This window comes from Cupriavidus pauculus (assembly GCF_022179805.1).
GTDB lineage: Bacteria > Pseudomonadota > Gammaproteobacteria > Burkholderiales > Burkholderiaceae > Cupriavidus > Cupriavidus pauculus_E.
In genome coordinates this window covers 111,942-168,611 of sequence record NZ_BPUO01000011.1, presented here as the reverse complement: position 1 = coordinate 168,611, position 56,670 = coordinate 111,942, and the positions used below count along the sequence as shown (strand labels likewise).

50 protein-coding genes (2 of these 50 running past the window's edge) are annotated in these 56,670 nt (G+C 66.9%); 25 read left to right on the top strand and 25 right to left on the bottom strand.

The genetic code is table 11. The annotated features are described in order from the left end of the window. The 7 genes from gph to MFF62_RS22195 form a co-directional block, all read left to right on the top strand. Positions 1-589: the 3' portion of a phosphoglycolate phosphatase gene (gene gph / locus MFF62_RS22225; RefSeq protein WP_238265301.1), read on the top strand. It extends 152 nt beyond the left edge of the window; 589 of the gene's 741 nt are visible here — the last part of the coding sequence; its start codon lies beyond the left edge, outside the window; its stop codon occupies positions 587-589. Between the two features lie 473 nt (positions 590-1,062). Beyond that, positions 1,063-2,586: an anthranilate synthase component I gene (gene trpE / locus MFF62_RS22220; RefSeq protein ID WP_238265267.1), complete on the top strand. Its 1,524-nt coding sequence runs from the start codon at positions 1,063-1,065 to the stop codon at positions 2,584-2,586. An 18-nt stretch (positions 2,587-2,604) separates the two neighbouring features. Further along, complete coding sequence (locus MFF62_RS22215) at positions 2,605-3,174, top strand: aminodeoxychorismate/anthranilate synthase component II (RefSeq protein WP_238265266.1); 570 nt, start codon at positions 2,605-2,607, stop codon at positions 3,172-3,174. Between the two features lie 50 nt (positions 3,175-3,224). Continuing rightward, entirely contained in the window at positions 3,225-4,253 is a 1,029-nt protein-coding gene (gene trpD / locus MFF62_RS22210; RefSeq protein WP_238265265.1) for an anthranilate phosphoribosyltransferase, read from the top strand. A gap of 6 nt (positions 4,254-4,259) precedes the next feature. Beyond that, positions 4,260-5,063 (top strand): indole-3-glycerol phosphate synthase TrpC, encoded by an 804-nt coding sequence (gene trpC / locus MFF62_RS22205; protein WP_238265264.1) that lies wholly within the window; start codon positions 4,260-4,262, stop codon positions 5,061-5,063. 20 nt (positions 5,064-5,083) lie between these two features. Beyond that, positions 5,084-5,719 (top strand): CYTH domain-containing protein, encoded by a 636-nt coding sequence (locus MFF62_RS22200; protein WP_238265263.1) that lies wholly within the window; start codon positions 5,084-5,086, stop codon positions 5,717-5,719. Next, positions 5,719-6,501: a uracil-DNA glycosylase gene (locus MFF62_RS22195; RefSeq protein ID WP_238265262.1), complete on the top strand. Its 783-nt coding sequence runs from the start codon at positions 5,719-5,721 to the stop codon at positions 6,499-6,501. The genes MFF62_RS22200 and MFF62_RS22195 overlap by 1 nt, the downstream gene beginning before the upstream one ends. Positions 6,502-6,505: 4 nt before the next feature. On the opposite strand, the gene MFF62_RS22190 is transcribed toward MFF62_RS22195, so the two are convergent. Beyond that, the gene (locus MFF62_RS22190) at positions 6,506-6,793 is read right to left on the bottom strand and encodes an acylphosphatase (protein ID WP_238265261.1); all 288 of its coding nucleotides are present in this window, start codon (positions 6,791-6,793) and stop codon (positions 6,506-6,508) included. Between the two features lie 184 nt (positions 6,794-6,977). Here MFF62_RS22190 and MFF62_RS22185 point away from each other — a divergent pair, with 184 nt between their 5' ends. After that, positions 6,978-8,720, top strand: a complete 1,743-nt coding sequence (locus MFF62_RS22185) for an ABC transporter permease (RefSeq protein WP_238265260.1) — start codon at positions 6,978-6,980, stop codon at positions 8,718-8,720. A gap of 11 nt (positions 8,721-8,731) precedes the next feature. Further along, on the top strand, positions 8,732-10,051 hold the full coding sequence (locus MFF62_RS22180) for an ABC transporter ATP-binding protein (protein ID WP_238265259.1): 1,320 nt from the start codon (positions 8,732-8,734) through the stop codon (positions 10,049-10,051). Between the two features lie 101 nt (positions 10,052-10,152). Here the strand turns inward: MFF62_RS22180 and MFF62_RS22175 are convergent, their stop codons facing one another. The 5 genes from MFF62_RS22175 to MFF62_RS22155 form a co-directional block, all read right to left on the bottom strand. Then, positions 10,153-12,513 (bottom strand): FUSC family protein, encoded by a 2,361-nt coding sequence (locus tag MFF62_RS22175; protein ID WP_238265258.1) that lies wholly within the window; start codon positions 12,511-12,513, stop codon positions 10,153-10,155. 88 nt (positions 12,514-12,601) lie between these two features. Next, a complete protein-coding gene (locus MFF62_RS22170) occupies positions 12,602-14,416 on the bottom strand; it encodes a M61 family metallopeptidase (protein WP_238265300.1) in 1,815 nt (604 codons plus the stop codon). Positions 14,417-14,479: 63 nt separating this feature from the next. Next, positions 14,480-15,481 carry an acrylyl-CoA reductase (NADPH) gene (acuI, locus tag MFF62_RS22165; RefSeq protein WP_238265257.1) on the bottom strand — a complete coding sequence of 334 codons (1,002 nt, stop codon included), beginning with the start codon at positions 15,479-15,481 and terminating at the stop codon, positions 14,480-14,482. 109 nt (positions 15,482-15,590) lie between these two features. Continuing rightward, complete coding sequence (locus MFF62_RS22160; RefSeq protein ID WP_238265256.1) at positions 15,591-16,349, bottom strand: DsbC family protein; 759 nt, start codon at positions 16,347-16,349, stop codon at positions 15,591-15,593. An 84-nt stretch (positions 16,350-16,433) separates the two neighbouring features. Continuing rightward, positions 16,434-17,696 (bottom strand): UbiH/UbiF family hydroxylase, encoded by a 1,263-nt coding sequence (locus MFF62_RS22155; protein ID WP_238265255.1) that lies wholly within the window; start codon positions 17,694-17,696, stop codon positions 16,434-16,436. A gap of 184 nt (positions 17,697-17,880) precedes the next feature. Here MFF62_RS22155 and ychF point away from each other — a divergent pair, with 184 nt between their 5' ends. Further along, complete coding sequence (gene ychF, locus MFF62_RS22150) at positions 17,881-18,972, top strand: redox-regulated ATPase YchF (protein WP_238265254.1); 1,092 nt, start codon at positions 17,881-17,883, stop codon at positions 18,970-18,972. 143 nt (positions 18,973-19,115) lie between these two features. Here ychF and MFF62_RS22145 read toward each other — a convergent pair whose 3' ends face one another. The 4 genes from MFF62_RS22145 to MFF62_RS22130 all read right to left on the bottom strand — a co-directional run bounded on the left by MFF62_RS22145 (position 19,116) and on the right by MFF62_RS22130 (position 24,013). Beyond that, the gene (locus MFF62_RS22145; protein WP_238265253.1) at positions 19,116-19,619 is read right to left on the bottom strand and encodes a GDYXXLXY domain-containing protein; all 504 of its coding nucleotides are present in this window, start codon (positions 19,617-19,619) and stop codon (positions 19,116-19,118) included. Further along, entirely contained in the window at positions 19,616-20,743 is a 1,128-nt protein-coding gene (locus MFF62_RS22140) for a DUF4401 domain-containing protein (RefSeq protein WP_238265252.1), read from the bottom strand. Before MFF62_RS22140 ends, MFF62_RS22145 begins: the two co-directional genes overlap by 4 nt. Then, positions 20,740-21,777, bottom strand: coding sequence for a DUF2157 domain-containing protein (locus tag MFF62_RS22135; RefSeq protein ID WP_404990815.1), 1,038 nt, complete (start codon positions 21,775-21,777; stop codon positions 20,740-20,742). The genes MFF62_RS22140 and MFF62_RS22135 overlap by 4 nt, the downstream gene beginning before the upstream one ends. Positions 21,778-21,838: 61 nt before the next feature. Continuing rightward, complete coding sequence (locus MFF62_RS22130; protein ID WP_238265250.1) at positions 21,839-24,013, bottom strand: TonB-dependent siderophore receptor; 2,175 nt, start codon at positions 24,011-24,013, stop codon at positions 21,839-21,841. 236 nt (positions 24,014-24,249) lie between these two features. Here MFF62_RS22130 and MFF62_RS22125 point away from each other — a divergent pair, with 236 nt between their 5' ends. Next, positions 24,250-25,017 (top strand): 5'-methylthioadenosine/adenosylhomocysteine nucleosidase, encoded by a 768-nt coding sequence (locus MFF62_RS22125; RefSeq protein WP_238265249.1) that lies wholly within the window; start codon positions 24,250-24,252, stop codon positions 25,015-25,017. Positions 25,018-25,067: 50 nt separating this feature from the next. On the opposite strand, the gene MFF62_RS22120 is transcribed toward MFF62_RS22125, so the two are convergent. Further along, complete coding sequence (locus MFF62_RS22120) at positions 25,068-25,316, bottom strand: hypothetical protein (protein ID WP_404990814.1); 249 nt, start codon at positions 25,314-25,316, stop codon at positions 25,068-25,070. 149 nt (positions 25,317-25,465) lie between these two features. Here MFF62_RS22120 and hemA point away from each other — a divergent pair, with 149 nt between their 5' ends. The 6 genes from hemA (at position 25,466) to MFF62_RS22090 (ending at position 30,568) form a co-directional block, all read left to right on the top strand. Beyond that, positions 25,466-26,770, top strand: a complete 1,305-nt coding sequence (gene hemA / locus MFF62_RS22115) for a glutamyl-tRNA reductase (protein ID WP_238265298.1) — start codon at positions 25,466-25,468, stop codon at positions 26,768-26,770. 120 nt (positions 26,771-26,890) lie between these two features. Then, positions 26,891-27,973, top strand: coding sequence for a peptide chain release factor 1 (gene prfA, locus MFF62_RS22110; RefSeq protein ID WP_238265248.1), 1,083 nt, complete (start codon positions 26,891-26,893; stop codon positions 27,971-27,973). Positions 27,974-28,164: 191 nt separating this feature from the next. After that, positions 28,165-28,494 (top strand): hypothetical protein, encoded by a 330-nt coding sequence (locus tag MFF62_RS22105; protein ID WP_238265247.1) that lies wholly within the window; start codon positions 28,165-28,167, stop codon positions 28,492-28,494. A 140-nt stretch (positions 28,495-28,634) separates the two neighbouring features. Then, positions 28,635-29,507: a peptide chain release factor N(5)-glutamine methyltransferase gene (gene prmC / locus MFF62_RS22100; RefSeq protein WP_238265246.1), complete on the top strand. Its 873-nt coding sequence runs from the start codon at positions 28,635-28,637 to the stop codon at positions 29,505-29,507. Positions 29,508-29,603: 96 nt separating this feature from the next. Continuing rightward, positions 29,604-29,915 (top strand): Grx4 family monothiol glutaredoxin, encoded by a 312-nt coding sequence (grxD, locus tag MFF62_RS22095; protein ID WP_035875397.1) that lies wholly within the window; start codon positions 29,604-29,606, stop codon positions 29,913-29,915. A 17-nt stretch (positions 29,916-29,932) separates the two neighbouring features. Then, positions 29,933-30,568 carry a UbiX family flavin prenyltransferase gene (locus MFF62_RS22090; protein ID WP_238265245.1) on the top strand — a complete coding sequence of 212 codons (636 nt, stop codon included), beginning with the start codon at positions 29,933-29,935 and terminating at the stop codon, positions 30,566-30,568. Positions 30,569-30,571: 3 nt separating this feature from the next. Here the strand turns inward: MFF62_RS22090 and MFF62_RS22085 are convergent, their stop codons facing one another. The 3 genes from MFF62_RS22085 to MFF62_RS22075 all read right to left on the bottom strand — a co-directional run bounded on the left by MFF62_RS22085 (position 30,572) and on the right by MFF62_RS22075 (position 33,664). Further along, positions 30,572-30,802 carry a hypothetical protein gene (locus tag MFF62_RS22085; protein ID WP_238265244.1) on the bottom strand — a complete coding sequence of 77 codons (231 nt, stop codon included), beginning with the start codon at positions 30,800-30,802 and terminating at the stop codon, positions 30,572-30,574. 148 nt (positions 30,803-30,950) lie between these two features. Further along, positions 30,951-32,474: an L-piperidine-6-carboxylate dehydrogenase gene (gene amaB, locus MFF62_RS22080; protein ID WP_238265243.1), complete on the bottom strand. Its 1,524-nt coding sequence runs from the start codon at positions 32,472-32,474 to the stop codon at positions 30,951-30,953. Next, on the bottom strand, positions 32,471-33,664 hold the full coding sequence (locus tag MFF62_RS22075; protein WP_238265242.1) for a saccharopine dehydrogenase family protein: 1,194 nt from the start codon (positions 33,662-33,664) through the stop codon (positions 32,471-32,473). The genes amaB and MFF62_RS22075 overlap by 4 nt, the downstream gene beginning before the upstream one ends. Before the next feature lie 140 nt (positions 33,665-33,804). Between MFF62_RS22075 and MFF62_RS22070 the strand changes: the two genes are divergently transcribed. Then, positions 33,805-34,254, top strand: a complete 450-nt coding sequence (locus tag MFF62_RS22070; RefSeq protein WP_238265241.1) for an Lrp/AsnC family transcriptional regulator — start codon at positions 33,805-33,807, stop codon at positions 34,252-34,254. Between the two features lie 84 nt (positions 34,255-34,338). Beyond that, positions 34,339-35,148: a 4-hydroxy-tetrahydrodipicolinate reductase gene (dapB, locus tag MFF62_RS22065; RefSeq protein ID WP_238265240.1), complete on the top strand. Its 810-nt coding sequence runs from the start codon at positions 34,339-34,341 to the stop codon at positions 35,146-35,148. A 34-nt stretch (positions 35,149-35,182) separates the two neighbouring features. On the opposite strand, the gene MFF62_RS22060 is transcribed toward dapB, so the two are convergent. The 5 genes from MFF62_RS22060 to MFF62_RS22040 form a co-directional block, all read right to left on the bottom strand. Next, positions 35,183-35,944, bottom strand: a complete 762-nt coding sequence (locus tag MFF62_RS22060; RefSeq protein ID WP_238265239.1) for a hypothetical protein — start codon at positions 35,942-35,944, stop codon at positions 35,183-35,185. Positions 35,945-36,049: 105 nt separating this feature from the next. Continuing rightward, the gene (locus MFF62_RS22055) at positions 36,050-36,343 is read right to left on the bottom strand and encodes a hypothetical protein (RefSeq protein ID WP_238265238.1); all 294 of its coding nucleotides are present in this window, start codon (positions 36,341-36,343) and stop codon (positions 36,050-36,052) included. A gap of 220 nt (positions 36,344-36,563) precedes the next feature. Next, positions 36,564-38,036, bottom strand: coding sequence for a chloride channel protein (locus tag MFF62_RS22050; RefSeq protein ID WP_238265237.1), 1,473 nt, complete (start codon positions 38,034-38,036; stop codon positions 36,564-36,566). A gap of 79 nt (positions 38,037-38,115) precedes the next feature. Continuing rightward, the gene (locus MFF62_RS22045) at positions 38,116-39,087 is read right to left on the bottom strand and encodes a Bug family tripartite tricarboxylate transporter substrate binding protein (protein ID WP_238265236.1); all 972 of its coding nucleotides are present in this window, start codon (positions 39,085-39,087) and stop codon (positions 38,116-38,118) included. Positions 39,088-39,145: 58 nt separating this feature from the next. Then, a complete protein-coding gene (locus MFF62_RS22040) occupies positions 39,146-40,639 on the bottom strand; it encodes an acyl-CoA synthetase (RefSeq protein WP_238265235.1) in 1,494 nt (497 codons plus the stop codon). Positions 40,640-40,770: 131 nt separating this feature from the next. On the opposite strand from MFF62_RS22040, the gene MFF62_RS22035 reads away from it, so the two are divergent. The 3 genes from MFF62_RS22035 to MFF62_RS22025 all read left to right on the top strand — a co-directional run bounded on the left by MFF62_RS22035 (position 40,771) and on the right by MFF62_RS22025 (position 43,630). After that, positions 40,771-41,691, top strand: coding sequence for a LysR family transcriptional regulator (locus MFF62_RS22035; protein ID WP_238265234.1), 921 nt, complete (start codon positions 40,771-40,773; stop codon positions 41,689-41,691). Between the two features lie 75 nt (positions 41,692-41,766). After that, entirely contained in the window at positions 41,767-42,279 is a 513-nt protein-coding gene (locus MFF62_RS22030; RefSeq protein ID WP_238265233.1) for a winged helix-turn-helix transcriptional regulator, read from the top strand. A gap of 4 nt (positions 42,280-42,283) precedes the next feature. Further along, complete coding sequence (locus MFF62_RS22025; RefSeq protein WP_404990818.1) at positions 42,284-43,630, top strand: MATE family efflux transporter; 1,347 nt, start codon at positions 42,284-42,286, stop codon at positions 43,628-43,630. A gap of 207 nt (positions 43,631-43,837) precedes the next feature. Here MFF62_RS22025 and MFF62_RS22020 read toward each other — a convergent pair whose 3' ends face one another. The 4 genes from MFF62_RS22020 to MFF62_RS22005 form a co-directional block, all read right to left on the bottom strand. Next, positions 43,838-45,286: an efflux transporter outer membrane subunit gene (locus tag MFF62_RS22020; protein WP_238265231.1), complete on the bottom strand. Its 1,449-nt coding sequence runs from the start codon at positions 45,284-45,286 to the stop codon at positions 43,838-43,840. Beyond that, positions 45,283-48,447 carry an efflux RND transporter permease subunit gene (locus MFF62_RS22015; protein WP_238265230.1) on the bottom strand — a complete coding sequence of 1,055 codons (3,165 nt, stop codon included), beginning with the start codon at positions 48,445-48,447 and terminating at the stop codon, positions 45,283-45,285. The genes MFF62_RS22020 and MFF62_RS22015 overlap by 4 nt, the downstream gene beginning before the upstream one ends. Positions 48,448-48,460: 13 nt before the next feature. After that, on the bottom strand, positions 48,461-49,684 hold the full coding sequence (locus MFF62_RS22010; protein WP_238265229.1) for an efflux RND transporter periplasmic adaptor subunit: 1,224 nt from the start codon (positions 49,682-49,684) through the stop codon (positions 48,461-48,463). A gap of 118 nt (positions 49,685-49,802) precedes the next feature. Next, positions 49,803-52,211, bottom strand: a complete 2,409-nt coding sequence (locus MFF62_RS22005) for a carbohydrate-binding family V/XII (protein ID WP_238265228.1) — start codon at positions 52,209-52,211, stop codon at positions 49,803-49,805. A gap of 211 nt (positions 52,212-52,422) precedes the next feature. On the opposite strand from MFF62_RS22005, the gene MFF62_RS22000 reads away from it, so the two are divergent. Beyond that, complete coding sequence (locus MFF62_RS22000) at positions 52,423-53,565, top strand: metallophosphoesterase (RefSeq protein WP_238265227.1); 1,143 nt, start codon at positions 52,423-52,425, stop codon at positions 53,563-53,565. Positions 53,566-53,645: 80 nt separating this feature from the next. Here the strand turns inward: MFF62_RS22000 and ettA are convergent, their stop codons facing one another. Beyond that, positions 53,646-55,313 carry an energy-dependent translational throttle protein EttA gene (gene ettA, locus MFF62_RS21995; protein ID WP_238265226.1) on the bottom strand — a complete coding sequence of 556 codons (1,668 nt, stop codon included), beginning with the start codon at positions 55,311-55,313 and terminating at the stop codon, positions 53,646-53,648. A gap of 178 nt (positions 55,314-55,491) precedes the next feature. On the opposite strand from ettA, the gene MFF62_RS21990 reads away from it, so the two are divergent. Together MFF62_RS21990 and MFF62_RS21985 are read left to right on the top strand one after the other, a co-directional pair. Then, the gene (locus MFF62_RS21990) at positions 55,492-55,716 is read left to right on the top strand and encodes a hypothetical protein (RefSeq protein ID WP_061953311.1); all 225 of its coding nucleotides are present in this window, start codon (positions 55,492-55,494) and stop codon (positions 55,714-55,716) included. Between the two features lie 37 nt (positions 55,717-55,753). Further along, positions 55,754-56,251 carry a M48 family metallopeptidase gene (locus MFF62_RS21985; protein WP_238265297.1) on the top strand — a complete coding sequence of 166 codons (498 nt, stop codon included), beginning with the start codon at positions 55,754-55,756 and terminating at the stop codon, positions 56,249-56,251. Positions 56,252-56,316: 65 nt separating this feature from the next. Here MFF62_RS21985 and MFF62_RS21980 read toward each other — a convergent pair whose 3' ends face one another. Further along, positions 56,317-56,670 carry the end of an endo alpha-1,4 polygalactosaminidase gene (locus MFF62_RS21980; RefSeq protein ID WP_238265225.1) on the bottom strand. Its footprint extends 546 nt past the window's final position, so the window shows 354 of its 900 coding nt (coding positions 547-900); its start codon lies beyond the right edge, outside the window; it ends in the stop codon at positions 56,317-56,319.

Below are 56,670 nucleotides of genomic sequence, written 5' to 3'. Positions count from 1 at the left end.
CCCGGTGGAGCCGATGTCCGCGCAGGAGATCGTCAGCTTTGTCGGCAAGGGGTCTGAAAACCTGATCCGCCGGGTGCTGGACGCCCGGTTCAGCCCGCTGCACGCCAACGGCCTGTTCGCTGACGCCTACGCGCTGTACGACCGCGAGTACGTGCGCATCAACGGCCAGTTCTCGAACCTGTACCCGAACGTGCGCGAGGGCCTGGCGGCCTTGAAGAGCCTTGGCCTGCGCATGGCGTGCGTGACCAACAAGCCGTGGAATTTCACGGAACCGCTGCTGGCCAAGACCGGCCTGGCCCAGTACTTCGAGCTGGTCTATGGCGGCGACGCGTTCCCGCTGCGCAAGCCCGACCCCTATCCGCTGCTCAAGGTGGCCGAGGTATTCCACCTGGATCCGGCCGCCGTGCTGGCCATTGGCGACTCGGAAAACGACGCCCGCGCGGCCCGGGCGGCCGGCATGGGAGTGCTGTTGATGCCCTATGGCTACAACCATGGGAATCCTGTACAAGGCGTCGACGCCGATGGTATAGTCGCCGACATTGCCCGTGTGGCGGCGCTGCTTGCCGCACACCGGACAAACCACCGATAACTCGGCTGAACACCACTCAATGTTCCTCAACCGCAAACGCATCTCTTCTGGCAGTGATCGGCAGGCCTGGCCCTGGCGTCGCTGGCGCGCCTCTGAACAGGCGTAAAGTGCGTTCGCGAGTTTCCTGACGGGCTTGCCGGGGCACCCGGAATTGCGCAGTCTGCTGCCGATTCCCTCCCCCTCAAGCTCCGCCGGACCGGTCCAGATTCCCTGACGGCCGGCCTTCCCGGCAGATTCCTCCGCCAGCGCCGTGGTTCCGGTTGCTCCCTGCAACGCCTGTGCTACGGTTAGCCTCGAGAACGTGCCACGCGCCATCCCTGGCCGTGTGCTGCCTCATCGATTCACGTGTGCACCACGGTCCGCCCCCACGGGAGGCGGGTTGATGCAGGTTGTCGCCCTTCCCTCCTCGCGAACGACATCATGGTGCCGCCCGACCCGACCATACTGGCCGGCGCCGCAAGAAGAGGATCGACATGACCGAACTGGAATTCAAATCGCTGGCCGACCAGGGCTACAACCGCATTCCGATCATCGCCGAGGCACTGGCCGACCTGGAAACGCCGCTGTCGCTGTACCTGAAGCTGGCCCAGTCGCAAACGCGCGGCGTGAACACGTTCCTGCTGGAATCGGTGGTGGGCGGCGAGCGCTTCGGCCGCTACTCGTTCATCGGCCTGCACGCCCGCACGCTGATCCGCGCCTACGGCGAGCGCGCCGAGGTGGTGACCGACGGCAAGGTCGTTGAAACCCGCGAAGGCAATCCGCTCGACTTCATCGCCGAATTCGAAAGCCGTTTCAAGGTGGCGCTGCGCCCGGGCATGCCGCGCTTCTGCGGCGGCCTGGCCGGTTACTTCGGCTACGACGCCGTGCGCTACATCGAGAAGAAGCTGGCCGGCAAGCAGATGCCCGACGACCTGGGCCTGCCTGACATCCAGCTGCTGCTGTGCGAAGAACTGGCCGTGATCGACAACCTGTCCGGCAAGCTCTACCTGATTGTCTACGCCGACCCGACCACGCCCGAAGCCTATTCCCGCGCCCGCCAGCGCCTGCGCGAACTGCGCATGAAGCTGCGCCAGCCCGTGGATGTGCCCGTGACCAGCCCGTCGGTGCAGTCCGAGGTCTATCGAGAATTCGCCAAGGCCGACTACCTGACTGCCGTGCACAAGGCCAAGGAATACATCATGGCCGGCGACATGATGCAGGTGCAGGTGGGCCAGCGCCTGGTCAAGCCGTACCGTGACTCGCCGCTGTCGCTGTACCGCGCGCTGCGCTCGCTGAACCCGTCGCCGTACATGTACTTCTACAACTTCGGTGACTTCCAGGTGGTGGGCGCGTCGCCGGAGATCCTGGTACGCCAGGAGACCCGCAAGATCGGCACGCCGCAGAACGGCGACGCCGAGACCGCCCGCATCGTCACGATCCGCCCGCTGGCCGGCACCCGTCCGCGCGGCAGCACGCCCGAGCGCGACGCCCAGCTTGCCACCGAACTGCTCAACGATCCGAAGGAGATTGCCGAGCACGTGATGCTGATCGACCTGGCGCGCAACGACATCGGCCGCATCGCCGAAACCGGCACGGTCAAGGTCACCGACAAGATGGTGATCGAAAAGTACTCGCACGTGCAGCACATCGTGAGTTCGGTGGAAGGCACGCTGCGCGACGGCATGAGCAACCTCGACGTGCTGCGCGCCACGTTCCCGGCCGGCACGCTGTCCGGGGCACCCAAGGTGCGCGCCATGGAGATCATCGACGAACTGGAACCGCGCAAGCGCGGCATCTACGGCGGCGCCGTGGGCTACCTGTCGTTCGGCGGCGAGATGGACCTGGCAATCGCCATCCGTACCGGCGTGATCAAGGAAGGCAATCTCTACGTGCAGGCCGCAGCCGGCATTGTCGCGGACTCGGACCCCGAGGCCGAATGGAGGGAAACCGAGGCGAAGGCGCGCGCCGTGATCCGCGCCGCGGAACAGGTCCAGGACGGCCTGGACGCCGACCTCTGAGCCCCCGGGAGAGATGACATGCTGCTGATGATCGACAACTACGATTCGTTCACCTACAACCTCGTGCAGTACTTTGGCGAACTGGGCGCCGACGTGCGCACCTATCGCAACGACGAAATCACCCTGGCCGAAATCGAGGCGCTCAAGCCGGACCACATCTGCGTGTCGCCGGGCCCCTGCAGCCCGCGCGAGGCCGGTATCTCGGTCGATGTGCTCAAGCACTTTGCCGGCAAGGTGCCGCTGCTGGGCGTGTGCCTGGGCCACCAGGCCATCGGCGAGGCGTTTGGCGGCAAGGTGATCCGCGCCCGCCAGGTGATGCACGGCAAGGTGAGCACCATCGAAACCACGCAGGAAGGTGTGTTCGCCGGCCTGCCCAGGCATTTCGACGTCACGCGCTATCATTCGCTGGCCATCGAGCGCGAGACGCTGCCCGATTGCCTGGAAGTCACGGCCTGGACGCCGGACGGCGAAATCATGGGCGTGCGCCACAAGACGCTGAACGTGGAAGGCGTGCAGTTCCACCCCGAGTCGATCCTGTCCGAACACGGCCATGCGCTGCTGGCCAATTTCATCAAGGCGCCCCGATGAGGCGCACCGACTTTTCCGCCTACGCCGCCCACAACATAGAAGAGACCGCCATGTCCATCACGCCGCAGGAAGCGCTGACGCGCTGCATCGAACACCGCGAGATCTTTCATGACGAGATGCTGCACCTGATGCGGCAGATCATGCAGGGCCAGATCAGCCCGGTGATGGCCGCCGCCATCCTGACCGGCCTGCGCGTGAAGAAGGAAACCATCGGCGAGATCTCGGCCGCCGCGCAGGTGATGCGCGAGTTTGCCAACCACGTGACCGTGCAGGACCGCCAGAACTTCGTCGACATCGTGGGCACCGGCGGCGACGGCTCGCATACGTTCAATATCTCCACGGCGTCGATGTTCGTGGCCGCCGCGGCTGGCGCCAAGATCGCCAAGCACGGCAATCGTGGCGTTTCGTCCAAGTCCGGCAGCGCCGACGTGCTGGAGGCGCTGGGCGTGAACATCATGCTGACGCCCGAGCAGGTGGGCGAGTGCATCGAGCAGACCGGCATCGGCTTCATGTTCGCGCCGACCCACCATCCGGCCATGAAGAACGTGGCGCCGATCCGCAAGGAAATGGGCGTGCGCACGATCTTCAATATCCTGGGCCCGCTGACCAATCCGGCCGACGCGCCGAACATCCTGATGGGCGTGTTCCACCCCGACTTGGTCGGCATCCAGGTGCGCGTGATGCAGCGCCTGGGCGCGCAGCACGCAATCGTGGTGTACGGCAAGGACGGCATGGACGAGGTATCACTGGGCGCCGCCACGCTGGTGGGCGAACTGAAGGATGGCGAGGTGCGCGAGTATGAGATCCATCCGGAAGACTTTGGCCTGTCGATGATCTCGAACCGTGGCCTCAAGGTGGCCGATGCGGCCGAATCGAAGGAAATGCTGCTCGAAGCGCTGGGCAACGTGGCGGGCACGCCGCGCGAGATCGTGTCGCTGAACGCCGGCACCGCGCTCTACGCCGCCAACGTGGCCAGCTCGATCGAGGATGGCATCAAGCGTGCGCGCGAAGCCATCGCCAGCGGCGCGGCCCGCGAGAAGCTTGACCAGTTCGTGCGCGCCACGCAGCAATTTAGGTAAATCGCCATGTCCGACATTCTTGAGAAGATCCTGGCCGTCAAGGCCGACGAAGTGAACGCGGCGCGCAAGAAGCGCGACCTGCCGAGCCTGCGCGCCGAGGCCGAGAGCCTGCGCGGCGAGCCCGGCCTGGCACCGCGCGGCTTTGAACGCGCGCTGCGCGAGAAGATCGCGGCCGGCCACGCCGGCGTGATTTCCGAAGTGAAGAAGGCGTCGCCGTCCAAGGGCGTGCTGCGCGAGAACTTCGTGCCCGAGGCCATCGCCGAAAGCTATGCCACGCACGGCGCGGCGTGCCTGTCCGTGCTGACCGACGTGAACTTCTTCCAGGGCCACGCCGACTACCTGAAGCGCGCCCGCGCCGCCTGCGACCTGCCGGCGCTGCGCAAGGACTTCATGATGGACCTGTACCAGGTCTATGAAGCCCGCACCTGGGGCGCCGATGCCATCCTGCTGATCGTGGCGGCACTCGACCACGGCCTGATGGCCGAACTCGAAGCCTGCGCGCATGAACTGGGCATGGACGTGCTGGTGGAAGTGCATGGCGACGACGAACTCGACGCCGCGCTGAAGCTGAAGACGCCGCTGGTGGGCGTGAACAACCGCAACCTGCGCACGTTCGAGGTGTCGCTCGACAACACCCTGAACCTGCTGCCGCATATGCCGGCCGAGCGCCTGGTGGTGACCGAGTCCGGCATCCTGGGCCCGGACGACGTCAAGCGCATGCGCGATGCCGCCGTCCACGCCTTCCTGGTGGGCGAGGCGTTCATGCGCGCGCCCGAACCGGGCGTGGAGCTGGCCCGCCTGTTCGGCTGACCGGAAGACGGACTGACGCCATGGCGACCGAGATCGAACTGAAACTGGCCGTGCCCGACGCGGCGCTGGCCGCCGTGGCCGCATGGCTCGATGCCCATGGCGAAGCGCGTGGCGAAACCACGCTGTTGAACGTCTACCTGGACACACCCGGGCGCGAACTGGCGCAGGCGCGCGCCGCGCTGCGGCTGCGCCGGAAAGGCCAGCAGTGGCTGCAGACGCTGAAGACGGCCAGCAAGAGCACCGGCGGCCTGTCCACGCGCCACGAGTGGGAAACCGAAGTGGCCGGCGAGGCCATCGACCTGACCCGCTTCAATGAGGAAGCCCGCGCCGTGTTGGCGCCGCTGGTGGCACGGCTGGCGCCGGTCTTCCGCACCGACTTTGTCCGGCGTACGTGGATCGTGGAGCAGGACGGCGAGCGCATCGAAGCCGCGCTCGACACCGGCGCCATCAGCGCGGCCGGCACGGCGCGTACCGAACGGATCCAGGAACTCGAACTCGAATGGCTGCCGCGCGACGCGGCCACGGCAAACACCGACGACGCCACGGCCGAAGCCGCGCTGCGCGCGTTTGCACGCCGGCTGGCCCACGTGGCGCCGCTGCAGCCGTCCGACCTCAGCAAGGCCGCGCGCGGCTATCGACTCACCCAACCCACCTGATGCAAGCCGACCTGTTCGCCACCGACACGCCCGACACGGCCACCTCGCCGGATACCCCCGTCGCCTGCGACACGCTGCAAACCCAGGTCGACGCCCTGCCCGCCGCGTGGCGCCAGCTACTGGCACCCTGCATGGGCAATACGGCGTGGCAGGCGCTCTGTGATTTCGTCGATGGCGAGCGTGCCGCCGGCAAACCGGTGTTCCCGCACACGGTTTTCCACGCGCTGCACCTCACGCCGCCCGACGCGGTGCAGGTGGTGATCCTGGGCCAGGACCCGTATCACGGCACCGGCGTGGTGGGCGGCGTGGAGATGCCGCAGGCACATGGCCTGGCGTTCTCGGTGCCCGACGGCATCAAGGTGCCGCCCAGCCTGCGCAATATCTTCAAGGAAATCGGTGCCGAATATGGCGCGGAACCGGTGCGCGCGTCGGGCAACCTGGAAGGTTGGGCGCGCCAGGGCGTGCTGCTCCTGAACACGGTACTGACCGTCGAGCAGGCCAACGCGGCCAGCCATGCCAAGCGCGGCTGGGAAGCCGTGACCGACTGCCTGATCCACGCGCTGGCCGCATCGCGGCCGAACCTGGTCTTCATGCTGTGGGGCAGCCATGCCCAGGCCAAGCGCGCCTTGCTGGAAGGCCAGACGCACTGTGTGCTCGAAGCCCCGCATCCGTCGCCGCTGTCGGCCCATCGCGGTTTTCTGGGCTGCGGGCATTTCCGGCAGGCCAATGACTGGCTGGAACGCCACGGCCGGCCCGGTATCGACTGGCTGAAGTCCGTCTGACCATCTAGGCAGTCGGGCGCCATTCGAAGTGGTCGAACGCTTCGGACGGCGCCGTTTCCATCTCCACCTTCGACACCTGCGCGGCGGGCGGCCCCTGCTCCATCCACCCGCGCAGCGTTTCCAACTGCTCGCGTGAGCCGGTGGCGATGACCTCCACGGTGCCATCCACACGGTTTCTCACCCAGCCACCCAGCCCAAGCGCGATGGCTTTGTCGGCACACGCGGCACGGTAGCCCACGCCCTGCACGCGGCCATGCGCGAGCAGGTGCCAGGTCTCGGTTCGTGCTGTCATGAAAATCTCCTTGCCCTAGGTAAACTACCTAGTCGGGTGGGGCGTTAGGTTATCTGGTCAGAGTCAGCATACGATGCCTTTGCCCTCACCCCCAGCCCCTCTCCCGCCGCGCGGGAGAGGGGAGCACCCCATTGGCGGGCTGGGACCGAGGGCACGGCGCATCTCAACCGGGGAGCGCGTACCGATGCCACCAACGCCACACAACCAGGCCCCGGGCTACGTCGCCCCGCGGCTGAACGCGCCGCCGAACCGCTTCGACCTGGCGCTGTTGCCGATCATCCTGGCCGCCATCGTCATCGTGGCCTATGCCGCGCGCCAGATGGACGTGCCGTACCAGCCCGGCGAGGCGCTGGCCATCCATCTCGACGTCACCTGGCTGCCTTATTACCTGATGCGCACCAGCATCCGCATGCTGCTCGCGCTGACGGCGTCGCTGGTGTTCTCGTTCGCGTTCGCGGCCATTGCCACACGCAGCCGCACCGCCGAAAAAGTGATGGTGCCGGCGCTGGACATCCTCCAGTCGATCCCGGTCCTCGGCTTCCTGTCGATCACGGTCACGGGCTTCATCGCGCTGTTCCCCGGCAACATCGCCGGCGTGGAATGCGCCGCCATCTTTGCCATCTTCACGTCGCAGGCGTGGAACATGGCCTTCAGCCTGTACCAGTCGTTCCGCACGATCCCGGGCGAGCTGCTGGAGGCCGCCACCATGTTCCGGCTCTCAGGCTGGCAACGCTTCTGGCGGCTGGAGGTGCCCTACGCCATGCCGGGCCTGCTCTGGAACATGATGATGTCGATGTCCGGCGGCTGGTTCTTCGTGGTGGCCTCCGAAGCCATCTCGGTGTCCGGCCACGACATCCGCCTGCCCGGCATCGGGTCGTACATCGCGCTGGCCATCGAGCAGCAGAACCTGGCCGCGATTGGCTGGGCGATCCTGGCGATGCTGGCCGGCATCGTGCTCTATGACCAGTTCCTGTTCCGTCCGCTCGTGGCCTGGGCCGACCGCTTCCGCTTTGAGTCGCTGGCGCAGGACGCCGCGCCGCAGTCGTGGCTGCTCGACGTGCTGCGGCGCTCGGCCTGGGTGCATGCGCTGCTCAAGCGCACCGCCGCGCTGGCGGGCCACACGCTGGCCTGGAGCGCCCGGCATCGCAACGTGGTGAGGCTGCCAGCCACGCCGGCGCGCTGGGCGCCGTGGCACGACCGGCTGCGCGACGGCCTGATCGTCGTCATCGCGTTGGCCGCGCTCTACCGCGTGTTCCACTTCGTGCACAGCGAGGTGGGCTGGGCCGAAGCCGCCCATGTGCTCTGGCTCGGCACGCTGACGATGGTGCGCGTGGTGGTGCTGATCGCACTGGCGGCGCTGGTCTGGGTGCCCATCGGCATCCGCATCGGGCTCAATCCGTCGCTGGCGCGCGTGGCGCAGCCCATCGCCCAGTTCCTGGCGGCCTTTCCGGCCAACCTGATGTTTCCGCTGGCCGTGATGGCCATCGCGCGGTTCGGCCTGAACCCCGAGATCTGGCTCAGCCCGCTGATGATCTTTGGCACGCAGTGGTACATCCTGTTCAACGTGGTGGCCGGCGCATCGGGCATTCCCACCGAACTGCGGCTGGCCGCGCGTAACTTCGGGCTCAAGGGCTGGCTGCTGTGGCGCCGCTTCCTGGTGCCGGCCGTGTTCCCCAGCCTGCTGACCGGCCTGGTGACGGCGGCGGGCGGATCCTGGAACGCCAGCATCGTGTCCGAATACGTGACCTGGGGCGACCGCACGCTGGTGGCCACGGGCCTGGGCAGCTATATCGCCGAGATGACGGCACGCGGCGACTTTCCGCGTATCGCGCTGGGCATCGGCGTGATGGCGCTGTTCGTGGTGGGCTTCAACCAGTTGCTTTGGAACCGGCTGTACAACCTGGCGCAGGCGCGCACGCGGCTTTGAGAGGGATGACGATGGCACTGCAAGACAACGCCAATCCGGTGATCGACCTGCGCGGCGTGGGCAAGATGTTCCGCACCGCCGACCATACCGACCGCGCCGTGCTCGAAGGCGTGAACCTGACGCTGCGCGAGGGCGAGATCGTGGCCATGCTTGGCAAGTCGGGCTCGGGCAAGTCCACGCTGTTGCGCATCATGGCCGGCCTGGTCGGCGCCGACCGTGGCGAGGTGCATTTCCGCGGCCAGCGGCTGACCGGCACGGCCGAGGGCATCGCCATGGTGTTCCAGTCGTTCGCGCTGTTCCCGTGGCTGACCGTGCAGCAGAACGTGGAACTGGGCCTGGAGGCCCAGGGCGTGAACAAGGCCGAACGCGCGCGCCGCGCCGAGGCGGCCATCGACATGATCGGGCTGTCCGGCTTCAACAGCGCACTGCCGCGCGAGCTGTCGGGCGGCATGCGCCAGCGCGTGGGCATTGCCCGCGCCCTGGTGACCGAGCCCGACCTGCTGCTGATGGACGAGGCGTTCTCGGCGCTGGACGTGCTGACCGGCGAAACCCTGCGCGACGAGATGCTCGACCTCTGGGAATCGGGGCGCGCCAACATCCGCAGCATCCTGATCGTGTCGCACAACATTGAGGAAGCGGTGATGATGGCCGACCGCATCGTCATCCTGTCCAGCGACCCGGGGCGCGTGCGTGCCGAAGTGGCCGTGCCGTTCCCCCGCCCGCGCAACCGCGACGATGCCCAGGTGCGCGCGCTGGTCGACGAGGTCTACGCGCTGATGACGTCTCCGGCCGCACCCGCGCCGCGCATGCCGTCGATGCCCGCCGCGCTGCCCATCGGCTACCGCCTGCCCGAAGCCGACATCGGCCAGATGGAAGCCGTGCTCGACCTGCTGCACGAATCGCCGTTCCTCGGCCGCGCCGACCTGCCACACCTGGCCCGCGAGGCCGGCCTGACCGACGACGACCTGCTGCCCGCCTGCGAAGCGATGCAACTGCTGGGGCTGGCGCACATCGAGCGTGGCGACATCACGGCCACCCCGCTGGGGCACAGTTACTACCGTACCGAGCCGCCCGAGCGCAAGGTGCTGTTCGGCAAGCAGCTACTGACCCACGTGGCCCTGGCCGCGCACATCCGGCGCGAGCTGGAGCAGAGCGAAGACGGCGAGGTCGGCGAGGAATCGGTGCTGCGGGAGCTGGAGGATTATCTGAAGCCCGAAGAAGCCGAGCGCGTGCTGAAGATCGCGATTGCCTGGGGGCGATATGGCGAGGTGTATGGGTATTCGTTTAATAGCGGGATGCTGACGCTGCCGGCGGGGGATGGGGAGGGGTGATGCGGTTTTGCTCCCCTCTCCCGCCATGCGGGAGAGGGGAGCCGAATCGGCTGTCCCGACTTCCGGGAGAGGGGAGCAAAACCAGTGGCAATAGATCAGCCTCAACTCTTCACCGGCACCCTGATCGCCCTGCCAATCGCCCCCGTCCGCAGCGCGATCTTCGCTGCGTCCTCGCGCAACGCCCGCATGCGGCGCTCCAGCAACGCGTTGGCCGCCCGGCCCGATGCGCTGGCCGTAGTCCCCGCATGTTGATCCTGCGTCTTCTGCAGCGGCTCGTTGGCACCAATTTCGCCCGCCGCCGCGGCCTGCGCCAGCACATCGGCCTTGCGGCGGTCGGCTGAATCCGCAATCCGTGCGCGCCGCTCGCTGGCATCGTCTTCCGAAACAGGCGCCGCCGGTTCATGCACAAGCCCCACCCCTGCCACGGCAGCCTCGGCCGGCGTGCGAATAAACCCCGCGCCGCGTGGCCCGTGGCGTTCCTCGCCCGCCAGCCGCTGGCTGGCCAGCGTCAGCGATTTCAGGGCGGCATCGGTGGCAGTGTCGATCGCGGCTTCCGCCGCCGGGATATCGAGTTCGCCGTAGTGCTGCCGCACCTGGATGCGTGCCGCCGCGATGTGGGCGGCCACCAGGTAGTTCTGGACGATGAAGCGGCTCAGGTTGTCCACGGCGCGGTGCCGGCTGCGCGGCTCGTCGAGCATGCGCTGGAACGATCCGATCAGCGTCGACAGGTTGTCCATGAACTGCTTGCGCTGCACGCGATACGCAAAGTCGTCCGACGCCTTGCGCGTCAGCAGGTCGCGCGTGGCGGCGATATAGCGGCGGTTGGCCTGCAGCACGTTTTCCACCAGCTTCGGGATGGCCCGGTACTCCCAGCTTGGCAGCACGAAGCTGAAGATCGACGCAATCACGCCGCCGATTACCGTATCCACCAGCCGTTCGCCCACCACGGTCTGGCTGCCCGGCATCAGCAGGTTAATCTGGATCAGCACCTGGATACACGCGGCAATCGCCGTGTAGCGGTACTTGATCGTCACGAATGCGGCGCTGGCCACCAGTGCCAGGTACAGGATGCCGATCAGCGCCAGCGGCTCGTGCACCCAGCGCAGGATGCCGACGCTGACGATGCAGCCGATCAGCGTGCCGATCAGACGGTCGTTGTAGCGCTGCTTGGTCAGGCTGAAATTCGGCTTCAGGATCACGACGATGGTCAGCAGGATCCAGTAGCTGTGCGACGCATACGGCAGGCGGTCGCCGAGCCACAGCCCCACCGCCACAGCCATCGTGATCCGCAGGGCAAAGCGGAACGCCGGCGAGCGCCAGTGCAGGTTGTCGCGCACCACGCCGAACTCGTACTTCTGGCGCGTCAGGAACGGCGTCATGTCCGACCCCGGCATCACCTTGGCCGGCTCGACCGGCGTACGCGACGCCTCGTGCAGCTGGCCCAGCAGCATGATGGCGCCGCGGATCATCTCCAGCGTGTCGCGCAGCGCGTTCATCGCCGACGGCGACACGTGGTGATGCCGGAGCTGGTCGATCTCTTCCTCCACCTTGCGCAGGTCGGGCCGATAGTCGAACGCACTGTACGACGGCTTGCCGCGCGTCACATCGTAGGCAATCTCCTCCAGGTCGGTGCCCAGTCCCAGCACCAGCCGGCGCAGCCCGTCCAGCACCGGCGTGCCGCCAAACGTCTGGCGCAGCAGCGCGTAGTCGGTATTGGTCGACAGCAGGTATTCGTAGAGGTCGAGCATGCGCAGGTGCACCTGCACCAGCAGCCCGTCGTGGGGCGTCTTGTTACCGCGCAGCACCATGTCGCGCGCGGCCTGCTGCCGTTCTGCCACCACGATCTGCTGGCGCACCAGCCGGTTGAACTGCTCGTCGTAGTCGGTGCCCGCGTCGTAGAAGGCGCCCTTGATCTCCAGGTAGCCCGCCATCTCGTACAGCGATTCGCCCAGGATCTGCTGCCGGGTGCGGCGCTCCATGATCCAGCTCACCGTCATGGCGTAGACCAGGTAACCGAAGGCTCCGGCTCCGAACAGCGCCGAATGCGACAGCGCGCGGCTGACCACGAATTCCTCGTTGATCGTCAGCGTCATGACGAACAGCATCGAGAACTGCAGCGGCATGGTCTTGTTGCCATAGACCGTCATCATGCCGGCCAGGAACGTCACCAGCACCAGCACGAACGGCTGCACCTTCGGGAACGGCGTGGCCATGGCGACGATGGCCGTCACGGCCGTGCACAGCAGCACGCTGGCCAGCATCTCGTTGAACTTGTGCGGCAGCGGGCTCGGCAAGTCCATCAGGCTGGTGCACAGCGCACCCACGGACACCACCATGGCGCTGGGCAGGTCCATGAACTGCATGGCGAGCAGCGTCAGGCCGATGACACCCGTGGCCGAGCGGATGCCACGGTAGATGTAATGCGAGAACAGGAACGTGCGGGGATCGTGCGCGTATTCCATGGGGGGCGGAGGTTAGGTGCCGGCCGGAGCCGGACGGATGGGGGCGGGCGCCGTCACCACCAAGGGCAACGGCACCGTGACGGGCGACTTACTGGCCCAGCCAGCGCGCACGCCCCGCATGCTTGCCCGCTTCGATCTTGACCTTGAATTGCGCGACCGGTTCGCGCGCCAGCGTCACGGGCAGCACCTGCAGCTCGTCGCGCCGGAACACGTGCAGCGTGACGGCGTCGCCAGGCCGGTAGCGCGATAGCAGCTTGTCCAGTTGACCCGGCGCCACGCGCAGGCCATCCACGGCCGCCACCAGGTCACCCGCCGACAGGCCAGCCAACTGGCCGGCGCCCCCGTCGAGCACCTGGGTCACGCGTACCCAACCATCCTCGCTGCGCGTTTTGATGCCCAGCGCGGCAGTGCCGTTCGGCTTCTGCGGTTCGGCGCGGATGCCGACGTCGTGGAACAGCGCCGGCAGGCCGATCTCGCCCGTGCCCTCGGTCAGCGCGTGCAGCAGCTTGCCCAGCCGCAGGCCGGTCACCTCGTCGAACAGCGCGTAGATATCGGCCTCGGTCACGCCGCGCTGGATGGCGCCCGGCGCGTAGAAGTCGCGGCCATAGCGCTGCCACAGCGCGCGCATGATGTCGTCCAGCGAACGGCGTCCGCGCGTCTTCTCGCGGATCGTCAGGTCCAGCGCCAGCGCCACCAGCGACCCCTTGGTGTAGTAGCTGACGATGGCATTCGGCGCGTTCTCGTCCTGCCGGTAGTACTTGGTCCAGGCATCGAACGCGCTCTCGGCCACGCTCTGCTTGGTGCGGCCGGTGCCGCGCAGCACGCCGTTCCATGTCTTGGCCAGCATGTCCACGTACTGCTGCTCGCTGACCAGGCCCGTGCGCACCAGGATCAGGTCGTCGTAGTAGCTCGTGAAACCTTCGAACAGCCACAGCAGCGGCGTGTAGGTTTCCTGCGCAAGCTGGTACGGCACGAATGCCGCCGGCTTGATGCGCTTGACGTTCCAGGTGTGGAAATACTCATGGCTGCACAGGCCCAGGAACGTGCGATAGCCTTCGCTGGTCTCGCTGTTGCCGCGCACCGGCAGGTCGCTGCGTGCGCACATCAGCGCCGTGCTGGCGCGGTGTTCCAGGCCACCATAGCCGTCGGTGGTGACCATCGTCATGAAGACGTAGCGGCGGTTGCTGTCCAGGAACGGCGCCCGCTCGGAGCGCGGCTCGAACAGCCGGATCTGCGCCTCGCAGATCTGCTTCAGGTCGCGGCACACCCGCTGCATGTCCAGTTGCGGCACGCGGCCCGTGAACACCACGTCGTGCGACACCCCGCAGGCGCGGAACGTGCCCAACGTGAACGTCCCCATCTCCACCGGATGGTCGATCAATTCGTCGTAGTCGGCTGCCTGGTAGCGGCCAAAGCCGTGGCGGCGCGCGCCGCCGGGGCCGCGTGCTTCCGGCAGGGCCGTGGCCACGCGCCATTCGGCATACGCTTCGCCGGCGGGCGGATGGATCTCCACCGTGCACGGCTGCGCGTCCTGGCCCACCACGCGCAGGAACACCGAACTGCCGTTGAAGAAGCCGTGGGTGTTGTCCAGGTGGGCGCTGCGCACCGACAGGTCCCACGCGTACACCTCGTAGCTCAGCGTCAGCGGACCGGCGTCCAGCGGCAACGGCGCGGCCTGCCAGGTCTGCTTGTCGAGCTTGGTCAGCGGCACGCGCACGCGGCCGGCATCGGCACGGATGCGGACGATATTGCGTGCGAAGTCTCTGATCATGTAGCTGCCCGGAATCCACGCGGGCAGCGTGAAGACCTGGCCGGCCGGGTCGGGAACATCCACCGTCACGGTGACGGCGAACAGGTGGGCTTCAGGTTGAAGCGGGGCGATGGCGTAGCGGATCGGCGTCATGGTCACGATTGTAGCGTCACGCCCCGGAGCGCCCGGGGCGCGGATTCCCCGGGGATGTTGCCGTCAGCCGTTCACATCCACGACCACACGGCCTCGCATGCCGCCTTCCACGATCTTGCGGCCCGCCTCCACGGCCTCGGCCAGCCGGATCTCGTGCGTGATGGCCTGCAGACGGTCGGGCGCCAGGTCCTGCGCCAGACGCTTCCAGGCCATCTCGCGCAATGGCATGGCGGCCATCACGCTGTCGATGCCGGCCAGCGTCACGCCGCGCAGGATGAACGGCGCCACCGACGCGGGAAAGTCCATACCCTGCGCCAGCCCGCACGCGGTGACCACACCGCCGTAGCGCACCTGCGCGCAGGCATTGACCAGCGTGTGCGAGCCCACCGAGTCGATCACCGCCGCCCAGCGCTCCTTCTGCAACGGCTTGCCCGGCGCGCTCAGTTCGGCCCGGTCGATGACGTCGGCCGCACCCAGCGCGCGCAGGAAGTCGGCTTCCGCCGTCTTGCCCGTGGAGGCCGTGACGCGATACCCGAGCTTGGCCAGGATCGAGATGGCCACCGACCCCACGCCGCCCGAGGCGCCCGTCACCAGCACCTCGCCATCGCCGGGCCGCACCGGGCCGTTGACGCCACCGCGCTCCAGCGCCAGCACCGACAGCATGGCCGTATAGCCCGCCGTGCCGATGGCCATGGCCTGGCGCGTGGTGAACGCATCCGGCAGCTTCACGAGCCAGTCGCCCTTGAGCCTGGCGCGCTGCGCCAGGCAGCCCCAGTGCGTCTCGCCCACGCCGTAGCCGTTCAGCACCACGCGGTCGCCGGTCTTCCAGCGCGGGTCACTGGAATCGAGCACCGTGCCCGCGCCGTCGATACCAGCCACCATCGGCCATTTGCGCACCACGGGCGAGCGGCCCGTGATCGCCAGTCCATCCTTGAAGTTGACGGTCGAATAGTCGACCGCCACCAGCACGTCGCCGTCCTCGGGCAACTGGCTCTCGTCCAGTTTGGCGATCTCGGCCTGGGTCTTGCCGTCGGCCTGGGTCAGCAGCAATGCCTGGAAAGTCATGATGGGTGTCTCCCGATTGTTGTGATGGAAGCCGGAGGGGCGTCCGGAAATGAAAAACGGCCGGACAGTGCCGGCCGTTCCTGACAGCCGGGGCGATCCGGCGTCGTGCTTATTTCTTGAGGCTGGCCAGCTTGCGCTCCAGCGTGGCGGCATCGGCCGCGCCAGGGATGCGGGTGCCGTCGGTAAAGAAGACGGCCGGCGTGCCCGTGATGTTCAGGCTCTGGCCCAGCGCCAGGTTGTCGTCGACGGGCGTCTTGCAGCTACCGTTGCCCGCCAGCGCCACGTGGTTCAGCATCCAGTCGCGCCACGCCTTGGTACGGTCCGCCGAACACCAGACCTGCTTGGCCTTGACCGACGAATCGGGCGACAGCACCGGGTACAGGAAGGTATAGACGGTGATGTTGTCCATCTGCTGGAAGGTCTGCTCGATCTTCTTGCAGTATCCGCAGTTCGGGTCCGAGAACACGGCCACCGAGCGGCTGCCGTCGCCCTTGGTCCACTTGATCGCGCGCGTCAGCGGCAGGTCCGACCACTTGATCTTGTTGATCTCGGCCAGCCGCTCTTCGGTCAGGTTGGTGTTGGTCTTGGTATCGATCAGTTCGCCGCTGAGGATGTAGCGGCCGGTGGAATCGGTGTAGACCAGTTGCCCGCCGACGTTTACCTCGTACAGGCCCGGCAGCGGCGACTTGTTCACGCTCTTCACCTCGGCACGGCCACCCAGCATTTTCTGGATCGACGCCTTGATCTTGTCCGTGCCCGGTTCGTCCGCGGCCAGCGCGTGAAGGGCATAGCCCGCGGCGGCCAGGCCGCCGGCCACGGCGACGATGGCGGCGACGCGTGAGGTGCGGCGGCGGATCTGTTGCAACATATTGACTCCAGGTGTCGAATTGCCGGTCAGTGTGCCGGCATGCATGTCATCGGTAAATCGTCGATCGGCGGATTGGCGGAGCGGCTACCCCAGCGCGCGGCCGATCAGGAATCGCTTGAGCAGCCCCTGGCTGCCCACGGCACGGATGCCCAGGTTACGCACCATGCGGGCCGGCGTGCCGGGTAGCGAGAACAGCCGGTGCAGGCCATCGGTAGCCGCCGTCAGCGACAGCAGGTCGGTGGCACGCGCCCGCTCGTAGCGGCGCAGCAGGCGCAGGTCGCCTTCGTGCCGGAACGCTTCTTTGTCGGCCATCACGCGCCCAAGTTCCACCACGTCGCGCAGACCCAGGTTCATGCCCTGTCCGGCCAGCGGATGCACCACATGTGCGGCATCGCCTACCAAGGCTACGTGCGGCTGGGCGAACTGGTCTGCGCGCTGCAGCACCAGCGGAAACCCTTGCGCCGGCGTCAGGCACTGCAAAGCGCCGAAGCGTGCGCCCACCGCGCCGTTGGCCACCTGGGCCACGGTGGCGGCCAGCGCCTCGGGCGACAGTGCCAGCAGGTCGCGCGCGTGGGCCTCGTCGGCCGACCAGACCATCGACACGCGGTTGCCGGGCAGCGGCAGCATGGCCAGGATCTCGCCATTGGCCGATTCTTCGTCGGCCATCAGCTTTTCCGGGCTACCCAGGAACCACTGCCAGGCCGTTTCCTGGTGCGGCAGTTCGCAGCGGAAGTTGGCCACCACGCCCAGTTGGCGGTAGCGCCGCTGCGTGGTGCCGATATGGCATTGCTGGCGCACCCAGGATCGCGCGCCGTCGGCGCCGACCAGGCAGTTGGCGCGCACGCGCTCGCCGCCGCCAAGCGTCAGCGTCACGCCGTCGAGGTCACGTTCGAGGTGCGCGGCGGTGTCGTCGAACCACTTCACCTGATGCTGGAAGCGCAGCGCGGTATCGAGCACGCGCTCGACATGGCCCGATTCGATGATCCACGCCAGTTGCGGCACGGCCGCCGCGTAGGCCGAGAAATGCAGGTCGCCATGCGGCGACGGATTGGTTTCGCCCGCGCTTTCGTCGCCGTAGATGCGCATGTCGCGCACCGGCTGCACGCGGGCGGGGTCCAGCGCCTCCCAGACACGGAGCCGCTCCAGCAGCGCCTGGGAACTGGCGGAGAACGCATAGATGCGGCTGTCCCAGTCGTCATCGCCGGTGCGGGCGGTGTCGGCCGCGGGGCGCGGCGCCACCAGCGCCACCTGCATGCCCTGTTGCGCCAGCAGCAGCGCGCAGGCCTTGCCGACAATGCCACCGCCGACTACGGCGATCTGGAAGCGGGAAGAAGAATTCGACGACATCTAATAGGCAGCGGCGCTGGGCGCCGGCGCGGCAGGTCCGGACATGGCTGGATTATAGCGACGTGATGAAGGCGGCATCGGGGTGGCGACATTGGGCCGCACCGCACGGCCAGACCCCATCCGGGCATCGGCTGGCGCCGGCCATCCGCTAGAATACGGCTTTCGCAATTTCCCGCCTGACACCATGAGCCTCAAATGCGGCATCGTCGGCCTGCCCAACGTCGGCAAGTCCACGCTGTTCAATGCCCTGACCAAGGCCGGCATCGCCGCCGAAAACTATCCGTTCTGCACCATCGAACCCAATGTGGGCGTGGTGGAAGTGCCGGATCCGAGGCTTGGCAAGCTGGCCGAGATCGTCAAGCCCGAGCGCGTGCTGCCGGCGACGGTCGAATTCGTCGACATCGCGGGCCTGGTGGCCGGCGCGTCCAAGGGTGAAGGCCTGGGCAACCAGTTCCTGGCCAACATCCGCGAAACCGACGCCATCACCCACGTGGTGCGCTGCTTCGAGGACGACAATGTGATCCACGTGGCCGGCAAGGTCGATCCGCTGTCCGACATCGAGGTCATCAACACCGAACTGGCGCTGGCCGACCTGGCTACCGTCGAAAAGGCCGTGGCCCGCTACGTCAAGCCGGCCCGCGCGGGCGACAAGGAAGCCCAACGCCTGGTGGCGGTGCTGGAAAAGGCACAAGCCGTGCTGGACCAGGCCAAGGCCGTGCGCACGCTGGACTTGGCTCCCGAGGAATGGGAAGCCCTGCGCCCGTTCTGCCTGATCACCGCCAAGCCCACGATGTTTGTGGCCAATGTGCGTGAAGACGGCTTCGAAAACAACCCGCACCTGGACACCGTGCGCGAGTACGCCAAGACCACCAATTCGCCGGTCGTGGCCGTATGCGCCGCCATCGAAGCCGAGATCGCCGACCTGGACGACGCCGACAAGGCCGAATTCCTGGCCGACCTGGGCATGGAAGAACCGGGCCTGGACCGCGTGATCCGCGCCGGCTTCAAGCTGCTGGGCCTGCAGACCTACTTCACCGCTGGCGTGAAGGAAGTGCGCGCGTGGACCATCCACGTCGGCGACACCGCCCCCAAGGCGGCCGGCGTGATCCACACCGACTTCGAACGCGGCTTCATCCGCGCCCAGACCATCGCCTACGACGACTACATCCAGTTCAAGGGCGAAACCGGCGCCAAGGAAGCCGGCAAGATGCGCGCCGAAGGCAAGGAATACGTGGTGCACGACGGCGACGTGATGAACTTCCTGTTCAACGTCTGAGCCACAGCCGCACCGCTGCAAGACCAAAAAAAGCGCCGACCCAGTCGGCGCTTTTTTCTTTCCAGCCCCCTCCCCCTCACCGGTTCGAACTCGTAGCGCCGTTGAAATCGTTCGCGCGTCCGCCTATATCGACCTGTATCGACCTACATCGGCTGCAGCTTCGCGTCGCGCATGCCCACCAGCAGCGCCTGCCCGCTGGCATCGACCCGGAATTCGCCATACTGGGCCTGGGCGTAGCGCTCGGCGCGGCCCTCCTGGAAGAACCAGGCGTCGGTGGATACCTGCGCGGCCGTGCCGCCACCCCAGGACCCTGGCACATTCTGCACGCGCAGCAACTGCTCGCCAGCGGCCAATGATTCCTGCCGGTGCAGTCGCACGAAATGCCCTTCGTCGCGCGCGTCGCGGCGGATCACGATGACTTCCTCACGCGTCAGCGGCGCCTGCGTCGCGGCTTGCGCCACGCGTACCTCGTTGCCGATCGAGAAGTTCAGCGCCATGTAGTCGCCCTGCATCAGCGAGCGCGGGTCCACCGGCGCCAGGCGCAGGTAGACCACGTCGCCACGCGCGATCAGCCGTTCCTTGCCGACGATGCCCGCCACCGCGATGCCTATCGTCAGCAGCCATCCCACGATGATCCAGCGTTTCATTCGATGGCCTCCCGAGGTGCGCCACGGCCCAGCATCGCGCGCGCCGCCAGCAGCAACGCGCCCGCCGCCACGAGCGTGGCGGACTTGGCCAGCAGCGTCCATTGCAACGCGCTGTAGTACCAGACAAAACCGATCAGGATGGTGGCGATGGCCAGGCCCAGCCACGGCAGCGAGCCGCGCCGCAATGCCACCGCCAGTGCCAGCACGCCCGCCGTGACGGCCGGCGCGAAGACCATCAACGCACTGAAGGCGATGGCCGGCACGATGATCGCCGCACGGGTGCGGGTGTCGCACGCCAGCCGCCTGCATTCGGCCAGCGCCAAGCCCGCCAGCAAGGCGCCAAGCAGCGCGCCGGCCAGCCACGCGCCCGGCGCATACCAGCTACGGCCCGTGCCGAAGATGATCGATGCCGGATGCATGGCGCCGGTAACGACCAGCGCCCCCGCCAGCCCGGCCAGCAAGGCCGCATCGGCGGCCGGCTCCCACAGCGCATGGCGCGCGCCGGCGGCCAGGCTGTCTTCGCGCAACGCGAAGACGAGCACGCCGGCCAGCGCCAGGGCCGCGAGAACGCCCACGGCTGGAGGGATGGCCGTCCAGCGCGGCGCCACGAAGTCGCCCAGCGCAATGCAAGCGGCAATCGCCAGGGCCGACCAGACGCACAACGCCACCAGGAACCGGTGCAGCCGGTCCGGCACGGCGCCGAACAGCACGGCCTCAAAGACCGCCACGCCGAGCCAGAACGGCGCGGTGTCGAACAGCCGGGAGAATCCGAGCGACTCACTGACGCCCGCGATGACCATGCCCTGCCCGCCCAGGCTCAGCGCCAGCGCGAACTGGCCCAGCGCGATCCGGCCGCTTTCCTTTGCTGTCACCCGGTACAGCGCGATGGCGATGCCGATCATCACCGCACCAGTGATCGCCATGGATGGTCCGTTGCCGCGCGTGGCGGCGAACACGGTGCCGATCAGGAACATCTGGAAGAACAGCGCACCGAGCCAGCCCGCGCCGCCCATCAGCAGACGAATCGGCCACGGCGTGCGCAGGGTGGGCGCGTACTCACCGCTCACCGCGCCGCGTGCGGTCAGTTGCTGCCACAGCGATCGTTCGATCTGTTCGTGGTTCATGCCTGGCTCCCGGACACCGCGCGCCAGGCGCGCAACAACCACGTGGCGGCCGCCACGGCCATGCCGATGGTCAGCAGCGCCAGCAGCAGGAATGCGCCGAAGTCGCCATGCGCGTCGGCCAGCCAGCGCCCCACTACGGCAAGGATCACGCCGATGCCGGTCAGGCACACCAGGCTCAGCACGACGATATCGAACGCGCGCCAGCGGAACCACGCACCCAACGCCAGCAAGGCGGCGATGGCGACCAGCACGCCCACGGCATCGATGCTATGGCTCAGCACGCTCATCAGCCCGACCCATCCGGCGTAGCCGCACGCCAGCAGGCCCAGCAGCCGGGGGCCGGTCGCCCCGCGAAAGCCCCAGCGCCCCGCCACTGCGGCCAGTCCGTACCAGGCCGCGAGCTGGACGATCGACGTCGCCAGCAGGAACATCATGGTCTCGCGCGCATGCCGCGCCGAGAACAGCAGGTCGAACATGCCGCCGATGCCCAGCCGCACGCTGCAATACCGCAGCAGCGCCACGTTGCCAATCACCAGCACGATCCACCAGTGCGGCGCAGCGCGCGCCGCCAGCGCCCAGGGCACAGCCAGCAGCGTCCACAGCGCGAACAGCTGCCAGGCATCGGCACCGGTCTGGTACGTCTGGCCGATCACGGCCATCAGCACGCCGGACAGCACTTGCGCACCTGCCAGCGCGGCGCGCCCGGCCATGTCACCCGGCTGGCGCCAGGCGGCAAACCCGGCCAGCAGCGTCAGCAACGCGCCGATCAGGCCAAACTTCGAGAACTTGTGGAGATCCGCCCAGTTGAAGGCGAAGAAGACGATCACGCCGGCGCAGAGCAGCGCCGTGCCCAGGATCAGCAGCACACGGTCAAGCCAGTGATGCCAGTGCGCGCGGCCCGGCAGCGTCGGAGACCACGCCGCCAGCAGGTCGGCGGCGCCAAGGCGGCCTTGGGCACGCCAGTCGGCCAGCGACTGCTGGATGCTGCGGGAAGAAGACAAGGTATCCAAGCGACAATCCCCGGGGTTCGGCATGGTCCGCATGCTAGCAAACCGGCAGGCCGACGTCTGCCCCGGGAGACCGCGTACCCTTCGCTTAGAAGCGGTAGGTCACGTTGCCGATGATCGAGCGCTGCGTGCCGAAGAAGCAGTCGCCGCGTGCGATACAGCTATAGACGTACTGCTTGTTGAACAGGTTGTTGACGTTCAGCGATACGCGCACCGGACCACGGTCGTAGGCCAGCACGGCATCCATCACCGTGAAGCCGCCCACGCGGTTGTTGCCCGTGCCGTCATAGCTCGGGCCGTTGTAGCGCACGCCGGCACCGGCCAGGAAGCCCGGCAGGTCGAACAGGCTGAAGCGGTAGTTGGCCCACAGCGACGCGGTGTTGGTCGGCACGCTGGCCAGGCGCTGGCCCTGCTCCGCCGGCGAGCCTTCGATCACCTTGGCGTTCAGGAAGGCGTAGCTCGCGATCAGGTCCAGCCGGCCCAGCGACACCAGCGCCTCCAGTTCGGCGCCGCGCGTACGGGCCTCGCCTGCCTGCACCGTATCAGGCAGGCCGTTCACCACGCCGGCCACCTTGCGGTTCTGTTCACGCATGTCGAACAGCGCGGCCGTGAACGTCATGTTCTTGCCCGGCGGCTGGTACTTGACCCCCACTTCCCATTGCTTGCCTTCCAGCGGCTTGAACGCCTGGCCCGCATTGTTGAAGCCGGTCTGGCCCTGGAACGATTCCGCATAGCTGACGTACGGGTTCAGGCCGAGGTCCGTGCGGTACATCAGGCCGAAGCGCTTGGTCAGCTGGGTGTCGTCACGCGTGCCCTGCGGCGTGTTGTCCTGGGCGGCGCGCGACCAGTCGTAGCGCAGCCCCAGCATCAGCAGCCACTTGTTCCATTCGAGCTGGTCCTGCAGGTAGATACCGGTCTGGATCTGCTTGGCCGGGTTCAGGTCGCGCGTCAGCGTCGGTGCCACGTAGTTGCCGTAGACCGGGTTGAACACGTTGATCGGCGCGGCCGTGCCATTGGCGTTGGTGCGGCCCGTGATCTCGCTGTTCTGGTAGTCGAAGCCGGCCAGCAGCGTGTGGCCCACCTCGGCGGTGCGGAATTTGGCCTGGCCCTGGGTATCCACGGCCAGCTGGTTCAGCGTCGGCTGGTTCATGTACAGCACGCGGCGCAGCATGGTGTCGCTACCCGGCACCCAGCCGTGCGTGGCGCCCGTGAAGCCGGTGGTGTAGATGCTGCGGTAGTCGACGGTACTGTGCGTGTAACGCAGGTTCTGGCGCACCGTGAAGGTGTCGTTGAAGCGGTGCGAGAACTGGTAGCCGATGGCGTGCTGTTCGGCCGTGTAGCGGTCGAAGCCCGGTTCGCTGACAAAGAAGCTCTGCGGGATCTGGCCGGCCGGGTTGGCGATCAGCGTGCCGCGCCACGGGAAGAAGCCAATCATCGTCCCGCTGTTGTCCTTCTGGAAGTTGGCCAGCAGCGTCAGCGACGTGTCGGCATTCGGACGCCACGTCAGCGACGGCGCGATGAAGTAGCGGTTGTCCTTCACGTAGTCCACCGACGCGTCGCTATCGCGCGCCATCGCCACGAAGCGGTACAGCCACTTGCCGTCGGCATCGAGCGGGCCGGTCAGGTCGGCCTGGATCTGCTTGCGGTTGTAGTTGCCGAAGCTCACGCCGATCTCGCGGTACGCCTCGGCCTGCGGACGCTTGGACACCAGGTTCACGATGCCGCCCACGGCGCCCTGGCCGTACAGCATGCCGGACGGGCCCTTGAGAACTTCCACGCGCTCCAGCGCATAGGGGTCCGGGCGCGTGTTGTTATAGAAGTTCACCGCGTTGAGCAGGCCGTCCAGGTACTGGGTGGAATCGGTGCCGCGGATCTTGATCGTGTCCGTACGGTTGTCGTTGGCAAAGCCGGCAGTGGTCACGCCCGCCGTGTAGCCGGTAGCCTGCGCCACCGACTGCGCGCCCAGCATTTCCATGCGGTCGCGCGTGATCACCGTGATGGACTGCGGCGTCTCGATGATCGGCGTGTCGGTCTTGGTAGCCGTCACGGCCTGCTTGGCCACGAAGCCCTGCACCGGACCGGTCGGCGATTCGGGGGCGTTGCTGCCGCTGACCGTCACCACGGGCAGGTTGTGGTGGGCGGGCTCGGCGGACGACGCCGCTTCCTGGGCCATGGCAAGGCTGGCGGCCTGCAGGCTCAGGACAAGCGTGGTCAGCTGAAAGACGTGCGAGCGGCGAACGCGGCCCCGGGCGCGGACAGACATGGATTTCTTCTCTCGTGTACTTAATGAAAACAGGAATGCGAATGACTCGCATTTATTAAGGACGAGATTGTAACGCCATGTATTACTACCAACACAATCGGACACGTTTCTAATGTGCGAATGTCGCGTGTCGCCCACAGTCATGCCCGGCTGACGCGCGGCGAACCCGCCTTCCGCCCGGGCCGGGTCGCCGGTAAGCTGGCGCCTTTCCTCAAAGCCCAAAGCCCCCACGCACCATGACCCTTGGCATCATCGCCGCCCTGCATCACGAAGTTGACGGGCTGATCGCGGCCATGCGCCACGAAGACGCGCGCGCCACCATGCAGACCATCGGCATGCGCGACTACTACCGGGGCACGCTGCACGGGCAGTCCGTGGTGCTGGTGCTGGCGCGCGTCGGCAAGGTGGCGGCGGCGGCCACCACGGTCACGTTGATTCGCGAATTTGGCGTCGACGAGATTGTATTTACGGGGCTTGCGGGCGGAGTGGGCACTGACGTGCGCGTCGGCGACATCGTGGTGGCCGATCGCACGGTCCAGCACGACATGGATGCCCGCCCGCTGTTTCCGCGCCACGAGATTCCGCTGCTGGACCGCACCGAATTCCCGGCCGATCCCGCCTTGACGGCAGCGCTGGTGGCAGCGGCGCAAGACTTCCTGCGCGATGACCTGGCTACCGAGGTACCCGGCGGGGTGCTGGCTAGTTTTGGGGTGGACCAGCCACGACTGCACGTGGGCATGGTGGCCAGCGGCGACCAGTTCATCAATGCGCCGGCGTCGGTGGCCAGCCTGCGAGAGGCGCTGCCCGACCTGCAGGCGGTGGAGATGGAAGGCGCGGCTTTGGCGCAGATCTGCCACGAATACGGTGTGCCCTATGCGCTGATGCGGACGGTGTCCGACCGTGCCGACGACACCGCGCATGTCGACTTTTCGTCGTTTTTACGCGACGTGGCCAGCCATTACTCAAGCGCCATCCTGCGCCGCCTGCTCGACGCACGGGCCTGATACGGCACGTCGAAGCGTAGCCAATTCGTGCGTTTTTATCGCTTCTGAAGTTACCGGCGCGGCCGCACCATGCCCCAGACGCCCACCAGCAGCGCGGCGCCGATGATGCCGGCCGCCCATCCCGCCACCTGGCCATCGGTGAACAGATGCGCGGTGCGGCCGGCGTAGAACGCCACTAGGGCGCCCAGCACGCCCAGCAGCAACGCGGCCGGCACGGAAACGACGCGGCCGGCCGGATGCAACAGCCGCCCGGCAAATCCCACTACCGCCCCCACCACCGCCAAACCAAACATAGCCATTTCCTTGTCTTTTGATCCACATTAATGTGGATGGACGTAACGATACTGCACCCGGCGCACCGCGCCCGGGGTTCCCTGCAACTTTGTAACGGAACGGTATAATGACCAGCGCTTCCGGCATCGATCCGGATGGCAACCCAACCCCACAAATGCAACTGCTCGCGATCGGCATCAATCACACAACGGCACCCGTCTCGCTCCGCGAGCGTGTGGCGTTTCCGCTTGAGCAGATCAAACCCGCGCTTGGTACGCTGCGCACCCACCTGGCTGGGCGCAACGGCACCGAGGCCGCCATTCTTTCCACCTGCAACCGTACCGAGATCTACTGCGCCACCGATGTGCTGCAGCCGGGCCAGGACGGTTTCGAGCACACGCTGCGCTGGCTGGCCCAGCATCACAACGTGCCTGCCGGTGAACTGGCGCCGCATTTGTACGCCCTGCCCCAGTCCGAAGCCGTGCGCCATGCGTTCCGCGTGGCCAGCGGGCTCGACTCGATGGTGCTGGGCGAAACCCAGATTCTCGGACAGTTGAAGGATGCGGTGCGCACCGCTGGCGAAGCCGGCGCGCTGGGCACGTACCTGAACCAGCTATTCCAGCGCACGTTCGCGGTGGCCAAGGAAGTCCGCGGCCAGACCGAGATCGGTGCGCACTCTGTTTCAATGGCCGCCGCCGCGGTGCGCCTGGCACAGCGGATTTTCGAAAGTGTGTCCACGCAGCGCGTGCTGTTCATCGGCGCGGGCGAGATGATCGAGCTGTGCGCCACACACTTTGCCGCGCAGCAGCCGCGCCAGATCGTGGTGGCCAACCGTACCGTCGAGCGCGGCGAGAAGCTGGCCGAGCAACTGGCCGAACAGGGCCTGACCACGCAGGCCATCCGCCTGCAGGACCTGGGCGAACGCCTGCACGAATTCGACATCGTCGTGTCGTGCACCGCCAGCTCGCTGCCGATCATCGGCCTGGGCGCCGTAGAGCGCGCGGTCAAGCGCCGCAAGCACCGCCCGATCATGATGGTCGACCTGGCCGTGCCGCGCGACGTGGAACCCGAAGTCGCACGCCTGAACGACGTCTTCCTGTACACCGTGGACGACCTTGGCGCCGTGGTGCGCGAAGGCAACGCGATGCGCCAGGCCGCCGTGGCGCAGGCCGAGGCAATCATCGAATCGCGCGTGCAGAACTTCATGCACTGGCTGGAAACCCGCAGCGTGGTGCCCGTGATCCGCGATCTCCAGGCCAGCGGCGAAGCCATCCGCCAGGCCGAACTGGAACGCGCGCGCCGCATGCTGGCGCGTGGCGACGATCCCGCCGCCGTGCTCGACGCGCTGTCCGGCGCGCTGACCCGCAAGTTCCTGCACGGCCCCACGCACGCACTGAACCACACCCAGGGCGAAGATCGCGAGGCGCTGCTGCGCCTGGTGCCCGGCCTCTTCCGCCACAGCAGTCACTCCGAGCGCTAGCCTCGCTGCCCGCATCACGCTGGCCCGCGCCAGCGTCGCCGGGTGCCGTCCGCCCGTCCATCCATCGATTGGCGCCGTGCCCCTTCACTGCGTCCCCAGCATCCCCCGATTCCGCGACCGATGAAACCCAGCATGCTCCACAAGCTCGACCAACTGGCCGAGCGACTCGACGAAGTGAACGCCCTGCTCGCCAGCGAAAAGGCGACGGCGGACATGGACCAGTACCGCAAGCTGTCGCGTGAACATGCCGAACTGTCGCCGGTGGCCGAGCAGTACGGCCAGTACCGGCAGGCGCAGGACGACCTGGCCACCGCGCAGGCGCTGCTGGACGATCCCGAGATGAAGGACTTCGCCGCCGACGAGATCGCCACGGCGCGCGACCAGCTCGAAGCGCTGGAGAAAACGCTGCAGACGCTGCTGCTGCCCAAGGACCCCAACGACGACCGCAACCTGTTGCTGGAAATCCGTGCGGGCGCCGGCGGCGAGGAAAGCGCGCTGTTCGCGGCCGACCTGCTGCGCATGTACACGCGCTACGCCGAGCGCCAGCGCTGGCAGGTGGAAATCATGAGCGAGTCGGAGTCTGACCTGGGCGGCTACAAGGAAGTGATCGTCCGCATTGCCGGCGACGCCGCATTCTCCAGGCTCAAGTTCGAATCGGGCGGCCACCGCGTGCAGCGCGTGCCGGCCACCGAAGCCCAGGGGCGTATCCATACATCGGCTTGCACCGTGGCCGTCATGCCCGAGGCCGACGAGGTGGGCGAAGTGGAGATCAACCCGTCGGACCTGCGTGTCGACACGTTCCGCGCGTCCGGCGCGGGCGGCCAGCACGTGAACAAGACCGATTCGGCCGTGCGCCTGACCCACTTGCCTACGGGCATTGTGGTCGAGTGCCAGGACGACCGCAGCCAGCATCGCAACAAGGAAAAGGCCATGAAGGTGCTGGCCGCCCGTATCAAGGACGGGCAACTGCGCGCGGCGCAGGCCAAGGAAGCCAGCACGCGGCGCAACCTGATCGGTACCGGCGACCGCAGCGACCGCATCCGCACGTACAACTTCCCGCAAGGGCGCGTGACCGACCATCGCATCAACCTGACGCTCTACAAGATCGACATGATCATGGACGGCGACCTGGACGAGCTGCTGTCGTCGCTGGCGGCCGAACACCATGCCGACCAGTTGGCCGCGCTGGGCGAGGACGCCTGAGCACCTGGAAGTTTGTAACCTAGGTAAATGCTTGAAACAGCACTGGTTTGTAAAGATGCGCTGTCTATAATCGATTTCGACCAGACCACCCCAATACGTCACTTTTAACCGTCACCTATGGTGACCGGAAGTGCGGGGGACCGAAGTCTGGATGGATGTCACTCCTCAAACAGACATACAAGGACGAAATCATGAACAAACTGCTCGCCGTACTGATGCTGACCGCCGCCATTTCCGTCGCCGCCTGCGGCAAGAAGGAAGAGGCTCCGCAATCCAATGCCGACAGCGCCATGCAAAATGCTGCCGAATCGGCCAAGGCAGCCGCCAGCGACGCTGCTGCTGCTGCTGCCAACGCCGCAGACGCCGCCAAGGCCGCAGCTTCGGGCGTGGCTTCGGATGTTTCCGCCGCCGCCGAGAAGGCCCGCGTCGATGCCGGCAACGCCATGGCCAATGCCAAGGAAGCCACCAAGGACGCCGTGAACACCACTGCTGACAAGGCCAAGGACGCCGTCAACAAGTAATCCCCTGGCGCGTGAAAGTCCGAGCGGAAATCGGCTTACACTAGTCGCCTGAAAGCAGAGCCCACGCAAGAACCCCGTCAGGCCAGGCCCGACGGGGTTTTTTGCGAACCGGCCGCCGATTTTTAGAGACGCACCGCCGAATGTCTTCCAATCCCCCGGGCGAATTTCCGCCCCTGCCCTCCACGCCCACGTTGCGCGAAGCGCTGACGCTTGCCGCCATGGCCGGCCTGCCCACGCTCGAAGCCCGCATGCTGCTGTCGCATGTCACCGGCTTTACGCGCACGCAGCTGATCACGCGCGACAACGATTCGCTGAATAGTGCACAGCATGATGCATTCTCCACTTTGCTGGCGCGGCGGCTGACCGGGGAGCCCATGGCCTACCTGCTGGGCGAGCGCGAATTCTTCGGCCGGACGTTCCGGGTCACGCCCGATGTGCTGATACCGCGTCCCGATACCGAAGTGGCGGCCGAGGCATCGCTGACCCGGCTGACCGACATCCATGCGCCGCGCGTGCTGGACATGGGCACCGGATCGGGCATCCTGGCCGTGACCATCGCGCGCGAGCGGCCCGATGCCGAGGTCTGGGCCACCGACATTTCACGCGGTGCGCTGATGGTGGCGCAGGACAACGCCCGCGCGCTGCAGGCCGACAACATCCGGTTCCTGGTGTCGGACTGGTACCTGGCGCTGCCGGCCGGACTGCGGTTTCATTTGATCGTCAGCAACCCGCCCTATATTGCCGCTGGCGACCCGCACCTGGCCGAAGGCGACCTGCGCTACGAGCCAATCGACGCCCTGACCGACCACGAGGACGGCCTGACCGACCTGCAGGCCATCGTGGCTGGCGCCACGCGGCGGCTGCTGCCGCAAGGCTGGCTGCTCATGGAACACGGCTACGACCAAGGCTACGCGACGCGCCACCTGCTGACCAGCGCCGGCTTTGCCGAGGTGTTCACGGCACGCGACCTGGGCGGCAACGAGCGCTGCAGCGGCGGCCGGCTGCCCGGCTGACGTGCGCCAGCCCTCCCCCCGATACCCCTACCTGATGCCGGGACGCGATTCCGGTAAAATCCGCCCATTCCCCCAAGCAACCGGAACGTTTTCATCATGAGTGACGTACAACAGAAGATCGACCAGATCGTGAAGGGCAGCCCCGTCGTGCTGTTCATGAAGGGCACCGCCCAGTTTCCGATGTGCGGCTTCTCGGGCCGTGCGATCCAGATCCTGAAGGCTTGCGGCGTCGATGCGCCGACCACGGTCAACGTGCTCGAAGACGAAGGCATCCGTCAGGGCATCAAGGAATACGCCAGCTGGCCGACCATCCCGCAGCTGTACGTGAACGGCGAGTTCGTCGGCGGCTCGGACATCATGATGGAGATGTACCAGAACGGCGAACTGCAATCGCTTCTGAAGGCCTGAGCCTTCCTGGAACCATCATGCCCGTGAATCAAGGCGGCGTGCCGCAACGGCTGATCGTCGCCATCACGGGCGCCACGGGCGCCATCTACGGCGTCCGTCTGCTGCAGGTGCTGAAAGGCGTAAGCGGTGTGGAAACACACCTGCTGATGTCGCCGGCCGGCATCATGAACCTGCAGCACGAACTCGATATCGGCCGCGCCGAAGTGGAAGCGCTGGCCGATGTAGTACACAACGTGCGCGATATCGGCGCCACCATTGCCAGCGGATCGTTCCGCGCCAACGCGATGATCGTGGCGCCGTGCTCGATGCGCACGCTGGCCGCCGTGGCCCATGGCCTCTCGGACAACCTGATCACCCGCGCGGCCGACGTCACGCTCAAGGAGCGCCGCAAACTGGTGCTGATGGTGCGTGAAACGCCGCTGAACCTGGCCCACCTGCGCAATATGACGGCAGTGACCGAGATGGGCGGTATCGTGTTTCCGCCCGTGCCGGGGTTCTACCAGAAGCCGCAAAGCATCGCCGAACTCGTCGACCATACGGTGGGCCGCGTGCTCGACCTCGTGGACCTGCGCGAGGTGGGCGAAACGCTGGCGCCCGGCTGGGGCGGGCTCAATGGTGCCAACAGCGGACCCAACAGCAGCGCCAGCGACTGATCCTTACCAGTGGCGGTAGCGGCGGCCATAGTAGCCACCGTAGTACCCGCCGCCGTAATAACCGTACGACGGACGCACCACCACCGCCGGCGGCGACACGTAGACCGGTGCCGGCGCCACCGCGATCGGTGCGGGCCCAACCTCGGGGCCGTACGGCGTGGGATACACCGCGCAACCGCCGAGCATGGCGGCACCAGTCACTGCCAGACCCAACACAATCGCTTTCGTTCTCATTTCAACGTCCTTTTTGTGGTGGCATTGCGTCATAGCAATGCGCTGTCCTTAAGAACGTTATACGGGTGGGTCTGGTAATACAGCGTCAAGGCGCTGTAACCCTTGTTACGATTCGCAACGACTTCGTGCACGTAAGTGGCGCGCCGTTTCAGAGGTCGAATCGGATGCCCTGGGCCAGCGGTAGCGTGTCGCCATAGTTGATCGTATTGGTCGCGCGGCGCATGTAGGCTTTCCAGGAGTCGGATCCCGACTCGCGCCCGCCGCCCGTTGCTTTCTCCCCGCCAAACGCGCCGCCGATTTCCGCGCCGCTGGTGCCAATGTTGACGTTGGCAATGCCGCAATCGCTGCCTGCCGCCGACAGGAACATTTCCGCCTCGCGCAGCGATTCCGTGAAGATGCATGACGACAGCCCATGCGACGCGGCGTTATTGAGCGCGATGGCTTCGTCCAACGACGTGTAGGGCATCAGGTAGAGAATCGGCGCGAAGGTTTCGGTCAACATGGTGTCGTGCTGGGTGTCGGTCAGCACCAGCGCCGGACGCACGTAGCTGGCGCGCGGAAACCGGTCGGCCAGCAGCCGTTCGCCGCCGTGTACGACATTGCCCTGCGCGCGGCAACTGGCCAGCGCGTTGGCCATGGCGTCGCCAGCCTGCGCGTCGATCAGCGGCCCGACCAGCGTGCCGTCCTGCAGCGGATCGCCCACGGGCAGGCGCGCGTACACCTGCCGCAGGCGCTGCGTCACGGTCTCGATCATGTCCGCATGCACGAAGGCGCGCCGCAGCGTGGTGCAACGCTGCCCGGCAGTGCCGGCTGCCGCGAACGTCATGGCCCGGATCGTCAGTTCCAGGTTGGCCGACGGCGCCACGATGGCCGCGTTATTGCCGCCCAGCTCCAGGATGGCGCGCTTGAAGTGCGCCGCGCAGGCCATGCCAACCTCACGACCCATGCGCGTGGATCCCGTCGCACTCATCAGCCGCACCGACGGATGCTGGACCAGCGCCTGGCCAAGCTGGCGTCCGCCGGTCAGCACGCAGCTCAGTCCCGTGAACTGCGGCGCGTGCTGCGCGATCACGCGGTCCAGCAAGCCCTGCACGGCCAGCGCGCAGAGCGGCGTCTTTTCCGAAGGCTTCCACACCACGCCGTTGCCGCACACCAGCGCCAGTGCCGCGTTCCACGCCCACACTGCCACCGGGAAGTTGAACGCCGAGATCACGCCGCACAGGCCGTACGGATGCCAGGTCTCGCGCATCGCATGCGCGGGGCGCTCCGACGCGATGGTCAGCCCGTGCAACTGGCGCGACAGGCCCACCGCGAAGTCGCAGATGTCGATCATCTCCTGCACTTCGCCCAGCCCTTCCTGCAGGATCTTGCCGGACTCCAGCGACACCAGCCGGCCCAGCGCCGTCTTGTGGACGCGCAGCGCTTCGCCCAGGAGGCGCACCACCTCGCCGCGCACCGGACCGGGCGTCAGCGCCCAGACGCTCTGCGCGGCATGCGCACGGGCGATGCTGGCATCGGCATCGCCCGGCGTGCTGACCGGTAACTGACCGAACACCTCGCCATCGATCGGCGAACGCACGGCCAGCGTGCCGGTGGCGGCTGCATTGGCCGGGGTCCATGGCTGCGGCAGGCCCATGGCCTGCCAGCACTCTGCAAAATCCTGCGCTTTCATGCGAGCGTCTCCTGTAGTGGATGCCGTGCGTAATGCTGGCCGAAGCGGTTGGCCAGGAAGCGGTCCAGCGGCATGGCTTCCTGCCTGACGAACCCGGCCTGCGGCAGCACGCCCGTGGCAACCAGGTCCAGCGCCGTGCAGATGCCCGCGGCCGTGGTGAGCTGGATCGCATTGACGTGCCCGATGCCCGCGAAGTCGTCCATGCCGCCGATGCGCGCCGAAAACGAAGCCTGCGTCAGCGGCCCGCGCTTGCCTTCGCCGCGCACGCCGGGCGGGTGCCCGGTGGCAGTGGCGAACACGATCACCACGTCCTGCTCGGTCACCGGAATGGCATGCTCGAAGATCTCGCGCAGCCATTCGCGCCGCTCGCGCAAGCGCAGGTCGTTCAGCAGCAGTTTCATCTGCGCGCAGTGACCGGGATACCGGATCGACTTGTAGTCGACCTGGCGCGCGCGCCCCGCCAGCGTATCGGGCAAGGTGCCGAGGCCCCCCGAGGTATTAAAGGCTTCGTACTCCACGCCGTCCAGTGCGAACGACTCGTGCCCTTCCAGCGCCGGCAATTCCACGCGGCGGCCGTCGACGATAGCCTCGCACGGGTTGCAGTACTCGTTGATCAGCCCTTCGGTACTCCACGTCAGGTTGTACTTGAGCGCGTTGCTGGGATAGCGCGGCAGCGCGCCCACCCGCATGCGCAAGTCGTGCAGCTCGCCGCCGCCACGCACGAAGCGCTGCGCCAGGTCGTGGCCCACCACGCCGATGAATCCCGGCGCCAGCCCGCACTGCGGCATCAGCACCGACCGCGCGCCATTGGCCAATGTGCGGATGGCGTGAGTGGCCGCCACGTCCTCGGTCAGGTCGAAGTAGTGCACGCCCAGCCGAGCGGCCACCGTGGCCACGTGGATGGCCGCATGGAACGGCAACGCGTTCATGACCGCATCGGCGCCGGCCAGCAGCGCGGCACAGGTGCCGGGCTCGGTCGGATCGCCCGCGCGCACCGAGACATTGCGCGGCACGCCGTCAAGCCGGTGTGCATCGTGATCGACCAGGCAGACGCGATAGTCACCGCTGTTGGCCAGCATGGCGGCAATCACGCGGCCGATCTTGCCGGCGCCGAGCACGACGACTGAAAGCGGGCGGGGGGCGCTGGTCAGATCGCGCACGGCCGCGGGACCCAAAGTGGAGGCTTGCATGGCTGTCTCCATCGCAAAAATTGTTATCGGTGACTGAAGTATGGGCAGTGGCACGCACGTTATATAGCCACAAGATTGACGAAAGCCCTGCATAATCGGTCATATCGACATAGTAATTTGACGAATCGTCATCGACCGCCATGCCCGATCTCGACCAGACCGACCGGCACCTGCTGGCGCTGCTGCAAGCCAACGCGCGCGAAAGCGCGGCCAACCTGTCACGTGCGCTGGGCATTGCGCGCACCACCGTCGTGGCGCGCATCGCGCGGCTGGAGCGCACCGGGGTAGTCGCCGGCTACGGCGTGCGGCTGGGCAGCCAGATGGAAGACAACGCGATCCTGGCGTTCTGCGGGCTCTCGGTGCAGCCCAAGGCGGCGCCGGCCGTGGTGCGCGCGCTGCAGCGGCTGCCCGAGGTGGAGGAACTGAACTCGGTCAGCGGGCCGGTCGACTACATGGCGGTGATCCGCTGCGACACCCATGCGCGGCTGGACAAGCTGCTGGACGAGATCGGCATGCTGGACGGCGTGAACCACACGACCACATCGATCGTGCTGGCGCGCAAGATCGACCGGCGCCGGGCGGCCGGCTGAAGTTGGCTCGCTGAAGGCGGCCGGCAGCCGGGCGGCTGCGGCGCTATGCTGTGGCCCGACGAATCCGTTACAAGGAGAATCGCAATGAGTGAAACCATTCGCGTCGCCGTGGGCGGCGTTACGGGCTGGGCTGGCGGCGAACTCGCGCGCGGCGTGGCGCACGCGGCCGACATGACGCTGGTGGCGGGCCTGTCGCGCGGTGCGGCGGGCCAGACGCTGGCCAGCCTGACCGGCCACAAGGACACGCCGGGCGTGGCGGCCGCCAGCATCGAGGAATTGGGCAAGACGCCGTACGACGTCTACGTGGAATACACCAAGCCGGTCATCGCCAAGCACAACATCCTGCAGGCGCTGGCGCATGGCGCGCACGTGGTGGTGGGCACGTCGGGGCTGTCCGACGATGACTACGCGGAAATCGACGCGGCCGCGCGCAAGGCGGGCCGGGGCGTACTGGCCTGCGGCAACTTTGCGATCACGGTGGTATTGCTGCAGAAGTTCGCTGAAATGGCGGCGCACCATCTGGACCACTGGGAAATTATCGACTACGCCAAGGCCGGCAAGGTCGACGTGCCATCGGGCACGGTGCGCGAACTGGCGTTCCGGCTGGGCCAGGTCAAGCAGGCCGCGCAGGCCGTGCCCATCGACCAGGTCAGCGGCCCGAAGGAAACGCGCGGCGCCACGATGTCGGGCACGCAGGTCCACGCGGTGCGGCTGCCCGGCTACCAGTTGGGAGTAGAGGTGATTTTTGGCGCCGACGGCCAGCGCCTGCACATCAAGCACGAGGCCGGCGACGGCTCCAAGCCCTATGTGTCGGGCGCGCTACTGGCCATCCGCAAGGTCGGCACGCTGCGCGGTGTGGTGCGCGGGCTGGACAAGGTGATGGAAGGGCTCTGACGCCCTGCCCGTCCGCCGCGCGCGGGCGGGCGGGTTACCAGCTACCCGGATTGACCGGCTTGGCCGGCGCCTTCTTGTCGGCCTTGTCGGTTTTTTCAGCCTTGTCGCTCTTCGCGCCCTTGGCCGCCGCGCCCGATGCGGGCGGCGGCGCCAGCGACTTGGCCACTTCGGCATCGCGATTGGCCATCAGCGCCCGCGCCTGCGGCAGCAGCATTTCGATGGTGCCCTCGGCCGGATCTTCGGGAATCGAGTACAGCTCCACCGTCAGCGGCTTGCGCATCCAGCCGGCGTGGATGCTCTTCACGCCCTTGCCCGCCTTGTCCTTCATGTCGACCATTTCCTGGCGGAACGGCTTGCCATAGCGGGCGTTGAGCGACTGCGCGGCGGCGTCCTGCGAGCGGATACCGTCGGTCGGTACGATCACGCCGACCAGCGCATTGCCGTCGACCACCGCGATCAGGCGCGGACCATCCATGAACACCGGCCGGCGGTCGCGCGGCACGCCCACCTGGCGCATCACGCCATCGCCGCGCAGCTCCACGCAGTACGCGGTCACATCCTTGCCGTCCGGCGTCCGGTGATCGGCGCAATCGGGCAACGCCGGCAGCGGACTACCGATCTCCAGCGTATCGAGCATGGTCGAGAAACGGTCCTTGCCATCGACAGCCGCCGCTGCAGCAGCGGCAGCGGCGTTGTTGGCATTGGCGGCGGGTGCCGCGGGCGCGGCCGGCGCGGCATGGGCGACAGACGTCGCCAGCAGGGCGGCAGCAGCCAGCCCGGCAAGAGAAAATCTCAAAACACACTCCTGAAAACGGCTCCGCGTTGGAGCCGGCTCCGGGCCGAGGGTTCCTGCCGGTAGGCCAGCGGCATCACCAATGTGATGCCGGGTCGACAGGTTCGGTCAGAGCAGATGCTTCACGGTCTGGAAGCATACCAGCGCGATGCCGATCAGCACCGCCCAGAGGATCAGCTTCGGTACCGGGCTTGGCGGTAATTGGCGCGGCGGCGTGCGCTGGGCCACCGGGGCGCGCATGCGCGTGTTGGTCTGCAAACCACGGGTGTGCCAGACGGCGGTGTCCGCGCCCAGCTCGCCCCAGCGGTCGATTTTCTGTTTGGCGCCTTGCTTGCTTGCGGTCTGCGGCTTGGTCGTGCGCGACGTGGTCGGGCGCGTGCCGCCCGGTCGTTGTGTGGCCATCTTCTGCTCCCCCGGAAATGCATCGAATGACTGCGTCCGACGAGGTCATGTGCCGCCGGTACACAAGCACTGCCGGCCGATCTGAGGCCACCGGTCAGTGCGCGGCACATGTTAAGACATCGCGCATGGTGCCGCTACGGTCATACGATGCCAAACCCACACAAAGCCACACAACGCCGGCCCGGCGCGGCAGCGACTTTGTAACCACTTGTTACGTCGCTCAACCGGAGACGCTTTTGCGGCCGATGGCCATGGCTTCGCGCCGGAACGCGTGGCCCATGTGGTGGTAGAACGGATGCGGATTGAACTGCCGCGACAGGAACGATGCCAGCAGCGATGCAGCCAGCAGGTAGATGGTCAGATCCTGCGTGCGCGTCATCTCCATCACGATCACGCTGGCCGTGATCGGGGCCTGCGTGGCAGCCGCCAGGAACGCCGCCATCGACACCAGCGCCAGCACGCGCGGCTCGGCCATGCCGGACATGAAGTGCGCCACGTTCTGGCCGATACCGGCCCCAATGGCCAGCGCCGGCGTGAAGATGCCGCCCGGGATGCCGGCAAAGTACGACAGCACCGTGGCCGCGAACTTGGCCAGCCCGAACCACAGCGTGCCGTGCGGCTCGCCGTTGATCAGCCCCGACGCCTGCTCGTAGCCCGTGCCGAAGGTAGCGCCGGCCGTGGCCCAGCCAATCGCCGCCACCACCAGCCCGCAGAAGAAAGCCACCCACACCGGATGGGCCGACGTCCAGTCGCGCCATCCCGTCGGCACCAGTCCCGGCACGCCGCGAATCAGCAGCTTGGCGAACAGGCCGCCCATCACGCCGTTGACCACCGCACACAGCATCACCGGACCCCAGGCGTCGTGCAGCACCAGCATGGGCACCTTGACGCTGAAGTACGGATTGTTGCCAAGCACCGCTAGCGACAGGAAGCCCGCCGTCAGCACGCCGGACAGCACCAGGCGGTCCCACCGCACCGCCGTGCCCCGGCCCAGTTCCTCGATGGCGAACACCACGCCGGCCAGCGGCGTGTTGAACGCCGCCGCGAGCCCGCCGGCTGCACCGGCGGCGATCAGCGCGTTGGGATGAAAGCCGATGCGAAAGCGCAGCTTGCGCTGGCACCACTGGCCCCAGGCCAGCATGGCGGCTGCCCCCACCTGCACCGACGGACCTTCGCGCCCCACCGATGCACCGGCCAGCAGCGCGCCGGCGGTCAGCACCACCTTCCACATTGACTGCCGGAACGACACGAGCACGGTCTGCGCCGGGCCTGCCGGCGGCAGCGTCACGGCCGCGATCACCTGCGGAATGCCGCTGCCGCGCGCCTGCGGCGCCAGCCGGATCGTCAGCCAGCGCAGCACGGCCAGCCCGAACGGCAGCATCACGAAGGCCAGCCACGGCGTGGCCGTGGTCAGCCTAGCATTCCAGTTCAGCGCCAGTTCGGCGATGTAGGCAAACACCATCGAGAACAGCGCCACGCAGCCCGCGCCGCACATGAACACCGCGTAGCGCATCGACGTGCGCGAAATCCGTCCAACCTGGCGCTGCTTGCGATGCGCGGCCCGGCGCGCGTGCAACTGCAATTCGCGCAGTCGCTCACGTCGTGGCGCGGCTTCGGATGGCGCGGCAGACTCGGATGATGCGGGCTGACTGGCGGGTTGGCTGGATTCTGGCGGCTCGGCGGGCTCGGTCATGGCGTTGATGCGTTCAGCTCGGGGGCGTGTAAAAACGCCCTCAACTATACGCCCGCGACCCGCGCCCCCGCGTGTGGATTCAGTCGAGACTGATGCTGTTGGCGCGAATCACCTTGCCCCAGTTGTCGCGATCGGCGCTCACGTAGCGGTCGATCTCGGCCTGCGTGCGCGGCTGCTGAACGATCAGGCCAAGCGCACCAAACGTGTTGCGGAACGCCGTCTCGGTCAGCACGTGCGATGCAGCGGCCTGCAGCTTGGCCACGGCATCCGGCGGCGTCTGCGCCGGCACGGCCAGGCCGAACCACGTGGCGGCGTGGAAGTTCGGGAAGCCGCTCTCCGCTACGGTCGGCACGTTGGGCAGCACCTCCAGGCGCGAGCGTGAAGTCACGGCCAGCGCCTTGAGCTTGCCGGCCTTGATATGGGGCAGCGAGGTACTGACCACGTCGACCATCATCTGCGTGTCGTTGGCCAGCAACGACCCCAATGCCGGTGCGCTGCCGTTATACGGCACGTGCGTCATCTCGATGCCCAGTTCCGACTTCAGCATCTCACTGGCCAGTTGCAGCGGATTGCCCAGACCCACCGACGCGTAGTTGAGCTTGCCGCCGGCCGCCTTGGCGTAGGCGGCAAAGTCCTTGATGTTGTTGGCCGGCACCTGGGTGTTCGTGACCACCACCAGCGGCACCTCGATGCCGATCAGGATGACCTTGAAATCCTTCGGGTCGTAGCCGGTCTTCTTGTAGAGCATCGGGTTCAGCACCATGCTCGCGCTGCTGCCCATCAGGATCGTGTAGCCGTCCGGCTGCGCGCGTGCCACGCCCTGCGTGCCCACCATCGTGTTGGCGCCGGGGCGGTTTTCCACCACCACAGCCTGCTTCAGTTCGCGCGCCATGCCCTCGGCCATGGCCCGGCCGAACTGGTCGGTCGAGCCGCCCGGCGTGTACGGCACCACCAGCTTGATGGGCCGGTCGGGATAGGCGGCCAGCGCCGGCGCGGCCAGTGTTGCCAGCCCGAGCGCCGCGGCGGCGATGATTGCAGTCCTGCGTTGCATGGTTGTCTCCTTTCTTGCCTTCTTGTCTTCTTGTCGTTTGCTTCGGCGCTGCGCGCCGTCAGACCCGTCGCTGCCGGCCCGCCCAGTGCTGGTCGCGCAGCCGGCGCTTGGCCAGCTTGCCGGTCTCGTCGCGCGGCAACTGGGCCACGACCTCGATCGTGCGCGGCACCTTGAAGCCCGACACGCGCCCGCGCAGCCATTCGATCACGGCCTCCGGCTCCGGGCTGGCACCCGCCACCGGCTGCACCACGCCGTACAGCCGCTCGCCATATTCGTCGTCCGGCACGCCGAACACCACGCAGTCGGCCACCTCCGGGTGCTGCACCAGTTCGTGCTCGATCTCGGCCGGGTAGATGTTCACGCCGCCCGAAATCACCATGTCCGATGCGCGGTCGCAGATGAACAGGTAGCCGTCGGCATCCAGGTAGCCCATGTCGCCCAGCGTGACCCGGCCGTCGATATCGATGGCCTGCCGTGCCGCGTCGTTGTTCAGGTATGTGAAATCGGGATACGCGGGCTGGCGCACGTAGATCAGACCCACTTCGCCCGCGGCGCATGGCTTGCCGTCCTCGCTGATGATGCGCACGCTGCCGTCGTCCACCGCCCGCCCGGCCGTGCCGGGCCGCTCGGCGGCGTCCCGGGGCGTGGCCACCGTGATCATGCCGGCCTCGCTCGACGCATAGGTCTCGTGGATGACGGGACCCAGCCAGTCGAGCATCGCCCGCTTGACCTCGGGCGCGCACGGCGAGCCAGTCGACGCGACAAAGCGGATCGACGACAGGTCATAACGCGCGCGCACTTCAGGCGGCAGCTTCAGCAGCCGCACGTACATGATCGGCACCAGGTACAGCACGTCGATGCGGTGCTTTTCCACCAGCGCCAGCACCTGCTCGGCATCGAAGCGCGGCGCCAGCACCAGCCGCTCGGCCATCTGCAGCGCGTTCTGCACGAACACGCTCGGCGCGCTGTGATAGAGCGGCGCCGACATCAGCGCGCGGCAGCCAGGCACGATGCCGATGGCCTGCTTCACCAGCGAGCGCAGCCGCGTTTGCTGGTCTTCCAGCTGGTCCAGCGGCACCGGCTGGCGCAACACGCCCTTGGGCCGGCCCGTGGTGCCGGAGGTATAGGCCAGGTGTCCGCGCGGCGCCACACGCGGGCCGTCGTACGGCGCCTGCGCGGCCAGCCACGGCTCGTAGTCAATGGCGTCCGGATCAGTGCCTCCCACGCACAGCACGACCATTCCAGCAGGCAGCACCGCCTGCACGGCGGGTAGCAGGTCCGCATGGACGATCAGCACGCGCGCGCCGCTGTCCTGCAGCAGGAAGCGCACTTCCTCGGCCGTGAAGTGCCAGTTGACCGGGCAGTAGTAGGTGCCGGCCGTGCGGCACGCGAAAACCACGTCGGCAAACACCGGATCGTTGCGCAGCAGCACGGCCACCACGCCGCCCTCGGCCAGTTCAAGCCGCCTCAGGCCCCCGGCCAGCCGCGTGCCGCGGTCCTGTACCTCGGCGCCAGGGCGATGCAGCGATTCGAACCAGAGGTCTGCGGCCATGCGGTGTCTCCTAGTCTTGCGACTTCTTCACGTATGACTGGCCACTGTAGCGATGCTCTCGCCCGTCGACAATCCCATCGAACCGAATCAGAATGTTGCGTCAAACTTGACACTGCTTTCAGAATCGTCGCATGGACCTCAATCTCGTTCAGGCCTTCGTGGATATCGTCGAGGCGGGCAATCTGGCCGAGGCCGGACGCCGGCGCGGCGTCACCCGCTCGCACATCAGCCGCCAGCTTGGGCAACTGGAGGAACAGGCCGGCGCCATGCTGCTGCGCCGGACCACGCGCCGGCTGGAGATGACCGACGCCGGCCAGTCGCTCTACGAGCACGGCCTGCGCATGCTGCAGGAGATGGCGGCGGCACAGGCCGAGATAGACAGCCTGGGCAAGACGCTGCGCGGCCACGTGCGCGTGAGCGTGCCCACCGGCCTGGGCGACGCATTCATCGCCCCGCTGCTGCTGCGCTTTGCCGAACTGCATCCCGGCATCTCGCTACGCGTGTTCTTTGCCAACCGCGTCACCGACCTGATTGCCGCCGAGATCGACGTGGCGCTGAAGGTGACGTCGCTGCCGCCGCTGGACACCGTGGCGCGCGAAGTCTGCGCCATCCGCTGGCAACTGTGCGCATCGCCCGAATACCTGGCGCGCGTGGCGCCGCTGCAAAAGCCGTCGGACCTGACCGAGTGCCGCTTCCTTTGCCCGCCCTACACGTCGAGACGTTTCCTGCTGACGCTGGGACGCGATTCCGCGTGCGGCCCGGAACGGCATGACGTGGAGATCACGCCCTACCTGCAATCCGAACATTTCCCGTTCCTGATGAACGCGGTGCGCCAGGGCCACGGCATCAGCCTGCTGCCGGTGTACATGGGCTGGGACGACGTGCGGCGCGGAACGCTGGTGCCGGTGCTGCCGGACTGGACGCCCGAAGGGCTGGGCAACCGGCTCTACATCATCACCACGCCAAATCCGCATCTGTCGATGGCGACTCGGGCGCTGATCGGGTTCTTGCGGGAGGCGGTGGCGGGGCTGCCCGTGTTCGCCGCCGCCTAAAAATTCCCTCACTAACTTGCAAATCGCAAGCTATCATCCTCCTTACTTGCATATTAAAAGTAAAAAGAGGAGACGATGGCACATACGGACTTTGCCAACATGCCGTGCCCGGTGGCCCGTTCGATGGCCATGCTGGGTGAGCGGTGGGCCATCCTGCTGATGCGGGAGGTGTATTACGGCAGCACCCGCTTCGATGAATTCGAGAAGCACCTGGGCATTGCCCCGAACATTCTTAGCGCGCGGCTCAAGACGCTGGTCGAGCATGGGCTGCTGGAAAAAGTGCCGGCGCCGGGTGGCGGCGCGCGGCAGGTGTACCAGTTGACCGAGATGGGGCGCGACTTCTTTCCTGTCTATGTGTCGCTCAAGGCCTGGGCAGACCGCTGGCTGGCCGACGACAAGGGTCCGCTGACCGTGCTGGAAGACAAGCGCGACGGCAAGGAGATCATCGCCGGGCGCCTGACCCGCGCCGATGGCAGCACGATTGGCGCCGACGACCTGCGCGTGCGGCCCGGCCCCGGTGCCGGCCGGTATCTGCGCGAGCGCTTTGGCGATCAGCCCGTCACGGAGGCCGTCGATGAGCAAGCCTGATGCGATGACGCTGGGGGGTGCTGCCCCGGCTACCGAACCCGTATCCAGCACCGAGATCGCCCGGCGCATTGCCGTGCTGGCGGCGCCGACCAGCCTGGTGGCCTTCCTCCAGGCTGGTTCTCAACTGATCGAGACCTGGCTGGCGGCGCGGCAGGGCACCGAGGCGCTGGCCGGCTGGGCCGTGGTGCTGCCGTTCGCGCTGCTGCTGCAGCAGATGTCGGCCGGTGCGATGGGCGGCGGCGTGGTATCCGCCATCGCCCGCGCACTGGGGGCCGGCAAGCGTGAGGATGCATCGTCGCTGGTCATGCACGCGGTGATCATCGCCATCACGGCGGGCCTGGCCTTTGCGATTGCGCTGGCCGGTTTTCCGCGCGAAGTGTTCGGCGCGGTGGCAGGCCCCACGGCGGCCGAGGCGGCGGCAACCTATGCGATCTGGCTGTTCGGCGCGGGCGCGGTGCCGGCGTGGCTGGCCAATACGCTGGCATCGGTGCTGCGCGGCGGCGGCCGCCATGCGCTGGCCGCGCGCGTGCTGGCCGGCATGTGGATCGCCTTCCCGATTCTGGCGTGGTGGTTTACCGAGGAATTCGGCATGGGCCTGGCCGGCATCGGCGCGGGGCTGGCGGTGGCTTCGTGGGCGGCGGCGCTAATGATGGCGTGGGTGGTGCTGCGCGGCGGCGCGGGCTTTGTGCCGACGCTGCGCGTGAAGCTGCGCGGTGCGCTGTTCCAGCGCATCCTGGCGGTGGGCCTGATCGCGTGCGCGTTGGCGTCGGTCGCCAACCTGACCACGATCCTGGTCACGGCGCAGTTGCGTCACTACGGCACCACGGCCGTGGCGGCCTATGGCATTTCGGCACGGCTGGAATTCCTGATGATTCCGCTGGCGTTTGGCGTCGGCTCGGCGCTGACCGCGTTGGTGGGTCGCTCGGTCGGTGCCGGTGACTGGCACACGGCGCGCCGGACGGCGTGGGTTGGCGCGCTGCTGGCGCTGCTGCTGGCGGGTAGCGTTGGCGCGGCAGTGGGCCTGGCGCCGGCGCAGTTCGCCGCGCTGTTCACCAAGGACGTGGAAGTGGCGGCCATCGCGGCGCGCGCGCTGTCATGGGTGGGGCCGGCGTTTGGTGGATTTGGACTGGGGATGGCGCTGTACTTCGCGTCGCTCGGCGCAGCCCGGATGCGCTGGCCGATCGTGGCCGGCCTGAGCCGCATCGCGCTGGCTGCTGGCGGCGGGTGGGTGCTGGCCAATGTGGCCGGGATGGGGCTGGACGGCCATTTCCTGGGCGTAGCGCTGGGTATTACGGCGTATGGGCTGGTGACGGCGGTCGGGGTGCGGAAGGGGGAATGGTCGGCGCGTTGAGCTACGCCGATGGCTGCAGTGGTTGCTCGTTGCTGATTGCTGATGGTTGCTCCCCTCTCCCTCTGGGAGAGGGGCGGGGGTGAGGGCTGGCGTCTGAAGTACTAAACAAGCTGGTCAAGCACGATACGCTTTGCCCTCACCCCCAACCCCTCTCCCGCCGTGCGGGAGAGGGGAGCGAAGGCGACGCGGGATGGGAGAAAACAACCGCTACCGAGTCGCCTTTGCCTCGCCGATCAACCCCGCATCCCGCACCTCCGTCGGCATTGCCGACCACCCTCCCCCTAGCGACTTGTACAGCCCGGCCGCACTGGTCAGCACGTCGACCTGTCCCTGAATCGCCGCCAGTTGCACCGTGAATAGCTTCTGCCGGGCATCTGTCACTTCGAGATAGCTGGAATAACCACCTTCGTAACGCGCATTGGCCTGGTCGGCGTAGATCGTCAGGCTCTGCTCCTGCTTGCGCAGGCTGACCAGCCGGTTGCGTGTCTCGATGCCGTTGGACAGCGATGTATTCACATCGGCCAGCGCGTTGAGCACGCTGGACTGGTAGCCCAGCATCGCCTGGCTGCTCACCGCCTCGGCCGCATTGACCTGCCCGCGGATCGCGCCGCCCTGGAATATGGGCTGGGTCAGGTTGGCGCCAAAGCCCCAGATCTGCGAGGCGCTGTGCCACAGCGCGCCCGGCGACGTAGCCAGCGCGCCAAAGAATCCCGACAGGTTGACCGATGGCAGGAACAGCGCCAGCGCGGCACCCACTTGCGCGTTGGCGGCCACGGCTTGTTGCTCGGCCTGCAGCACGTCGGGCCGGCGCGCCAGCAATGCGGCGGGCAAGTCGGCGCCTATCGCCGGTGCCTGCAGGTCGGCCACGGCCTTGCCGCGCTCGATCGGGCCGGGCTCGCGGCCTAGCAGCAGCGACAGCGCGTTCTCGGCCTGGGCGATCGACGACCGCAGCGTCGGGATCGTGGCCTCGGCGGAGTAGTAGTCGTTTTCCGATTGCGCGAGCTCGACCTGCGAGATCACGCCGCCCTCGTAGCGTTGCCGGAAGATGTCCAGCGCCTGCCCGCGCGTGGTCAGCGTGTCTTGCGCCACGGCCAACTGCGCGTCGAGCCCGCGTAGCGTGGCGTAGCCCTGCACCACCGACGCGGCCAGCGACAGCACCACGCCGCGCCGCGTGTATTCGGCATTCCACAGGTCGGCCTCGGCGGACTCGGCCTGGCGGCGGATGCGGCCCCAGAGGTCGATTTCCCAGCTCGCGTTGAGCAGCGCCTCGTACGAATTGCGCGGTGCGCCGAACGACTGGAAGGCCGTGCCATTGAACCCGCCGCTCTTCTGCCGCGCCGCCGATGCCGTGGCGTTGAGCTGCGGATAGAAGCCCGAGCGCGCCACCATGAGCTGGGCGCGGAATTCCTCGATCCGGGCCGACGCGATGCGGGCGTCGTAGTTGTTGCGCAGCGCCGTCTCCACCATCGCGGTCAGCACCGGGTCGTTGAAGCTGTTCCACCAGTCGCTGTCGGCCGCCACGGTCAGCAGACCGGTGTCGATGCGGTACGCCTGCGGCTCTGCCACCTCAGGGCGCTGGTAGTTGGGGCCGATGGCACAGGCTGACATCAGGCCCGCACCCAGGGCCAGCACCACGCAGCGGCAGGTACGTTTCATGACGGTTCTCCAGCGGGCGGTGTGGCGGTGGCCTCGGGAGCCGGCTTGCCCTTGCGCGCGGCCCACTTGTCCGATGCCGTGCCGACCATCCACGAGAACAGCGGCACGAACAGCAGCGCCAGCGTGGTGGCGGCTATCATGCCGCCGATGATGCCGGTGCCGATGGAATGGCGCGAGTTCGAGCCCGCGCCCGACGCGATGAACAGCGGCACCGCGCCCAGGATGAACGCCAGCGACGTCATCACGATGGGCCGCAGCCGCAGCTTGGCGGCCTCCACGGCCGCGTCGGCGTGCGACAACCCTTCCTGGTGCTTCATCACCGCGAACTCGACGATCAGGATGGCGTTCTTGGCCGCCAGCCCGATCAGCGTCACCAACCCGATCTGGAAGTACACGTCGTTCGACAAGCCGCGTAGCAGAATGGCCAGCAGCGCGCCGAAGATGCCGAACGGCACCGCCGTCAGGATCGACATCGGCAGCGACCACGACTCGTACTGCGCCGCCAGGATCAGGAACACCATGACGATGCCGAACACGAACACGATGGTGGTGGTATTGCCCGACTTCTTCTGCTCGAACGCCTCGCCGCTCCACGCAAAGCTGTAGCTGGCGGGTAGGGTTTCACGCGCCACGGCCTCCATGGCGGCCAGCGCCTGGCCCGAGCTGAACCCCGGCGCGGCATCGCCAGTGATCTTGGCGGCCGGGAAGTTGTTGAAGCGCGATAGCAGGTCCGGACCGCTGGCGTAGCGGTTCAGCAGCAGACCCGACACCGGCACCATCTTGTCGTCACGCCCGCGCACGTACAGGTATTCCAGGTCGTTCGGCGTGCCCCGGTATTGCGGCTCCGCCTGCAGGATCACCTGCCACACACGGCTGTATTGCGAGAACTGGCTGATGTAGAGCGACCCGAACTGGGTCTGCAGCGTGCCGTACACGTCAGAGATCGGCACGCCCATGGTTTCGGCCTTCTCCTTGTCCACCTCCACGCGCATCTGGCGCGATGCCGACTGGATGGTGCTGGTCAGCCGCCCCAGCTCGTGATGGCTCGCCGCGGCCTTGATGAAATTGCGCGTCACGCCTTCCAGCTCGGCCGTGGTACCGGTGCCCCGGTTCTGGATCCAGAACTCGAAGCCGCCCTGCGACCCCAGCCCCGGGATCGACGGCGGGTTCACCGGGATGATGATGGCCTCTGAAATGGCGCGCAGCTTCGGCGTCATCTCGTGCAGCATCGCGGGCACGCCTAGGTCCGCCGAGTCGCGCTTCTTGAAACTCTTCATGCCCACGAACACGGTGCCCGCGTTGGTCTTGTACTGGCTGTCGATAAAGCTGTAGCCGGACAGCGCCGACGCATCCTCCACGGCCGGATGCTGGCGGAACATCGCCGCCACCTGCTCGGTCACCTTCTCGGTGCGGTCCAGGCTGGCGGAGTCCGGCATGATCACGGCCACCAGGATATAGCCCTGGTCCTCGGCCGGCACGAATGCTGTGGGAATGCGCGAGAACATCTGCCACACCGCCACGATCATGATCGCGAACAGCCCCAGGGCCAGCACGCTGCGGCGCATGAAGCCGCGCACCCAGTTGCCGTAGTGATGCACGATCCAGTCGAAACGTTCGTTGAACCAGACAAAGCCGCGCCACGGCGTGTGGTGCCCTGGCTTCAGGATCATGGCCGCCAGCGCCGGCGACAGCGTCAATGCGCAGAAGCCCGAGATCACCACCGACACGACGATGGTCAGCGCGAACTGCCGGTAGAGCTGGCCCGTGGTGCCAGAAACAAACGCCACCGGAATGAACACCGCCGACAGCACCAGCACGATGGCGACGACCGGGCCGGTCACTTCGTTCATGGCGCGCAACGTGGCGTCGCGTGGCGACAGCTTAAACTCCGCCATGTTGCGCTCGACGTTTTCCACCACCACGATGGCGTCATCCACCACGATGCCGATGGCCAGCACCAGCGCGAACAGCGTGAGCAGGTTGATCGAAAATCCCAGCGCCAGCAGCCCTGCGAAGGTGCCGATGATCGACACGAACACGGCCAGCACCGGAATCACCGTGGCGCGGAAGTTCTGCAGGAAGATGAACACCACCAGCACCACCAGGATCACCGCCTCCACCAGCGTATGCACCACTTCCTCGATGGACGCGCTGACGAACTCGGTGGTGTCGAGCGACACCTTGTACGCGATGCCAGCAGGGAACGACTTGGCCATCTCGTCGAGCGTCTTCTTCACGTCCTTGGCCACCTGGATCGCGTTGGAGCCCGGCTGCTGGTAGACGGCGATGATCGTCGCCGGCTTGCTGTTCAACGACGAGCGCAGCGTGTACTGCTGCTGACCCACTTCGGCGCGGCCCACGTCGCGCAGCCGCACGATGGCCGCGCCCTGGCTGTCGGCGCGCAGGATGATGTCCTCGAACTGCTTGGGCGTGGTCAGCCGGCCCGGCGTGACCAGCGGGAACGACAGCTCCACCGGCTTGGCGTTCGGCGCCTGGCCGACGCTGCCGGCGCCGAACTGCTCGTTCTGGTTCTGTACGGCGCGCTGCACGTCCTGCGCCGTGATGCCCAGTGCCGCCATGCGGTCCGGGCGCAGCCAGATACGCATGGCCAGGTCTGCCGAGCCCATGATTTGCGCCTGGTTGGCGCCGTTCACGCGCTTAATGGCATCCAGCACATACAGGTTGGCGTAATTGTTGATGTACTGCTGGTCGAAGCGGCCATCGGGCGAGTACACGGCAATCAGCAGCAGGAAGCTCGACGACCGCTTCTGCACGTTGATGCCGGTCTTCTGCACGGTGTCGGGCAGTTGTGGCAGGGCCAGGTTCACGCGGTTCTGCACCTGCACCTGTGCGGTGTCCGGATCGGTGCCGATGTCGAAGTAGACGTTCAGCGTCATCGACCCCGTGGGCGACGACGTGGACTGCATGTAGATCATGTTGTCCGCGCCGTTGACCTGGGTTTCGATTGGCGCGGCCACGGTCTGGGCCACGGTGTCGGAGTCGGCGCCCGCGTACGTGGCGCTGACCGTCACCTGGGGCGGCGTGATGTCGGGGTACTGGGCGATGGGCAGCGCGAACATGGCCACGCCGCCTCCAATGACGATGATCAGCGACACGACCATCGCGAAGATCGGCCGATTGACGAAGAAGGCGGAGAACATGGCGGGTCTCCGGTCAGGGCTTCGCGGCCGGGGCCGATGCCGCCGTGGGCGCCGAAGCCGGCGTGGCCGGCCGGCTGCCCTCGCCCACCGCCGCCAGCGGCGCCTCGCCGGTGATCTTGACCGGCGCGCCCTCGGTGAGCTTGCCTGCGCCATCCACCACCACCACCTCATCGGGCTGCAGCCCCTTGGCGATGCGCCACATCGACCCGGACAGCTCGCCCACCATCACCGGGCGCGGCATCGCCTTGTTGTCCTTGTCGACCACGAACACGACGTCGCCCTTCGGGCCGTGCATCACCGCGCGCTGCGGCACCACGATGGCGCCGGGGCGCCGCGCGCCGTCCACCAGCACGCGCACGAACTGGCCGGGCCGCAGCACGCCATCGGGATTCGGCATCAGCGCGCGAACCAGGAAGGTGCCAGTCTGCTGGTTGTAGGTGGCATCGGCAAAGGTAATACGGCCTTTCTGCGGATACTCGCTGCCATCGGCCATGACCACCGTCACCGTGTAGTGCTGGTCATCGGGCACCACCAGCGACTTGTCCAGCCGCTGGGCGCGGAACTGCAGCGTCTGCGGCTCCGACACGCTGAAGTTGATCCGCATGGGCTGCAGCGTGGACACCGTGGTCAGCAGGCTGTTGGTGGTGCTGACGTAGGCGCCTTCGGGCAGTACCGCGAAGCTGGACACGCCGTCCACGGGCGACCGCACATAGGTGTACGAAAGGTTCAGCTGCTGGGTTTCCACCTCGGCCGTGGCCTGTTCCACGCCTGCCGCCGCTTCATGGAAGTTTCCGGTGGCGTCGTCGAGATCCTTCTGAGACAGCGCGTTGCGCTCCGCCAGCGGTTTCACGCGCGCCAGGTTTGACCGCGCAACTTCCAGCCGCGCCTTCTGCTGCTGGAGCTGCGCCCGGGCGGCGTCGAGCTGGGCCTGGAATGGCTTGTGGTCGATCTCGAACAGCAACTGGTCGTTCTTGACCACCGCGCCTTCGGTGTAGTTGCGCTTGATGAGGAAGCCCGCCACGCGTGCGCGGATATCCACCGCCTGGTCGCTCTGCGTCTGGCCGACGAAGTCGAATGTCACCGGCAGGTCCTGCGCGCGGGTCTTGAAGACCTGCACGGGCACGGCCTGCTGCGCCGCCGCAGGCAGCTCGGACTTGCCACAGGCGGCCAGCAGAACAATTGTCGCGACTCCACCTGCAAACCGGCGCGCACGCGCCATTCGAACTGCCCGCGTCATTGCCGCTCCCTGGCGAACAGGCGCTCCGCGCCCTTGTATGCGGCAGGTTAAGTGTGTGCAGATGCTGCGGCCACTGAAAGTTTTATTTGGGCCGTTAAGCGATTTCGTGGGTAACCGCCTACCGGCGGAATCCGTGGAAATGCCCGCCTCCGCCGCCAAACCGCCCGCCGCCCCCTGCGAACCTGCCCTGCCACTGCTGTGCAGCCGCGCTGTTGAACCGCTGCTGGCCCATATCGCGCGCCTGGCGCTGCTGGTCCAGCCGGCCTTGCATCTCGGCGTTCTGCTGCACGGGCTCCCAGCCATTGGTAGTGTGCTTCTGCCAGCCGTTGTCGGTGTGCTGGTACACATTGCCGTCGTGGCCCGCGTAGACATTGCCGTTGTTCCAGGCCACCGCGTTGTCCTTGTTCGGATTGGCGACAAAGCCCCGGCTGCCGGCCGCGTACTGCCCGGTCTGCGTATTGCCCGCGATACCTGCCTCGGCGGCGCCCACGCGCCCCGTCTGCGCGTTGTAGCCGGCCGCCTGCCGGCCAGCCGCGTAGTTGCCCGTGTACTCGTTGCCAGCCACGCCGCCACGCGCGGCGCCTTCGCGCCCCGTGGACGGATTGGAAAACGATCCCTGCCGCCCGGCCGCATAGTTGCCCGAATACGGGTTGAACGCCGCGCCCTGGCTGCCCTGGTAGCGCGCCCCCGTGGCGGCGTTGTAGCCGGAGCCGGCCGTGCCGCGCCACTGGGTGCCCGTCCAGGCATTCCAGCCTTCGGCATGGGTCACCGTGCCCTGCCCCCAGCGCCCGTAGAAGTTGGCCTGGTTGATGTTGACGAAGCTACCGCCGCCATACCAGTAAGGCCCCCAGTACGGCACGGCCGAGCCCCAGATGGCCCCGGCCGCGAAGCCGAACGCGAACCCTTCGGCCACGCCGATGCCAAACCCGGCGCCGTAGCCGTACGTCACCGGATAGCCGTAGTAATAGGTGCCAACGTACGGCGGATAGACGTAGCCCGTGCCGTAGACCACGGTACCGTCCGGGTTGACCACCACGCCGAGGTAGCCCGGCGTATAGCCCACCACCACGGTCGTGGGCGTGACCGAGTAGATGCGGACATAGGTCACGTAGTACAGCGGAGAGCTGGGCGGAATCGTGTAGATGGCCGACGGTACCTCGGTGGCCACCTGCCACGGGCCACCTGCCACGTTGGCCGTGAACCAGACGCCATTGACCACGGCGTAGTAGTGCGAAGGGTCGACCTCGATCACAGGCGTGCCGGTGTTGACCGCGTAGCGCAGCGACGTGCCCGTGACCGACTCGAACTTCGGCGGGCCGTCATAGGTCACCGCTGCCACGGCCTTGCTGCGCGACACCGAGGCCGTCTGCGGAATCGTCGCCGCGATCTCGGCTTCGCGCGCCTGGGGCGTGCCAGGCACCGACACCAGCACATTCGCCTTCGGATCGTTCGGCGAGATCTTGGCGAAGTCGCCCGGCAACTGGGTGCCCGCCACGTATTCCCACGGGCCGTTGAGCATGGCCGCCCGGAACCAGCGGCCCGAGATCAGCACATAGGTCTGATTGCTGGACGGGTCAATGAACACCGCATGGTCGGCGTTCGACATCGTCAGCAGCCCGGTTCCATCCACCGGCTTCATCTGCGGCTCGCCCGAGGTCTGGATCAGTTCGGCCGGCTGCGTGGCCATCAGCACCGACGGCGCGCGCGGCGGCTTCTTGCCATCGGCGGGCATCAGCGGATCGGGCTTCGGTTCGTCCTTGGACGCCGCCATCTTGCTGACCGCTCCCATCAGCGCCGCCGGGGGCGTGGCCACCGGTTCCCACGTGCCGCCAGCCGACTCCGAGCGATACCAGTACCCGGCCGCCTGCAGCCACAGCTCGCCGCCCGCATCGCGCAACAGCAGCGCGCGGCTGTTGATGGCGCGTTCGTACGATGTGCCGGCCACCGCGCGCCATGCGGGATCGCCGTCCACATGCACCATGACAGTGGGCGTGGTGGCAAACAGGATCTGCGGCGCATTGTTCTTCACCGGCACGCGCGCCGCCTTGGCCAGTTGCTGCGATACCGCATAGCTGGCCTGCAGCTCCTCCAGCGGCACGGTCATCCCCGGAGTCGTCAACTGGCCGATCAGCGCCTGCCGCACCTTGTCGGCGGCGTCGGGCCGCGTGGGCATGTCGACGCTGTCGATCTGGATATTGGTCAGTTGCACCAGCGACGACGGCTTGTCGATATCGGCCTGCGCCGAGAAGCGCGCCACGCCATAGGTAGGCGTGCCGGTCTTGGCACCAATAGCCACGGCCGCGCGGCCGGACAGGCGGTTGCCTTCCCATTTCTCGATCTCGGGCTGGTACAGCTCCACATGCTCGCCCGCCACGTCGAAGTTGCGCGGCCAGGTCAGCGTCGCCAGTTTCTTCGTGGCGCTGGCTTCGGTGGGCTGTTTCGCCGCCTGCACCCCGGACGGCAGGACGGCAAGCAGGGTCACGGCGATCAGCGTCTGGGTCAGGCAGGAAGGCTTCGCGAAAGACATGGAAACTCCAGCGTTAGGCGTCGGTTGAATCTAAATTAGTGCGCTGACGCCAACAATGCGCGACGAAAACATTCATCAGGCTTCCGTAAAACGGACAGATCACATTTTTTGCTCGCAGCGGCACGTGGCGCACATCCGATATCCAGGCAGGCCTTGAAGCAGCGATGGGCAGCCTCACCTACACTCGAATCCGACTCTGCCGCCCCCTGCCATGAGTACCAGGCGCTCCCGCCGTTCCCTGCTGGTTCCCACCGCCATCGTCGCGCTGCTGCACGCCTATATCGGCGCGCGGCTGCTGCCTGCGCTGCCCCTGCCCATGGCCGTGCATACGCTGGCGGTGCTGTGGCTGGTGACGTCGACGCTGCTGATTCCCGCCGCCCTGATGGCGCGGCGCCTCGCCGGCGGCTGGGCCGACCGGCTGAGCTGGATCGGCATGCTGGCAATGGGATTCTTCTCGTCGTTGCTAGTGCTGACCGTGGCGCGCGACATCTTCCTGCTGGTGGCGATGCTGGCCGGCTGGCAGCCCGCCGGCCTGGCCTTCTACAGCGCGACGGCCGTGGTCGGCCTGTCGGTGGCGGTGTCGGTGATGGGCTACTTCAACGCGCGCGGGCTGGCGCAGGTGAAAAAAGTGGATGTACCGATCGCCGACCTGCCCGATGCGTTCCAGGGCTTCACGATCGCGCAGATCAGCGACATCCACGTGGGGCCGACGATCAAGGCGCCCTACCTGAAACGTATTGTCGACCGCGTGAACGGCCTCAAGCCCGATGCCATCGCCATCACCGGCGACCTGGTCGACGGATCGGTGCGCGAGTTGTCCGAGCATACGGCGCCGTTTGGGCTGCTATCGGCGCCGCACGGTGCGTATGTGGTCACGGGCAACCACGAGTACTACTCGGGCGCCGAACCCTGGATCGAGGAATTGTCGCGCCTGGGCCTGCGCGTGCTGATGAACGAGCACGTGGTGGTGGCGCGCGGTGACGATGCGCTGGTGCTGGGCGGCGTGACCGATTTCACGGCCGGCGGCTTTATCGAAAGCCATCGCAGCGATCCGGTGAAGGCGCTGCACGGCGCACCGGCCCACGCGGCGGCACGCGTGCTGTTCGCGCACCAGCCCCGCTCGGCACCGGCCGCCGCGGCGGCGGGCTTCGACCTGCAGTTGTCGGGACACACCCACGGCGGCCAGTTCTGGCCTTGGAATCTGTTCGTGCCGATGCAGCAGCCCTATGTGCATGGGCTGAACCGGCATGAAAGGATGTGGATTTACGTGAGCCGCGGAACGGGCTACTGGGGACCGCCGAAGCGGTTTGGGGCACCGTCGGAGATTACGTTGGTGCGGCTGGTGAGGGGGTGAAAGACCTCAAGCCAGCTCCCCTCTCCCGCAAGGCGGGAGAGGGGAGCAAATCAAAACCGAGAGGAAAGCAAAGCCCCCAATCAGCGCATGATCGGCTTGTAGCGGATGCGCTTGGGCTTGGCGGCTTCTTCGCCCAGGCGCTTCTTCTTGTCGGCTTCGTATTCCTGGTAGTTACCGGAGAAGAACTCCACGTGCGAGTCGCCTTCGAAGGCCAGGATGTGGGTGGCGATACGGTCGAGGAACCAGCGATCGTGGGAGATCACCATGACGCAGCCGGCAAACTCCAGCAGTGCGTCTTCCAGCGCGCGCAGCGTTTCCACGTCGAGGTCGTTCGACGGTTCGTCCAGCAGCAGCACGTTGCCGCCCGCGATCAGCGTCTTGGCCATGTGCAGACGGCCGCGTTCGCCGCCTGACAGCGTGCCCACGGTCTTCTGCTGGTCGCCGCCCTTGAAGTTGAAGCGGCCGATGTACGCGCGCGACGGCGTCTCGTAGCGGCCCACGGTCAGGATGTCCGACCCGCCCGAGATTTCCTCGAACACGGTCTTGCTGCCATCCAGCGCGTCGCGGCTCTGGTCCACGAACGCCATCTTCACGGTCGGACCCACCTTGATCTCGCCGCTGTCCGGCGTTTCCTTGCCGGTCAGCATCTTGAAGAAGGTCGACTTGCCGGCGCCGTTCGGGCCGATGATGCCAACGATGGCGCCCGGCGGCACCTTGAAGCTCAGGTTCTCGATCAGCATGCGATCGCCAAAGCCCTTGCTGACGTTATCGAACTCGATGACTTCGTTGCCCAGGCGCTCACCCACGGGGATAAAGATTTCCTGGGTTTCGTTGCGCTTCTGGTATTCCTGGCTGTTCAGTTCGTCGAAACGGGCCAGACGCGCCTTCGACTTGGCCTGACGGCCCTTCGGGTTCTGGCGCACCCACTCCAGTTCCTTGTTCAGCGCCTTCTGGCGGGCCGATTCGGTGGCCTCTTCCTGCTTCAGGCGGTCTTCCTTCTGCTCCAGCCACGAGCTGTAGTTGCCCTTCCAGGGAATGCCGTGGCCACGGTCCAGTTCCAGAATCCACTCGGCGGCGTTGTCCAGGAAGTAGCGATCGTGGGTGACGGCCACCACGGTGCCCGGGAAGCGCGTCAGGAACTGTTCGAGCCAGTCCACCGATTCGGCGTCCAGGTGGTTGGTCGGTTCGTCGAGCAGCAGCATGTCGGGGCGCGACAGCAGCAGGCGGCACAGCGCCACACGGCGCTTTTCACCACCGGACAGGTTGCCGATCTTGGCGTCCCACGGCGGCAGGCGCAGCGCGTCGGCGGCGATTTCCAGTTGCAGCTCGGCGTTGTTGCCATCGCTGGCGGACAGGATCGCTTCGTACTTGGCCTGGTCAGCAGCCAGTGCGTCGAAGTCGGCGTCCGGCTCGGCGTAGGCGGCGTAGATCTCGTCGAGCTTCTTGCGGGCTTCGAACACGCCGCCCAGTGCCTCTTCCACCGATTCGCGGACGGTCTGCTCGGGGTCGAGCTGCGGTTCCTGCGACAGGTAGCCGATGTTCAGGTTCGGCATCGGCGTGGCTTCGCCTTCGATCTCCTTGTCGAGACCGGCCATGATCTTCAGCAGCGTGGACTTGCCCGAGCCGTTCAGGCCCAGCACGCCGATCTTGGCACCAGGGAAGAAGGACAGCGAGATGTCCTTGAGAATGTGACGCTTGGGCGGAACGATCTTGCCCACGCGGTTCATGGTGAAAACGTACTGTGCCATGGGGTGCGTGATCGGTTGGATTCGGTTGGATTCGGTTGGAATGCGGGGAATTCGAGGAATTCCGGGAATGGCGGGAGTGTAGCAAACGGTGCGGCCGCTTTTGCCCGGCCATCGCCAATCGGACGCGCCCGGTACAATGGCGGGTTTCGCATTCGCGCCGTTTTGACACCGGAATCCCATGAGCAAACCCGCCCTGACCCTGAAGTTCAAGTGCAAGAAGTGCACGAAACCCGTCACGCTGTACCTGCAAAAGACGTCGGCCTGCTCGCACATCACCCCGTACCAGGGCTTCTGCAAGTGCGGCGAACTGATGCGCCACGCCACCGGCGACAAGGATGCCGTCGAGTCCTTCGTGAACTCGATGGACAACAGCTGGATGCATCACCACCATCACCACCACTGAAATGTCCGAAGGCTGGCGTCCGGGCGTGAAAGACCCGATGCGATTCCTGGGCGGCTATCCGCCCAACGTGCTCGACCAAGTGCGCGCCGCGATGGCAGCCGGCACGCTGGGCGACCACATCGCGCGCCGCTATCCCGAACGGCATGCCGTCCAGACCGATCGCGCGCTCTACGAATACACCAGCGACATCAAGCAGGAATACCTGCGCAGCGCGCCGCCGCTGCACAAGGTGGGCTACGACGCGCGGCTCGATACCGCGCAGCATGCGCTGGGCCTGCACACGGCCATTTCGCGCGTGCAGGGCGGCAAGTTGAAAGCGAAAAAGGAAATCCGCGTGGCGTCGCTGTTCAAGGACGCACCGCCCGAATTCCTGCGCATGATCGTGGTGCACGAACTGGCGCACCTGAAGGAATCGGATCACAACAAGGCGTTCTACCGGCTCTGCGAACATATGGAGCCGAGCTACCACCAGTTGGAGTTTGATACGCGGTTGTATCTGACTTGGCGGGAGATGGAGAAGGCTGGCGGCGGTTGATCTGCCGACGGTTGCTCCCCTCTCCCACTGACGTGGGAGAGGGGAGCCAAATTTCATACATCAGATCAATCGCAGCTATACCGGAACTTGTCGTTCAGCGCCAACGGCAGCACCAGTGTGCGCATGTTCAACGCCTGGGCCTTCGCACAAAGCTTCGTGCGCGTGGCCGCGTCCTTCCATTTCGCCTGATATTCGATGTTGAACACAGGCTTGCCCTGCACCGTGAACGCCGAGTAACCTCCGCATTCGTTGTACTGGAAGCACTGCTCGTTCAACGCGAAATCGTATGACGATGCCAGGTCGGCCAGCAGTGCTACGGCGTTCTTCAGACCGATGGCCAGGCCGCGTGCGTGCGCCTGATCAGCCAGGTAGCGGTTGTAGTCGAGCTGCGTGGCCGCGGTCAGCGGGAAGCCCGGCTT

What these genes read in the sequence shown, in the direction of transcription:
- trpE (WP_238265267.1), top strand. Translation starts at nt 1,063, where the DNA reads ATGACCGAACTGGAATTCAAATCGCTGGCCGACCAGGGCTACAACCGC.
- MFF62_RS22215 (WP_238265266.1), top strand. Translation starts at nt 2,605, where the DNA reads ATGCTGCTGATGATCGACAACTACGATTCGTTCACCTACAACCTCGTG.
- trpD (WP_238265265.1), top strand. Translation starts at nt 3,225, where the DNA reads ATGTCCATCACGCCGCAGGAAGCGCTGACGCGCTGCATCGAACACCGC.
- trpC (WP_238265264.1), top strand. Translation starts at nt 4,260, where the DNA reads ATGTCCGACATTCTTGAGAAGATCCTGGCCGTCAAGGCCGACGAAGTG.
- MFF62_RS22200 (WP_238265263.1), top strand. Translation starts at nt 5,084, where the DNA reads ATGGCGACCGAGATCGAACTGAAACTGGCCGTGCCCGACGCGGCGCTG.
- MFF62_RS22195 (WP_238265262.1), top strand. Translation starts at nt 5,719, where the DNA reads ATGCAAGCCGACCTGTTCGCCACCGACACGCCCGACACGGCCACCTCG.
- MFF62_RS22190 (WP_238265261.1), bottom strand. Translation starts at nt 6,793, where the DNA reads ATGACAGCACGAACCGAGACCTGGCACCTGCTCGCGCATGGCCGCGTG.
- MFF62_RS22185 (WP_238265260.1), top strand. Translation starts at nt 6,978, where the DNA reads ATGCCACCAACGCCACACAACCAGGCCCCGGGCTACGTCGCCCCGCGG.
- MFF62_RS22180 (WP_238265259.1), top strand. Translation starts at nt 8,732, where the DNA reads ATGGCACTGCAAGACAACGCCAATCCGGTGATCGACCTGCGCGGCGTG.
- MFF62_RS22175 (WP_238265258.1), bottom strand. Translation starts at nt 12,513, where the DNA reads ATGGAATACGCGCACGATCCCCGCACGTTCCTGTTCTCGCATTACATC.
- MFF62_RS22170 (WP_238265300.1), bottom strand. Translation starts at nt 14,416, where the DNA reads ATGACGCCGATCCGCTACGCCATCGCCCCGCTTCAACCTGAAGCCCAC.
- acuI (WP_238265257.1), bottom strand. Translation starts at nt 15,481, where the DNA reads ATGACTTTCCAGGCATTGCTGCTGACCCAGGCCGACGGCAAGACCCAG.
- MFF62_RS22160 (WP_238265256.1), bottom strand. Translation starts at nt 16,349, where the DNA reads ATGTTGCAACAGATCCGCCGCCGCACCTCACGCGTCGCCGCCATCGTC.
- MFF62_RS22155 (WP_238265255.1), bottom strand. Translation starts at nt 17,696, where the DNA reads ATGTCGTCGAATTCTTCTTCCCGCTTCCAGATCGCCGTAGTCGGCGGT.
- ychF (WP_238265254.1), top strand. Translation starts at nt 17,881, where the DNA reads ATGAGCCTCAAATGCGGCATCGTCGGCCTGCCCAACGTCGGCAAGTCC.
- MFF62_RS22145 (WP_238265253.1), bottom strand. Translation starts at nt 19,619, where the DNA reads ATGAAACGCTGGATCATCGTGGGATGGCTGCTGACGATAGGCATCGCG.
- MFF62_RS22140 (WP_238265252.1), bottom strand. Translation starts at nt 20,743, where the DNA reads ATGAACCACGAACAGATCGAACGATCGCTGTGGCAGCAACTGACCGCA.
- MFF62_RS22135 (WP_404990815.1), bottom strand. Translation starts at nt 21,777, where the DNA reads ATGCCGAACCCCGGGGATTGTCGCTTGGATACCTTGTCTTCTTCCCGC.
- MFF62_RS22130 (WP_238265250.1), bottom strand. Translation starts at nt 24,013, where the DNA reads ATGTCTGTCCGCGCCCGGGGCCGCGTTCGCCGCTCGCACGTCTTTCAG.
- MFF62_RS22125 (WP_238265249.1), top strand. Translation starts at nt 24,250, where the DNA reads ATGACCCTTGGCATCATCGCCGCCCTGCATCACGAAGTTGACGGGCTG.
- MFF62_RS22120 (WP_404990814.1), bottom strand. Translation starts at nt 25,316, where the DNA reads ATGGCTATGTTTGGTTTGGCGGTGGTGGGGGCGGTAGTGGGATTTGCC.
- hemA (WP_238265298.1), top strand. Translation starts at nt 25,466, where the DNA reads ATGCAACTGCTCGCGATCGGCATCAATCACACAACGGCACCCGTCTCG.
- prfA (WP_238265248.1), top strand. Translation starts at nt 26,891, where the DNA reads ATGAAACCCAGCATGCTCCACAAGCTCGACCAACTGGCCGAGCGACTC.
- MFF62_RS22105 (WP_238265247.1), top strand. Translation starts at nt 28,165, where the DNA reads ATGAACAAACTGCTCGCCGTACTGATGCTGACCGCCGCCATTTCCGTC.
- prmC (WP_238265246.1), top strand. Translation starts at nt 28,635, where the DNA reads ATGTCTTCCAATCCCCCGGGCGAATTTCCGCCCCTGCCCTCCACGCCC.
- grxD (WP_035875397.1), top strand. Translation starts at nt 29,604, where the DNA reads ATGAGTGACGTACAACAGAAGATCGACCAGATCGTGAAGGGCAGCCCC.
- MFF62_RS22090 (WP_238265245.1), top strand. Translation starts at nt 29,933, where the DNA reads ATGCCCGTGAATCAAGGCGGCGTGCCGCAACGGCTGATCGTCGCCATC.
- MFF62_RS22085 (WP_238265244.1), bottom strand. Translation starts at nt 30,802, where the DNA reads ATGAGAACGAAAGCGATTGTGTTGGGTCTGGCAGTGACTGGTGCCGCC.
- amaB (WP_238265243.1), bottom strand. Translation starts at nt 32,474, where the DNA reads ATGAAAGCGCAGGATTTTGCAGAGTGCTGGCAGGCCATGGGCCTGCCG.
- MFF62_RS22075 (WP_238265242.1), bottom strand. Translation starts at nt 33,664, where the DNA reads ATGCAAGCCTCCACTTTGGGTCCCGCGGCCGTGCGCGATCTGACCAGC.
- MFF62_RS22070 (WP_238265241.1), top strand. Translation starts at nt 33,805, where the DNA reads ATGCCCGATCTCGACCAGACCGACCGGCACCTGCTGGCGCTGCTGCAA.
- dapB (WP_238265240.1), top strand. Translation starts at nt 34,339, where the DNA reads ATGAGTGAAACCATTCGCGTCGCCGTGGGCGGCGTTACGGGCTGGGCT.
- MFF62_RS22055 (WP_238265238.1), bottom strand. Translation starts at nt 36,343, where the DNA reads ATGGCCACACAACGACCGGGCGGCACGCGCCCGACCACGTCGCGCACG.
- MFF62_RS22050 (WP_238265237.1), bottom strand. Translation starts at nt 38,036, where the DNA reads ATGACCGAGCCCGCCGAGCCGCCAGAATCCAGCCAACCCGCCAGTCAG.
- MFF62_RS22045 (WP_238265236.1), bottom strand. Translation starts at nt 39,087, where the DNA reads ATGCAACGCAGGACTGCAATCATCGCCGCCGCGGCGCTCGGGCTGGCA.
- MFF62_RS22040 (WP_238265235.1), bottom strand. Translation starts at nt 40,639, where the DNA reads ATGGCCGCAGACCTCTGGTTCGAATCGCTGCATCGCCCTGGCGCCGAG.
- MFF62_RS22035 (WP_238265234.1), top strand. Translation starts at nt 40,771, where the DNA reads ATGGACCTCAATCTCGTTCAGGCCTTCGTGGATATCGTCGAGGCGGGC.
- MFF62_RS22030 (WP_238265233.1), top strand. Translation starts at nt 41,767, where the DNA reads ATGGCACATACGGACTTTGCCAACATGCCGTGCCCGGTGGCCCGTTCG.
- MFF62_RS22025 (WP_404990818.1), top strand. Translation starts at nt 42,284, where the DNA reads ATGACGCTGGGGGGTGCTGCCCCGGCTACCGAACCCGTATCCAGCACC.
- MFF62_RS22020 (WP_238265231.1), bottom strand. Translation starts at nt 45,286, where the DNA reads ATGAAACGTACCTGCCGCTGCGTGGTGCTGGCCCTGGGTGCGGGCCTG.
- MFF62_RS22015 (WP_238265230.1), bottom strand. Translation starts at nt 48,447, where the DNA reads ATGTTCTCCGCCTTCTTCGTCAATCGGCCGATCTTCGCGATGGTCGTG.
- MFF62_RS22010 (WP_238265229.1), bottom strand. Translation starts at nt 49,684, where the DNA reads ATGACGCGGGCAGTTCGAATGGCGCGTGCGCGCCGGTTTGCAGGTGGA.
- MFF62_RS22005 (WP_238265228.1), bottom strand. Translation starts at nt 52,211, where the DNA reads ATGTCTTTCGCGAAGCCTTCCTGCCTGACCCAGACGCTGATCGCCGTG.
- MFF62_RS22000 (WP_238265227.1), top strand. Translation starts at nt 52,423, where the DNA reads ATGAGTACCAGGCGCTCCCGCCGTTCCCTGCTGGTTCCCACCGCCATC.
- ettA (WP_238265226.1), bottom strand. Translation starts at nt 55,313, where the DNA reads ATGGCACAGTACGTTTTCACCATGAACCGCGTGGGCAAGATCGTTCCG.
- MFF62_RS21990 (WP_061953311.1), top strand. Translation starts at nt 55,492, where the DNA reads ATGAGCAAACCCGCCCTGACCCTGAAGTTCAAGTGCAAGAAGTGCACG.
- MFF62_RS21985 (WP_238265297.1), top strand. Translation starts at nt 55,754, where the DNA reads ATGCGATTCCTGGGCGGCTATCCGCCCAACGTGCTCGACCAAGTGCGC.